Below are 57,671 nucleotides of genomic sequence, written 5' to 3'. Positions count from 1 at the left end.
GGTCGATTGTTGCCTGTCGCGACAGGTAGCAATCCATATCTGTCAGGCAGCGTGATCACTCGGGCAACCCGGCCAGTCGCAGCCCATCGGCGAACAGGGCGAAATCCTCGGGCCGCTGGATCGGCAGCCAGTTTTTCAGGTTGGAGAGGCGAAAAGAAGGGTCCAGTGCCTGCAGATGCTGCATCGCGCACCTGGCTTTATCCATGCGCCCGCTTAGCGCATGACTGGCCGCCACCAGAGCCGCCGCGGGCAGCAGGCTGGGCAGGTTGCCCAGCGCTTTTTCCGCCCAGCCTGCCGCAGTATCGAAGTGCCCAGCGAAGAAATGCGCGAGCGCCATCCCGACCTGCATCCTAAATATTTCCGGATCCAGCGGACTCAAGCGAACGGCATGGTTCAGATTCTCGATGGCGGCGTCTGTCTCACCGCGCAGAGCGCGCAGAATACCGCCCAGAAACCAGGCGGGGGCGAGGTTGGGGTTGAGCAGCCGTGCCCGGTCGAGCAACGCAATGCCGCCGTCAAGATCTCCGGTCAAATGACTGAGCGCATGCCCACCGCGTGTCAACGCGACGGCATCATCCCGGCCCAGTGTTACTGCCAGACGCGCCAGCCGTGTGCCCTCGGCAGTCTCGGCAGTCCGGTCGGTGATCCAGCCGTTGAGCTTGCGCCACAAATGGCACCAGGCGGCCATGCCATAAGCCGATGAAAATTCCGGATCGAGATCGATGGCCTTGTAGAACATCGGCAACGCTTCATCAATGGCTTCACATGTGCCGGTGTGCAGTTTTGCGATGGCGCGCAGGTAATAGTCGTAAGCGTCCAGGCTTTCCGTGGGTTTGCGTTTGGCCCGTTCGATTTCTGCCCTTTCGAGTTGCGGCGCGATGGCGCCGACGACGCTTTCAGTGATTTGATCCTGCAGCTCGAAAATGTCATCGAGCAGGCCTTCGAATCGCTCGGCCCAGAGATGCGTCCCGGTTGTCGCGTCGATGAGCTGACCAGTGATGCGGACCTTGTTTCCGCACTTGCGCACACTGCCTTCGAGCACGTAGCGAACACCCAACTCCAGACCGACACCCTTAGCGTCCATCCCCCGGCCCTTGAACGTAAAGCTCGAATTGCGCGCGATGACGAACAGCCAGCGGATCCGCGACAGGGCGGCGATGATGTCCTCCACGACGCCGTCGGCGAAATAGTCCTGTTCCGGATCGCCACTCAGGTTGTGGAAGGGCAATACGCTAATCGAGGGTTTCTCCGGGAGTGTCAGCGTAGAGGCAGGCATTTGCCTAGCGGCCACGGGTTCGTCGATGTCAGGGTGTGGCGTTTGCCCGCGAGTGTCGACCATGACTTGCCCGACGAAGCGGTAACCTTTGCGGGGGATAGTGCGCACCAGGCGTTGTTCCTCGCCGCTATCGCCGATGGCCTTACGCACCGCATTGATGTGACTGGTAATCGTAGATTCCGAGACGATGCGGCCGCTCCACACCGCCTGGAGCAGGTCGTCCTTGCTGACGACGCGATCGGGATTGCTTACGAACAGCAGCAACAGATCGAAGACCTGCGGGCTGACAGCCACGACGTACCCGCGCAAAGTCAGCTCCCGACGATCCTGATCGAGCACAAAATCTTCAAACGCGAATTGCAAAGCAATAATCTCCTGGCGAAGCGCCCTCAACTCCGTGTTCCAGGCGGCTGGCGATTAGAACCTGACGCTGATCATACGGCAGCTCGAAACCCGCTGCACCGTCCACCCAAGGGCGGCTGGAACAACGGTCTCTCTGGACGTAAAACCAAGCGTTCGCCAAGGCAAATCCAAGCCCGGCGCAAGGACTTGCCTCATGCGCGCAGGCACTCTCTACCTACACCGACGCAATCGTTGCCGTCGACAAGTGGAGGAACGCCATGAAAATCGTCGTCATTGGAGGTTCCGGCCTCATCGGATCGAAACTTGTGAACACCCTTCGCGCGCACGGCCATGACGTGCTCGCCGCCAGCCCAAGCACGGGCGTGAACAGCATCACCCGCGAAGGCCTGGCCGAGGCGATGGATAACACAGATGTCGTTGTCGACGTGGCGAACGCGCCGTCGTGGGAAGACCAGGCCGTGCTCGATTTTTTCGAAACCTCCAGCCGCAACTTGCTGGCCGCCGAAGCGGCTGCTGGCGTTAACTATCACGTTGCGCTGTCGATTGTCGGCAGCGAACGGCTGCCCGACAGCGGATATTTTCGGGCCAAGATCGCGCAGGAAAACCTGATCAAGGCCTCCGGCATTCCCTACACGCTCCTGCGTGCCACGCAGTTCTTCGAGTTTGTCGACGGCATCGTCCAGTCATTCGCCATCGGCGAAGAGTTTCGTGTTTCGCCGGCGCTGATCCAGCCGATAGCGTCCGACGATGTGGTGGCGGCGCTGGCCGATGTCGTGCTGGCAGCACCGGTCAATGGCACGGTTGAAGTCTGCGGCCCGGAAGCCCTCCCGCTCGACGAACTGGCCAGGCGCTTTCTGCGGATCACCCAGGACAACCGCAAGGTCGTGCCGGACGTGAACGCACGCTACTTCGGCGCCGTGCTTGACGATCAGTCGCTGACCGCCGGCAAGAACTCGCGTGTGGGCGCGATCCACTTCGAAGACTGGCTCGCTGAGTCGATGTCCCGGTAAAGGTTCACACCCTCAACTTCCTAAACATCAAGGAGCAATCCCATGGTCACTCGAATCCTGCTGGCCGCGGTTTTTGCAGCGCTCTCGATCAGCGTCGCATCGGCCGCCGAACCACCCTCCGGCAAGGTGACGGTCGTATTCGACCGTCCCATTCCCAACATCCCCGGCAAGAGCATGCGGGGCGTGCTCGTCGAGTATGGGCCGGGCGCTGCATCGCCATCCCACACCCATCCGAAAACCGCCTTTATCTATGCAACGGTTCTGGAAGGCTCGTTTCGCATCAAAGTCAAAGGCGAGCCGGAAAAGATCTACAACGTCGGCGAAAACTTCGTAGAGGAGCCGGGTTCCGTGCACTTGGTCAGCGCCAACGCCAGCGACACCCAACCGGCTCGCTTGTTGGCGGTGTTCGTCCTCGATACCGACGAAACGATGCTCGTCACACCTCTCAAAAAGTAAGCCGATCAACGCGCTCATGAAGGAGCGACAGCCGGGCGGCAGACTTCTGCCGCCCAGTGACGGCTATTGTTATTGGCACTGAACAGGACATGAAATATGAAGTCGCTCCAGGACAAGGCCGCCATGGCCACACGCGCAGGTACCGGGACGCCCGGCGTCGTGCAGGGGCGAAGCAAGCGCAAGGCTCTCGGACTGTTGCTGTGCGTCGGTGCCGCAGTGGTCGTTGCGGCTTGGGCAGCCATTGCGCTTTCGAGCGGCGTGACCTCGACCGACAACGCCTATGTCCGCGGTGACGTGACCTCGCTCGCCGCCAAGGTCGCCGGCTATGTCACGGCGCTGGAGATCGAGGACAACCAGACCGTGCACGCGGGGGACGTGCTGTTCCGTATCGATGATCGCGACTATCGCGCCAAACTGGCGCAAGCCATGGCCAATGTAAGTGCTGCTCAGGCGCGCCTGATCCATGTCGATGCGCAGATCCAGCTGCAGCGTGCGCTGATTCGGCAGGCCGAAGCGCAAAGACGCTCGGCCACAGCCAATATGAATCTGGCGGCCAAGACCCATGACCGCAGCCGCAAACTGATAGTCAGCAACGCAGTCAGCCAAGCCTTGGTCGATGAGACCGGCACCGCGCAATCCAGAGCGGTGGCGTCGGTATCGGCCGCTTCGGCAACGGTCGAGGCGCAACAGCAAAAGATCGCCGTATTTATGGCTGAAAGAGAGGCGGCCGTTGCCGCAGTGTCCCAGGCAGAAGCCGCGCGGGATCTGGCCCAGATCGACCTCGACCACACCGTGGTGCGCGCACCTGTAGATGGCGTCATCGGTAACCGCCAGGTTCGTCTCGGCCGCTTCGTGACGCCGGGTGTTGCCCTGCTCGATATCGTGCCGGTCAACCCTGTGTGGGTCGTAGCGAACTTCAAGGAAACCCAACTCGAACACCTCCGCCCCGGTCAGCGCGTGCGCATCACGGTCGATGGCTACCCCAACGCGGCACTGGATGGCGTGGTCGACAGCTTTGCACCGGGCAGTGGTTCGGCGTTCAGCTTGTTGCCGCCCGACAACGCCACCGGAAATTTTGTACGCGTCGTGCAGCGCGTCCCGGTGAAAATCCTGATGGCTGACAATCCGCTGCCGGGGCGCATCGTGCCAGGCCTATCCGCGCGAGTGGAGGTGGCGCACGGGGACGGCACATGAGCACGATAACCCGCGCCATACCAAGCACCGCCCGGTCCACCAACGACATTCTTCTCATGCTGGGCATCGTGCTGGCCACGCTGACGGAAGCGTTCGCCAGTACCGTTCTGGCACTCGGACGCAGCGACATCATCGGTGACACCTATGCCACGCCTGACGAGTTCGCCTGGCTGGATGTCGGCTATATCGCGCTCAAACTGATCGGGTTCATGACGGCTCCTTGGCTTATGCAACGCTTTTCAGCCCGCGATGTGATCATCGGCGCAACCTTGGTTATGGGCCTGGCGTGCTTTATGTCCGCCATCACCGCCCGGCTGGAGTTGCTGATCGTGCTTCGCATCCTTCAAGGCTTCGCGGGCGGCGCGCTGCTGGTCTCGGGCCAGGCGATGATTTTTCGCGCCTATCCGCGCGCGCTTCAGCCGGTCCTGCAAGCCCTGTTTGCCATGGGCTCGGTGGTCGCGCCGGGGACCCTTGCCCCAGCCCTGCAAGGGTGGTTGATCGACAGCCAATCCTGGACATGGATTTTCTTCAGCGTGGTGCCACTGGCCCTGGCTGCGACCGGTCTCTTGCTCATCGTCGACCACCCCATGGCCGCCAGCGTGCGACAGCGTTCCTTTGATTGGCTGGGTTTCTCACTGATCGCTTCGACCCTGTTCTGTTTCACCTACGTGCTCAGCCAAGGCAGCCGCTGGGATTGGTTCGAGGAGCCTGACATCCTGTTACTGACGATAATCGGCGCCATCGCGCTGCCGGCATTTATCGGTCAGCAAGTGTGGGTCAAGGGTCAGGGCCTGTTCGATTTCACGGTGTTCAAATCGAGCGATTTCACTTTTGCCTTTTGCGTCAGTTTCGTCGCCGGTGCCGCTTTGTTTGGCAGCGCGTATTTGATACCGGCGTTCGCCTTGTCGGTACTCGCGTTCACGCCGACCGATGCCGGGCTGCTCCTGTTACCCAGTGGCGGCTTATTTATCGGCTCGCTGCTCATTGCCGCTTTTCTGTTTACAGTCCGTCACGTTCCGCCGGTGGCCACGGTGCCATTTGGCATCCTGCTGATCATGGGGGCGATGTGGTTATTGTCAGGTTCCACTAGCGAAAGCGGCGCTGACGACATGATGGCAGGCATCCTGCTGCGTGGCCTGGGTCTTGGTTTTCTATTTCTGTCGATCACGCTGATCGCTTTTACCCACCTCAACTGTCGCAATCTTGCCTGCGGCATCGGCCTGTTCAATACGGGACGCCAGTTAGGTGGCTTGATGGGCGTCGCAGGGCTCCAGACACTGATCGACCATCACATTGTCATCAATGATGCAGTCCTCGGCGCCAACGTCACCCCGGGCGGCAACGCGCTGATCGAACGGCTGACCACCACCACGGCAATGCTGGCGGGGAAGGGCATGGACGCAGTGTCCGCTGGCCAGGCAGCGACGAGCCTGTTGAGCAAGGCGGTGTCAGGGCAGGCCATCGTAATTGCGTTTGATACCGCGTTTTTTGCTGTTGTCCTGTTGTTTGTATTCGCCGCCCCCATACTGGTCGGGATCAAGATTGGCTTGGCGCGATACGCGAATGCACGTGCTGCGCAAACTGTCGCGTGAGACAGCCGACACCAACCATTGGCATTGGACGTTCTTCCTGAGTCAAAAAACACGCGTTCACAAGTCGGTGTCGAACTCAATAAGTTAATCGCCCAAGATGAGTTAATTAATAATTCAAATCGAAAATTTTGTTGACGGTGAATGGCCACTTTTGGCCGATTCTGTAGAAAAAGTCGGCTTCTCGTTCGCACTGATGCCGAATTGACCCCATATGCCGGGGCCCAGCTGACCTACCATCAGAACCGCATAACCCTCAGGCACGTAATGCTTCAGGAAGTCTCAAACTGGGTCTGGATCCCTCGGCAACTAAATAAATTCAACATCAGCGCAAACACTCAGATGATTTACGAAGAGATCTAGTACTCGCGAAATTCTCCAAGGGCAACTCTTTACTCAATAATGGGTACAGGGGCAGAGTCAGAACGAAAGAAACTTGTCCATTGAGTCGGCGTGTGACCAAGAGGCAACACGTCTGGGGATGAGTTGTGGGAGCTAACGCTTACACTTATTTAAAAGTTCCCTAAACTCAAAAGTCTGACGCTAGAGTTTCATTGAGTGTTGCAGAATTGGTAGAAATGGACTGAAAGGAGTATTGCGAATTGAATGGAATTATCGAGTAACCGCTCACCGAGCCTTGGTTCCCTAGGCCAAAAAGGGCCCATGTATGTGGGCCCTTTGCAATCCTTACTGCGTACGCCATGATTCAACAACGGCTGTACCGAACTCTATTTTCCATTCTTTCAGTTTCCGGTGGTTACCGCCCTTGGATTCAATCAATTCACCAGTATTCGGGTTCTTGTAAACCTTCACGTTGCGGGCTTTACGGACTGATTTCGGTGCGGTAGTGGCTGGGGACCGACGGTTTCTCTCAGGATCAAGCAGGTTGATGACGTTCCGAAGACTAAAGCCATACTCACCCAGCAATGCACGGAGCTTACTCTCAAACTCCATTTCTTTCTTCAAGCCTGAATCATTTTTCATTGACTCGAGCTCTGCGAGCTGCTTGGCGAGTTGTTGTTCAAGCTTACGAAATTCAGCCAAACGAGACATGGGATAGCGTCCTTATGATGTGGGTTTGCACGGAATATACGTTCAGATGCTAAGTGATGTTTCAATAGTAGTCACGCATTCTAACTTGGAACTGACTAGGCTCGCCAGGCCAACACTTTGTAAACAGCCCAATCGTCAGAAAGTTTAATGTTTCCAAAACTGGAGAAACGAGTACCAACAAAGAAAGAATTTCGATCCGGCACAGTAGAGTGGTCAGTAAAGGCGGAATCCTAATAGGCAAGTAGTTGAAGTTCCGTGCCATGCAGGACCTCCTAGCGTTCAAAAACGGTCGCTAGCGCCCGAGCCGGAGGTCGACCGCGCCTGAGGTTTGGATCCTATTAGCCGCCGTATTTGATTCATCTGGCCGTTTGAGCTGAAACGAACGTCTTGACTCTTCGTAAATTAATAAGGCTAGCGCGTCCACATTCCATAAAACGTGGACAAATGGCATACCGGAAACAATCCAAAGTCAAGGTCTTTTCTGGTGATATGATCTCGTCGTCGAATCTTGCTTGTCAGCAAATTATGAATTTCCCCATAATTGCGCATAAAGGAAAATTTGTAGATTTTTCTGCTTTTGTATAGGAATTAATAGCAATATATCTACAAGACTCACACGTTATCGCAACCGTCAGCTTTGAATCGGAAAGGGTTAAACTGCCGACAGCCGCACTCGCAGGCTGGTGGTGAAATGATGGGCGGTGGTCTAGTTATGCATCGCTCTTGGCCCAAGCTCGGCGCACTGCTATTCGTAGCAATGGCTACCGAAGCACTTATTTCCCCGCACGATCGAACTTCTGGTGGGGGCCTTGCTAGCTTTTATCACGCCATGCTCATGGGTGCCTCAGACCGCAAGAGGCTATCCCGCAAAAAGGCGAAGCGCGAACAGACCGACGTTGTTCCCTCTGGTTTGCCCTAATGGCCGATTCTGCTGAAAAAGTCGGATAGGATTTCACAACAGAAAAGTACGCGCATGAGATTGAAATCCTGATAGCCGCACCGCCATTCGGATTCGGGCTTAAGAGCACCTCGGCTCAATCCTCATCGAGCTTTTTCGGTTTGCTTGGGCTGCTTGAGTTGGCGAGGTACTCAAAGAAAGCCTTAGCCTGGTCTACCTCGCTCTGCTTTTCCGCTAGGGGCTTGCGTCTTTGCTTTGCCTTAGCTGAGCTGTGAGCAGTCGGCTCCTCAATGCGATTCTTCGCTGCTCGCTCACGTGATGTAAGAGCCGAGTCAAAGACTGTTGCGACCACGTGGCTCTGACGCTCGGCTCTGACAAATTTCAGAATTTTGGATTTATGAGCGACTGGCAGATCGAATGGGCAACAGAGATCCAATCGCTTCGATTGCCGACTATTCAATGCTTGTAGATGGAGCTCTTCCACCTCACTCGCATTGCTGGTGAATGCAGCAGAGCGGTAGGCACGGCCAAGGTCTGAAAGCTCCACCCATGGACGACCATCATTGCGACACTCCACATACGCCTGCTTCAGCAACAACACCGCCAAACGTTTGATACCAAAAGTGCAGCGATAAACCTCTGCTGCAAACTCAGTTGAACTTGGTCGTATATGCCCGCCGCTAACCCTAACGCATTCGTCGATATAATCTTTCCAGTCTTTGCTGTCAGGCTCATCTGGCAACATTATTCTGGGGTCAGACAACAAACGCTGCTTATCTTCACTGTTTCGACGTAACAGCTTATGCACCAAGCTGTAATTGCTCAAATACACCATTGGAGGGCCGATCGCTGCCATAGTCAACAGTATATCCGTTACCTTAACTGAACCACTACCAGTGTTGATATGTTGAGTTTCGTCCAATAAGACTAGTGAAACAGCATCCCTGTTTGCGCGGCGGCGTGCCTCCAGCAGTAGCTTTCCCATAGATACCAGTGGAGTTTTCTCAATAGACAAAAAGTCACAGAGCAGACCTTTTCCACTTAGTTTACCTCTTGCGCTCGCATACCAGTGAGACACGAGAGTCACGGGACCAGTACAGTGCTCTGAAAAATATTCCATAGGTTCTGGCATAACCTTCCGCAATGCCGTCACTGTATTACTCTTTCCTACACCGGCTAACCCGGTGAGACACACTGGCGACACCTCAACTTCAGGTGGATTATAAATCCTTGATGTGTATTCAACATCACTAGAAAAAACATTAAGTTGATGCATGTATGCTTTAATAAGCATTTCATTAATAAACAACAGAGAGAACTGGTTAGGTATATAAATCTTTTTCAGGGAATTAGCTAGGACCTCCGCACCAACTAGCGGATGCGTATCCTTTAAAGAGTCTATCGAAGCTGGTCTAACCGTGATTTTATTTCGAACACGTTCGGAGTCCAAGCATGAACTAAAACGGGTGTGAATGAAATTAGTCACTTTGCCTTACCTCGGAACCTGTTGTAGTCAGCCTTATCACGTTGTGCGGCCCCGCTTCTGGAGACGCGACCTAGCTTTCTCTCACCTGAGTCCCAATGCTCGTCCGCCTCCTGTTTGAATTTGTCTCGAACGAACTGGTGCGCAGCAGGCTGCTCCTCCCGAAGCTTGCCCAGGCTTTCGCGCCTGAGTCGGTCAATTTCTTGTAGGTCCCTGAGCGAAATATCTATGTCACCTTGAACGGTTCGTTGTGAACGTACCATATCCAATTCAAAGAGAATCCCTTCGACCTCAACCCATATGTGGCGCACGCACATGGAAAGCGCATAAACTTGGACGGGAATTACTCCCGCTCTTGCAACTCGATCGAGAACTCCAGTAGCTACCAACTCGTCAGACCGGTATTTACGTCCATAGAAATACAGAGCGTCTTGACGGATGACCGCAGGATGCTTGGAAAGGAAAGTTCTTATTGCAGTTTCAAAGAGCATACCAATAGAAGAGTCCCGCCCACGCATACTCCAGTAATTCCAGACTCCTAGCGGGGTAGGTTTTACGCCCGCTGTATACATGCACTCCTCCATTCGATCTCCAGCATTGGAGCTCATGTTATCAGCCAGTACCTGATATATTTCACGCCGGGCCATCGTTACAAAATTGAGCTTGCTGTGGAAGTACGTTGGCTGGTCAAGAGTTTTTTTATCCCTAGGATGCGACGACTCGATGGAAGCTTTCGACTGCCCAGAGAAAACTGGCGTATTCTCGAGAGCACCAAGCCAATTAATGTGCGAGTCTGTTTCGTAGTTAGCACCTGGACCGCGATCAAATACAATACCACCCGACAAACCTGCACAAGGCCATTGGTCTGGTGTTATATCGACGCCAAACAACTCACAATATTTGACTTTGTCCATTGCCATGGAAAACAAACAGTTCTTGTATGCCTGCATGTTTTCGGCACCTTCGGAAAAACCAATTCCCACTATCATTCCTGATAAGGCGCATACCGCCCGGACAACACAAAAACTGTCTATAGCGCTACCTTCCAGCAAACCGGTTATTTTTTCAGATATGTTGTAGCCATCGAATTCCACGCTTTGATTTACATTGAATAGACGCTCTGAAAAGCTTCCTTGATCAGCAAACAGAGCACGCGTTTTATGCTGCCCTCTTACAGCGATCGAGCGCGACCTGGAACTAAACAGTTTGTCAATCCAGTATCTCATCTGGGGAAATGAGGGGAAAGGAAGTCCCTCAGGATGATGGAATGTAAAATTGTTATGTCTTTCAGTGGAAATACACCCAAACTCTTTAGTTAGCATCTCTCGATAGATTGTGTTCCAGGTCTTGTAGGGCGATTTATATTTGAGAAAAGCGGAACGAATTTTCTCCTTCATCGCTGCGTCACAGTTATGTCCCGCACGTTTCCCCCGCGGAGATGGCCGACCGAGCTTGCTCGTTCGCGTGGGGCTTTCCCGGTTCCAGCCACCTATACGATGAAGCGGCGGTATGAGTGCCCATTTGTTTTGCCCGAAGGTGATGTAGGTATAAAACCATAGTCGCAAACGGGTTGCGTTTTGCTGTGGCCTTTGGGCTTTAGCGTGAGCGTTTATGATCGCGTCGGGATTTTCGCTGGTCAGGATCTCCCGAATACGAGGCACCAGTTCAGCGATTGCTAGGAAACGCCGGTTCACCTTCTGATCGTAGGACTCTTTTGACGAAAACCGACGATTCTCAAGATGTGGGATCGCTACACCTTGGATAGGCTCCAACCAAGGGGGAAACTTGGCAGCTGCGTTTTCCTCCCTGATAAAACCGGCTTCAAGCGCCTCTTCAAATTCAATTGCCGTGAGCTTCACCAACGATGGTTTGAGCTCTTTGCCATGATCAGTGAACTCAATCAGCCTTACGCGGTTCTGGACCGAATCATTGATTAGAAAGTAATAAGTGATGCCTTTTGAGAGATGCAAGAATCCCTCAGGCGCTATCAGTCGAGCGCCGGTAATCACGATGCACGCTCTTCGAACAGGCAGCCGTAAACCTCCAGTAAATCTCCCCCACCCGTTTCTAAGGGGTGATCAATGAGGATAGGCTTGAAGAAATTCACGAGCAGGCGCCGTTCCCAGATGTCCTGGTAAATTCGTGCGACAAACTGATCTCGAGCTCCCCATCGAGCCCCATACTCAAGCGCTAAATACGCTACGGGATTACCGCGACGAACTGCACTCTGGACATCGTCGCTAAACTGCTCAAGTAGCGACAGAGGTTGCGACAAAGGCAATCCATGCATCGCAAAAAGAAGGTCAAGATTCGCATGTACCGTGGATTCGATTCTCTCGAGGGATAGCTGCAGCGTCCGGATGCCAGCGCTCGCGTAATAGGCTCGCTCAAGTTCAGCACGCTGTTCAGCATGCTCCCGATCTTTCCTCTGCTGCTGTGGAGTCTTAGCACTGGAGAGCCGCCGCTCGCTGAAGGCTGCTTCACGATCTTTGATACTCCAATTCACCGCGTAAGGCCGGCCGGCGGCGTCGAGCAGATAGAGCAGGAGATCCCCCTGATACGGGAAGGGAATTCGTCGACGAACTCCATCTGGCATGGTCACGGTAATTTCGTGATGCTTGAAGCCAATATCCTTGGCAATCTCTGTTGTGCCGCGTAGCGGTGGAGGGAATGTTCCCTTGGTCAGCGGGTGCCCCCGAAGCGGGTGAGCTGCTCCGTACGGCCATAGCATTTTCTGTTCGTGGAGATCGAAAAGGTCTGGGTAGTAAAGCGCGAGTTGAGTGAACACACGCTCAGGTGTAGATAAAGCATGAAGAGTTCGACCGAGCTTACGACTGTTGAGTCGTGAAATGCGCGAGCCTTTAGGAGCTTCTCGTGGTAGCGCCAGGGTGGAAGGGATGTAGGGATTACCCCATTCGAACCGTGCCTGACGGCTCGTAATGAGATCAAATTTCTGCTGTTGGTTCATTCATGCGTTCCAATTATCTTAACTTACATCGGCCGAGACCCCGGCTGGGGATAACTATCCGGGGGCACAGCAAAGCCTTTCCTGACGGGCAGGCGCTCATACCTAGCGTTGTGGATAACGCCGGATTTCTTGTGGATGAGCGAAGTCGTGCAGGACTTGACGTCCCACATGCATGAATAGACAATGGATTGGTCAGCCTCGAAATCTGACTTATCCACAGGGGCCCAAGCTGACACTTGGGCCTTTGTCTATCTGACTTCTAGCGCTCTCTATTAGCTAGCTGTCATCGAATCCCTCTTGATATGTTTCATCTATGGTCTGCAAGTTCAACTCGAGCAAAATATGATCGAGGCTTGCCGAGGCGGTTTTTTACCCCATAATCAGGTGCACCGCTTTGAGTAAAGCGGAATATGTTATCGCTCCAAATTGACATATGACAATGGAAAAGTTTTGAGCACGGCTTAGCGACCGCATGGCCGCCGCTCAAGGGGTGAAACCGCATGGTCAATCTCAGTAACGTAAGAGGCAAAGCTCTCGTTACAGATCTTTCAGTTAGTTACAAACCTAAAGTCATAAACAGCACGTCACGTTATCTCGACAAAGAATTTATATCTCGGTCTGGCAACTCGTACCATAGAGCTTTGAACTCCATGGGATTTGGTGATGACGCAAACAATCGACAACCTAAGAAATCCCGTCTTGCGCTGGTTTGATGACGAGACTTTTTACAGCATCTGCAGCCGGCAGCACCGCTATCTATCGCATCTAAATACCAATAGTACCTTGCGTTGGCTTTATGGCGGCGGCTACAAAACTATTACTCACGACTTTCCCAACAACTTTAACTCACTGAACCCATTAGTTTCCGCTACTTGGGGTGACGCTTTATCGATAATTCATCATCACACAATTCTTAATTTCTTCTGTCCATTTCAAACAGAACAACGGATTGAAGAGGCAGTGCAGGTGCTCAAAGGGCCTCAACTAGGATCCTTGAAATATCGCCTCGGCCTCCTGACAGGTCAGTTTGGTGCAGAACATCCCTTGAAGGCGTGCGTCACATGTATGGATGAGGACAATGCCTCGCGAGGTGTCGCTTACTGGCATCTTACACATCAATACCCAGGGATGATCTTGTGTCCAACTCATGGCACCATATTGAACGTTAGCAAAGTCAATCGACAATGGTCGGGCATATTTGAATGGGCTTTACCGACTAAAAATCTACTTCACCCATGCACACAAAAGCCCACCACGAGTGCCTCCACCAAAGCGCGTTCCAACCTAGGGATTTCAATTGTCGATCTGGTGAAGCATTACTCGCTGCATTTTGACCCAGATATCACTCGTGAGATCTACAAAGCAGCCTTGAATGCACTCGGTTGGCCAGGTGTCGGTCAAGCTGCTGCTCTCAACTCATTCGCTACATTTGTATCATTGCTACAACCCTTCCCACCATTTACCGCCCTGTCCACAGAGCCCAGAGGGGCAGCAGCATTCTTCTACTCCATGACACGTAAACCACGCAGTCATTGCCACCCACTAAAACACTTGGTAATGATTAATTGGCTTTTTGGCGAGTTTAGTAAATTTATTGAAGCCTACGATATTATAACCGGCCTTCGCAGCCAGGCATTTCAGGCACATACTATCGATCACACGAGCCAGTTATCGCAAGAAACTGAGGAAAACAATAATGCTTTCCTGGTAAAAAAACGTCCTAAGAAAATTAAGCCGCTATTGCAAACATTTATTTTGGAAGAACTGCGCAGTGGCATAAGTAAAAGCAAGGTCTGCTCAAAATTTTCAATAAGCATAAGCACGGTTAACCGAATTCTGAAATCTGAGCCAGCTGTCGAAAAAATCAGAAAAGACCTTAGCTTTACGATTAGTAGAACTAAACATCGTGAAACGTGGAATAAAATTATTATGGATAATCCAACGCTCAGCCCCACGCTCCTTCGAAAAAAAGCACCAGCGTCATATCAGTGGCTGTACCGATATGAACGTGACTGGTTATTTGAAATAAATGGAAAGATTCCAAGCGGTCGTCTAGGCAATAACTGTCATGTAGACTGGAACGAACGAGATCATAACCTAGCGCGTCTTGTCTTCGAGATAATCAATAATATTTCCGATGGTGACGCCAAGAGTCTTTCAAGATGTGAGCTATGCGACCTTATAACAGGATTTTCTCGAGCTCTTGAAAGCCCACGTCGCTTTCCCACCACTCAGGCGATCATCATGTCGAAGTTAAACTTATGAGATACCTTCGATCATATTGAATTCGCGCTGGACTCAAGGTTACCGACAGTGGCTTAAGAACGCCCGTAGCCATCCATGGGCACTCAAACCGGAGCTGCCGTCGCGATTGAGCAACACCCCTACAAACTTTCTTCTTTTACATACTGGGTGGGGTTACTACCTCCAACACTGTATGTAGACCACAGTGTGTCCACGCGACGCAGCCCATACCCCTGTGCCACCACTTCATCCACGAATTGGCCAAAAGAGTCGTAAAGCTCAAGCAATGCCTCTATGAGCATCTCCATCACGTGGAAGAGGAGTGCACCGTTACTCTGGTCGAAAACTAGCCTCTCCCATGCGCGGTTGACATCATTCTCAACCCATTCCTGCGCGTCATGACTCAATGACCCTGCACGCTGAACAAGCACGATCTTCGACTTTAAAACGTCGAGTGCTGCGTCCACTGGAATTGTCAGGTCCAACCTCGCCAAGTCGGCATAGAACCTTGCCTTTTTCAGTTTCCGAGGATCGTCGTTCTTCTGCGATGAACATTCACTTAGATGAACGCCCTCACACGTTCCCCACATCACATCTAGATTGTGCCCCTCGCTGGAAAACGGCTGCCGGCAGTTTGGACAAGCATCTACAAGAACAACGTTGTGTGCTGCACATACCTCAAGTTCGTGTCGCAGCTGTCTACGCCAGTATGAAAATCCAAGCCTTTTAAGGTCTTCTTTCAGACACTCTGGGCAATATCTTGCTCCACTCCAGTCGGTGCCGTAGCAGCTACTGCCATCAACGTACTCACAGTCAGAGTAAGACAGCTCTTGGCTGTTCTTGAAGGCCGCGATCGTTGGATAGTGAGTATGGAGGTGCAAAAGACGATTGAACCCATTACATCCTGGCCATCCGATCTGCGCAGCAATTTTACGTAGGTCCGTTGAGCGTAAGCTGGACCTAGAAAGGCTTCTGAACACCTTGGCGTTCGGATTTTGCCAATTCAGATAGAGATTCCGCTCGATGTACGAACGTAAGGACTCGTCAGGTTGGATTCGCAAGAGCATAGAATATGCAGCCGCGCTACAAGGGGCCTAGCGTTCAAGATCGGCAGAGGAGGAATCCTCCTCTGCGACAGTCTTTATTGTTCAGCGACAGTTTTTATTGTCTAAAACCATAGGCTCGACCTGCTGTGGATAACTTATTCCACAGTCACCGATTTCGCCAGGTTACGCGGCTGGTCAACGTCGGTGCCCTTAAGCACGGCGACGTAATACGACAGCAACTGCAGCGGGATGGTGTAGAGGATCGGCGACAGGATGTCGTGGATGTGCGGCATGTGCACGACGTGGGTGCCTTCACCATTGGTCATGCCTGCCTGTTCGTCAGCGAACACGATCAGTTGACCACCCCGGGCGCGGACTTCCTGGAGGTTGGACTTCAGCTTCTCCAGCAACTCGTTGTTCGGCGCAACGGTGACCACTGGCATGTCGTTATCCACAAGCGCCAGCGGGCCGTGTTTCAACTCGCCTGCCGGGTAGGCTTCGGCGTGGATGTAGGAGATTTCCTTGAGCTTGAGCGCCCCCTCCATCGCCACCGGGAATTGCGCGCCACGACCCAGGAACAGGGTGTGGTTCTTCTCGGCGAACAACTCGGCGATTTTCTCCACGGTGCTGTCCATCGCCAGCGCTTCACCCAGACGGGCTGGCAGGCGACGCAGTTCTTCGACCAGCGTGGCTTCTACGCCAGCCGCCAGGGTGCCGCGGACCTGGCCCAGGGACAGGGTCAGCAACAACAGGCCGACCAATTGCGTGGTGAACGCTTTGGTCGATGCAACGCCGATTTCACGGCCGGCCTGGGTCAGCAGCGTGAGATCGGACTCGCGCACCAGGGAACTGATGCCGACGTTGCAGATCGCCAGGCTGGCAAGGAAACCCAGCTCCTTGGCATTGCGCAGCGCAGCCAGGGTGTCGGCGGTTTCGCCGGACTGGGAAATGGTGACGAACAGGGTGTCAGGCTGCACCACCACCTTGCGGTAGCGGAATTCGCTGGCCACTTCGACCTGGCACGGGATGCCGGCCAATTCTTCCAGCCAGTAACGGGCGACCATGCCGGCGTGGTAGCTGGTGCCGCAGGCCACGATCTGCACGTTGCGCACTTTGGCGAACAGCTCGGCAGCCTGTGGACCGAAGGCTTGGACCAGCACCTGGTTCGGGCTCAGACGACCTTCGAGGGTGCGCTGCACCACGGACGGTTGCTCGTGGATTTCCTTGAGCATGTAGTGGCGGAACTCGCCTTTGTCGGCAGCTTCAGCGCCGTCGCTGTATTGAACGGTCTGGCGCTCGACCGCTTGGCCGGTCACATCCCAGATCTGCACGCTGTCGCGACGGATCTCGGCGATGTCGCCCTCTTCCAGGTACATGAAGCGGTCAGTGACCTGACGCAAGGCCAATTGGTCGGACGCCAGGAAGTTCTCACCCAGGCCCAGGCCGATTACCAGCGGGCTGCCACTGCGGGCTGCTACCAGGCGGTCAGGCTGACGGGCACTGATCACCGCCAGCCCATAGGCACCGTGCAATTCTTTGACAGTCGCCTTGAGCGCCGCGGTCAGGTCCGGCACTTCCTTGAGTTTGTGATTGAGCAGGTGCGCGATGACTTCGGTGTCGGTGTCCGAGGTAAAGACGTAACCCAATGCCTTGAGTTGCTCGCGCAGGGCTTCGTGGTTTTCGATGATGCCGTTGTGCACCACGGCCAGGTCACCGGAGAAATGCGGGTGCGCGTTGCGCTCGCAGGGTGCGCCGTGAGTAGCCCAGCGGGTGTGAGCGATGCCCAGGCGACCGGTCAGTGCCGACTCAGCCAGCGCCTGTTCCAATTCGCTGACTTTACCCGGACGACGCACGCGCTCGAGTTTTTCGTCGTTGGTATAGACGGCCACACCGGCGCTGTCGTACCCGCGGTATTCGAGACGCTTGAGACCCTCGACCAGGATGGCGGTGATATTACGTTCTGCAACTGCACCCACAATTCCACACATGTTATTTCTCCTGACTGACAGCCGCGCAAATCAATGTGATACCGCGAGCTTGAATCTGATCGCGGGCCTCGAGTGACAGGCGATCATCCGTAATAAGGGTATGGACGCTGCTCCAGGGCAGTTCCAGGTTGGGAATCTTGCGGCCAATCTTGTCAGCTTCAACCATGACCACCACTTCCCGGGCGACTTCAGCCATGACTCGGCTCAGCCCAAGCAATTCATTGAAGGTGGTGGTACCGCGAACCAGGTCGATGCCATCGGCACCGATGAACAATTGATCGAAGTCGTAGGAGCGTAGTACCTGCTCCGCAACTTGCCCCTGAAAAGACTCTGAATGCGGATCCCAGGTGCCGCCCGTCATCAGCAGTACGGGCTCGTGTTCCAGCTCGCTCAAAGCGTTGGCGACATGCAGCGAATTGGTCATCACCACCAGGCCGGGTTGTTGACCAAGCTCCGGAATCATCGCCGCCGTGGTGCTGCCACTGTCGATGATGATCCGTGCATGTTCGCGAATCCGCGTGACCGCAGCGCGGGCGATGGCCTGCTTGTATTTGGAGACGGTCTGACCGAGGTCGGCCACCAGTTCCTGAGGCATGGTGATCGCTCCGCCATATCGACGCAACAGCAGACCATTGCTCTCAAGTGCCGCAAGATCCTTGCGAATCGTAACTTCAGAGGTTTCGAAGCGTTTGGCCAACTCGTCCACACTGACTTCACCCTGCTCGTTGAGCAAGGCAAGAATGTTGTGACGGCGCTGTGGAGTATTACGCTTGGACATGAAGGAGATAAGTTTCGTTTCGAAAGATAACGGAAGCAATCAAAACCTATCGGTGAAACTTCGTCAAGCGGGGAGTGATAAAAATGTCTGTGGATAAAAGATTCGCCGGCAAGCTTTGCGCCTACAGGATGTGCATCGTTCTGAACGAAACAAATCTGCAGTCGCGAGGCGTGCCGGCTAACCTTGATCGATCATGCCTGTGAATAACTTCAGGCGATCATGACCTGTGGACAACTCAAGACTTTTTGACCTTCTCCGGGCGTTTCCAGCCATCGATGTTTTTCTGGCGGGCACGACCCACGGCCAATTGATCTTTATCCACATTTTGAGTGATGGTCGAACCGGCAGCCGTGGTTGCACCCGCCGAGATATCCACAGGAGCAACCAACGAGTTGTTCGAGCCGATGAAGACGTCTTCGCCCAGTACGGTTTTCCACTTGTTCACGCCATCGTAGTTGCAGGTGATGGTGCCTGCGCCGATGTTGGTGCGTGCGCCTATTTCGGCATCGCCCAGATAGCTCAAGTGACCGGCCTTGGCGCCTTCGCCCAGATGAGCATTTTTCAGCTCGACGAAGTTACCCACATGAGCCCGTGCTTCGAGAACAGTACCTGGGCGTAGACGTGCAAACGGACCGGCATCGCTGCCTTCACCGAGAATCGCGCCTTCTATGTGACTGTTCGCCTTGACCACCACGCCTTTGCGCAATGTGCTGTCCTTGATGACGCAGTTCGGGCCGATCACCACGTCGTCTTCGATGACTACCTTGCCTTCGAGGATCACGTTGATATCGATCAGTACGTCACGGCCGACGGTGACTTCACCACGAACGTCGAAACGTGCAGGGTCACGAAGTGTTACGCCCTGGGCCATCAAGCGACGACCGGCACGCAGTTGATAGTGGCGCTCGAGCTCGGAAAGCTGTTTTCGATCGTTGGCGCCCTGCACTTCCATCGCATCGTGAGGTTGCTCGGTGGCCACGGTCAGGCCGTCGTGGACGGCCATCTCGATAACGTCGGTCAGGTAGTATTCACCCTGAACGTTGTTGTTCGACAGGCGCCCAGTCCAGTCAGCCAGGCGATCGGCAGGCAGGGCGAGGATACCGGTGTTGCCTTCCTTGATGGCGCGTTGCACTTCGTTGGCATCTTTGTGCTCTACGATGGCAGCGACTTTGCCGTCGGTTCCGCGAACGATTCGGCCATAGCCGGTCGCGTCGTCCAGTTCCACCGTCAGCAACCCCATCTGGCCCGGTACAACCAGCTTGAGCAGGCGCTGCAGGGTTTCGACTTCGATCAACGGCACATCGCCGTAAAGAACCAGCACGGTATCGGCTTCGATGAAAGGAACAGCTTGAGCGACGGCATGCCCGGTGCCCAGTTGCTTGTCCTGCAGGACGAAGTTCAGATCGTCGGCGGCCAGACGCTCACGGACAGCGTCGGCGCCATGGCCGATCACCACATGAATGCGCTGTGGATCAAGTTGGCGGGCGCTGTGGATAACATGGCCGAGCATCGAATTACCGGCAATCGGATGCAGAACCTTCGGCAAGGCCGAACGCATACGCGTGCCTTGGCCAGCAGCGAGGATAACGATTTCAAGAGACATGACTGGCTACCAATCCTGGGTGGTCAGCGGCTGCGACCAACGTGATGAACATCGGAAAATAAAAAAGGGTAGCCGAGGCTACCCTTTTTAATCAATCACACAACAAGCGCGCCTTAATGGCCGAACTTCTTGCGGATCTGCTGGACGGTGCGCAGCTGAGCTGCGGCCTCGGCCAGGCGTGCGGCGGCAGAACCGTAATCGAATTCCGCGCCCCGCTCATGCAAGGCCTTCTCGGCAGCCTTAACGGCTTCCTGAGCGGAGGCTTCGTCCAGGTCGGCAGCTCGTTGCACGGTGTCGGCAAGAACCTTGACCATGTTCGGCTGAACCTCGAGGAAACCACCGGAGATGTAATACACCTCCTCTTCCCCGCCCTGCTTGACCAGGCGGATCGGACCTGGCTTGAGATTAGTGATCAGCGGCGCGTGACCCAGAGCGATACCAAGATCACCGAGTGCACCGTGCGCAATCACCATCTCGACCAGGCCGGAAAAGATTTCCCCTTCCGCGCTGACGATATCGCAATGGACTGTCATAGCCATCTGATTGCCTCAAACTAAATTAGCGCCCGTTACCGGGCGCCGGGATTACAGTTTCTTGGCTTTCTCGATCGCTTCTTCGATGCCGCCAACCATGTAGAACGCTTGTTCTGGCAGGTGGTCGTAGTCACCGTTGAGGATGCCTTTGAAGCCAGCAATGGTGTCTTTCAGGGAAACGTATTTGCCCGAAGCACCGGTGAAGACTTCAGCCACGAAGAACGGCTGCGACAAGAAGCGCTGGATCTTACGAGCACGGTTTACCAACTGCTTGTCGGCTTCCGACAGCTCGTCCATACCCAGGATCGCAATGATGTCCTTCAGTTCTTTGTAACGCTGCAGCACGTACTGAACGCCGCGAGCGGTTTCGTAGTGCTCGTTGCCGATCACGTTCGGATCCAGCTGACGCGAAGTCGAGTCCAGTGGGTCTACCGCTGGGTAGATACCCAGGGAAGCGATGTCACGGGACAGAACGACGGTGGCGTCCAAGTGGGCGAAGGTGGTCGCTGGCGACGGGTCAGTCAAGTCGTCCGCTGGTACGTATACCGCCTGGATCGAAGTAATCGAACCTTGCTTGGTCGAAGTGATGCGCTCCTGCAGTACGCCCATCTCTTCAGCCAGGGTCGGCTGATAACCTACTGCGGAAGGCATACGGCCCAGCAGTGCGGATACTTCGGTACCGGCCAGGGTGTAACGATAGATGTTGTCGACGAACAGCAGAACGTCGTTACCTTCGTCACGGAACTTCTCGGCCATGGTCAGGCCGGTCAGGGCTACGCGCAGACGGTTTCCCGGCGGCTCGTTCATCTGACCGTAAACCAGTGCCACTTTGTCCAGAACGTTGGAGTCCTTCATCTCGTGGTAGAAGTCGTTACCCTCACGAGTACGCTCACCCACACCGGCGAACACGGAATAACCGCTGTGCTCGATGGCGATGTTACGGATCAGTTCCATCATGTTTACGGTCTTGCCTACACCGGCACCACCGAACAGACCGACCTTACCGCCCTTGGCGAACGGGCAAACCAGGTCGATAACCTTGATGCCTGTTTCCAGCAGCTCGTTGCCACCGGCTTGTTCTGCGAAGGTAGGAGCGGCGCGGTGGATACCCCAGCGCTCTTCTTCGCCGATCGGGCCAGCTTCGTCGATCGGGTTGCCCAGTACGTCCATGATCCGGCCCAGAGTCGCTTTACCGACCGGTACGGAGATGGCTGCGCCAGTGTTGTTGACGTCCAGACCGCGCTTCAAGCCTTCGGTGGAGCCCATCGCAATGGTACGAACCACGCCGTCGCCCAGCTGCTGCTGAACTTCCAGAGTGGTTTCGGCGCCTTGAACTTTCAAGGCGTCGTAGATGCTCGGTACGCTGTCGCGTGGAAATTCCACGTCGATAACGGCGCCGATGATTTGAACGATACGTCCGCTACTCATAGCTGGATCCTCTGAATATTTGAACCGTTAAACCGCGGCAGCGCCGCCGACGATTTCCGAGATCTCTTGGGTGATCGCAGCCTGACGCGCCTTGTTGTAGACCAGCTGCAAATCGCTGATCAAATCACCGGCGTTGTCGGTAGCGTTCTTCATCGCGATCATCCGCGCAGCCTGTTCAGCCGCGTTGTTCTCGACCACCGCCTGGTACACCTGCGACTCCACGTAGCGCACCATCAGGCCGTCAAGCAGCTCTTTGGCGTCCGGTTCGTAGAGATAGTCCCAGTGGTGCTTGAGGTCTTGATCCGGGGTTGCCACCAGCGGAACCAATTGCTCCACGGTAGGCTGTTGCGTCATGGTATTGATGAACTTGTTGGATACCACGGACAAACGGTCAATACGGCCGTCCAGGTAGGCATCCAGCATCACCTTGACGCTGCCGATCAGATCATTGATCGACGGCTCTTCACCCAGGTGGCTGATAGCTGCAACGACGTTACCGCCGAAGTTGCGGAAGAAAGCCGCACCCTTGCTACCAATCACGCACAGATCGATCTCGACGCCGTTTTCGCGGTTTACCGCCATGTCCTTGACCAGGGCCTTGAACAGGTTGGTGTTCAAGCCGCCGCACAGACCACGGTCACTGCTCACTACGACATAACCAACACGCTTCAATGGGCGTTCGATCATGAATGGGTGGCGGTATTCCGGGTTGGCGTTGGCCAGATGCCCAATTACCTGGCGGATACGCTCCGCATAAGGACGGCTAGCAGCCATGCGCATTTGTGCCTTGCGCATTTTGCTGACCGCCACTTTTTCCATGGCGCTGGTAATTTTTTGCGTGCTTTTGATGCTCGCAATCTTACTGCGAATCTCTTTTGCGCCTGCCATGTAACACCTATCAGGTTAGCAAGCGGGAGCCTTGCGGCTCCCGCTGCGGCTTACCAGGTTTGGGTGGCCTTGAACTTCTCGATACCGGCTTTCAGGCCGCCATCGATCTCGTCATTGAAGTCACCCTTCACGTTGATCTTCGCCATCAAGTCGGCGTGATCGCGGTTGAAGTAAGCAATCAGCGCTTGCTCGAAGCTGCCGATCTTGGCGATTTCAACGTCAGTCAGGAACCCACGCTCAGCGGCATACAGCGACAGCGACATGTCGGCGATCGACATTGGCGCGTATTGCTTCTGCTTCATCAGCTCGGTAACGCGCTGACCATGCTCAAGTTGCTTACGGGTCGCTTCGTCCAGGTCAGAAGCGAACTGGGCGAATGCCGCCAGTTCACGGTACTGAGCCAGAGCGGTACGGATACCGCCGGAGAGCTTCTTGATGATCTTGGTCTGAGCGGCACCACCCACACGGGATACCGAAACACCGGCGTTCACTGCAGGGCGGATGCCCGAGTTGAACATGGCCGATTCCAGGAAGATCTGACCGTCGGTGATGGAAATCACGTTGGTCGGAACGAACGCGGAAACGTCGCCAGCCTGGGTTTCGATGATCGGCAGCGCGGTCAGGGAACCGGTTTTGCCGGTCACTGCGCCGTTGGTGAACTTCTCTACGTACTCTTCCGAAACGCGGGATGCGCGCTCCAGCAGACGGGAGTGGAGATAGAACACGTCGCCTGGGTAAGCCTCACGTCCTGGTGGACGGCGCAGCAGCAGGGAGATCTGGCGGTAAGCCACTGCTTGCTTGGACAGATCGTCATAAACGATCAGCGCGTCTTCACCGCGGTCGCGGAAGTATTCGCCCATGGTGCAACCGGAGTACGGTGCCAGGAACTGCAGTGCAGCCGATTCGGAGGCACTGGCTGCAACGATGATGGTGTTAGCCAGTGCACCGTTTTCTTCCAGCTTGCGAACTACGTTGGCGATGGTCGATTGCTTCTGACCGATGGCTACGTAGACGCAGAAAATGCCGCTGTCTTTCTGGTTGATGATCGCGTCGATCGCCAGAGCGGTTTTACCGATCTGACGGTCACCGATGATCAGCTCACGCTGGCCACGGCCGACAGGGATCATGGCATCGACAGCCTTGTAGCCAGTCTGTACAGGCTGGTCTACCGACTTACGCCAGATCACGCCTGGAGCAACTTTCTCGACCGCGTCGGTCTCGGTGTTGTTCAGCGGACCTTTGCCGTCAACTGGGTTACCCAGTGCGTCGACCACGCGACCCAGCAGTTCCTTACCAACCGGAACTTCGAGGATGCGGCCGGTGCACTTGGCGCTCATGCCTTCAGCCAGACTGGTGTATGCGCCCAATACAACGGCACCTACGGAGTCTTGCTCCAGGTTGAGGGCCATACCGAAGACGCCGCCCGGAAACTCGATCATCTCGCCGTACATGACGTCGGCCAGACCGTGAATCCGCACGATACCGTCAGATACGCTGACGACAGTGCCTTCGTTACGGGCTTGGGAGGTCACATCGAGCTTGTCGATGCGGCCCTTGATAATTTCACTTATTTCGGAAGGATTGAGTTGCTGCATTGCTCTGCTGCCCCTTCAAACTCAAGATTTCAATGCTTCGGCAAGTTTCGCGATTTTGCCGCGAATCGAGCCATCGATAACCAGGTCGCCGGCGCGGATGACAACACCCCCAATCAGGGATGAATCTTCCTCGACTTGCAGGCGCACTTCCCGGTTGAGTCGTGCACTGAGAACCTTGGCGAGTTTGTCTTGCTGTTCTTGGTTCAATGCGAATGCACTGGTGACTTCAACATCTACCGACTTCTCTTGTTCGGCCTTGTACAGGTCAAACAGAGCAGCGATCTCCGGCAACAGCAGGAGACGGTCGTTTTCGGCAACGACGTTAATGAAGTTCTGTGCCTTGGCATCAAACTTGTCGCCGCACACGTCAATGAACGTGGCGGCCTTTTCTGCGCTCGTCAGTCGCGGGGCCTTGAGCACGCGCTGCATGGTGTCGTCTTGCGACACCGCTGCTGCCAGGCCGAGCATGGCTGACCAATTGGCCAGTTGCTGGTGGGCCTGAGCGTGCTCGAAGGCCGCCTTAGCGTAAGGTCGGGCCAACGTGGTCAGTTCTGCCATGATCGCCCTCGCTTAGATTTCAGCAGCCAGTTGGTTAACCAGCTCTGCGTGCGCGTTTTGATCGATTGTGGCACCCAGGATCTTCGCAGCACCGCCAACGGCCAGGCTACCCACTTGGGCGCGCAGCGCGTCTTTGACGCTATTCAGTTCCTGTTCGATCTCGGCCTGAGCCTGAGCCTTCACACGGTCAGCTTCGACGCGAGCCTGTTCACGGGCTTCGTCGACAATCTGGGTACCGCGTTTCTTGGCTTGCTCGATGATTTCAGCTGCCTGAGCTTTCGCTTCGCGCAGTTGCTGACCCGCTTTCTCTTGGGCCAACTCCAGGTCGCGAGCTGCTCGGCTGGCAGCGTCCAGACCATCAGCGATCTTCTTTTGACGTTCGTGCAGAGCTGCGATGACCGGAGGCCATACAAACTTCATGCAGAACAGTACAAAAATCAGGAACGCAACGGACTGGCCAATCAGGGTCGCATTAATGTTCACGCCAACACCTCGCAGTTACGTTGTCCATCACACCAAATTACCCGGAAGATCCGAGTAATCAGCCAGCGATCTGACCAACGAACGGGTTCGCAAAGGTGAAGAACAGAGCGATACCAACACCGATCATGGTTACGGCGTCGAGCAGACCGGCAACGATGAACATTTTAACTTGCAGCATTGGAACCATTTCTGGCTGACGCGCTGCGCCTTCCAGGAACTTGCCGCCCAGCAGGCCGAAACCAATTGCGGTACCCAGTGCGCCCAGGCCGATCAACAGTGCAACAGCGATAGCGGTTAGACCAACTACAGTTTCCATCTTTCCTCCCGACTTTTACGTCGTATGGTTTAGGTTTTTTAGATTAAAGCGGTAAAACAAATCGTTTCAGAGGCCCGTAAGGACCCCCTCTCGTTTGACCGAGAGGGACATCAGACTAGTCGAGACTGGCCTTAATGGTTTTCTTCGTGCGCCATCGACAGGTAGACGATGGTCAGCATCATGAAGATGAACGCCTGCAGGGTGATGATCAGGATGTGGAATACCGCCCACGCCCACTGCAGAACGACGCCCAGGCCGCTGAGCCAGAGCAGACCGCTGCCGAACATCACAGCGATCAGAATGAACACCAGCTCACCGGCATACATGTTGCCGAAAAGACGCAGAGCCAGGGAGATCGGCTTGGCGATCAGGGTCACGAATTCCAGCAGGAAGTTCACCGGGATCAGCAGGGCTTGAACGAAGATGTTCTTGCTGCCGAACGGGTGCAGGGTCAGCTCGCCGATGAAGCCGCCGAGGCCCTTGACCTTGATGCTGTAGAAAATGATCAGTGCGAAAACCGAGAACGCCATGCCCAGGGTCGCGTTCGGGTCGGTGGTCGACACGGCGCGGAACGGGATGTGGTGGTCGCCGGAGATCAGGATGGCCAGCTGAGGAATCCAGTCGACCGGTACCAGGTCGACGGCGTTCATCAGGAACACCCAGACGAAGATGGTCAGTGCCAGCGGTGCAATCACCGGGCTACGGCCATGGAAGCTGTCTTTCACGCTGCCATCGACGAATTCGACCAGTACTTCAACGAAGTTCTGCAAGGCACCTGGCTGACCGGAAGTCGCTTTCTTTGCCGCCATGCGGAAAAGAAGTACGAAGATCAGACCCAATGCGACCGACCAGCCGAGGGTATCGACGTGGAAAGCCCAGAAGCCCATCTCTTTGGCTTCTGCTGCGGTGTGGGCAAAGCCCCAGCCGCCGGTAGGGTGCTGACCGAAAGTCAGGTTCTGCAAGTGGTGCTGGATATAGCCCGAAGCGGTTGTTTCTGCCATGGTTGCCTCAAACGCCCTAAGGTCTCGAAAGTCTTGTTCTCATCAGCAGGGGAGCGAACCAGCTGACCGACTGAGTCAGCACGAAGGCACCGAAGACTGCAATCGGCGCCAATGGCTTCACACCTGCAAACACCAGTGCAAACAGCACTGCCGTCAAAATCAGTTTCCCTGCCTCGCCGGCATAAAACGACCGGACAATGGACTGGGCTGCTCGGGCGCCGGAAAACCGAAATGCCCTGTGAGCGAAATAAACATTGGGCAGCAAGGCTATCAGGCCTCCGCAAAGTCCCGAGTACCCGGCAACGACTCCGTACCATTGCCAAAGCGCCAAAGCGGCAATGAGCAAAACGATAAATTGAGCCATTAACACCGGAAAAACTGCCAGGCGATGGAACGGCAAGCGGTTTGGCGTGCGGGTTTCCATCACTATTGCTCTCCAATGGTCGGCTGCCGAAATTCAATAACTTGGCATAATTTGTGCCGACAAAATGCGCGCAGAGTATAGGGGCGGTTCTGCCCCTATTCAACTGTCAGGTAGTGATTTCCGACTGCGCGCTACATGAGGAAATGTTTCAGCGGATATGAGCAAGGACACCTTGAAGCTCATCCAGGGAATTGTAACCAATAACCAGCTGACCTTTGCCCTTCTTTCCGTGGCGAATCTGCACCGCAGAGCCTAGGCGCTCGGCCAGGCGCTGTTCCAATCGGGCGATATCCGGGTCGGGTTTTGCTGGCTCGACAGGCTCGGGTTTACCACTCAACCACTGACGAACCAGTGCCTCAGTTTGGCGCACGGTCAGGCCACGTGCGACAACATGTCGCGCCCCTTCAACCTGTTGATTGTCCGGCAAACCGAGCAATGCACGGGCATGGCCCATTTCCAGGTCGCCATGGGACAACATGGTCTTGATGACTTCCGGCAGCGAAATCAGGCGCAACAGGTTGGCGACTGTGACCCGGGACTTACCCACAGCTTCCGCCACTTGCTGCTGAGTCAGCTGAAACTCCTGCTGCAAGCGCTGAAGCGCGACCGCTTCTTCGATGGGGTTGAGGTCTTCACGCTGGATGTTCTCGATCAGCGCGATGGCAATTGCGGTTTCGTCCGGCACATCGCGCACCATCGCCGGGATGGTTTCCTGCCCGGCTTGCTGGCTCGCGCGCCACCGCCGTTCACCGGCGATGATTTCGAAGCGCCCGCCGCCAATGGGTCGAACCACAATCGGCTGCATGACGCCCTGCGCCTTGATCGACTGCGCCAACTCATCCAGTGCTTGAGTATCCATATCCCGACGCGGCTGGTACTTGCCGCGTTGGAGCAGATCCAGTGGCAAATGCTGCAGCTCACGCGAATCGGCTTGCACCGCCTGCTCTTCCAGCGCACTGACGGTCGGACCACTCAGCAGTGCATCCAGTCCACGTCCGAGACCTCGTTTCTTGACGGCCATGGGGATTCCTTAAGTTGCCTGGGCGGCGGCGATGCGTGAATTTTTGCGCTGACGACGAACCATTTCACCGGCCAGGGCCAGATAGGCCACGGCGCCGCGGGATGCCTTGTCGTACGCCAGAGCCGGCATGCCGTAGCTGGGAGCTTCAGCCAGACGGATGTTGCGCGGGATGACGGTGTCGTAGAGCTGCTCGCCGAAGTGTTCTTTGAGCTGCGCGGACACGTCGTTCATCAGGCTCAGGCGCGGGTCATACATCGTACGCAACAGCCCTTCGACCTTGAGTTCAGGATTGAGCAACTCAGCGATGCGCTTGATGTTATCCACAAGGTCGCTCAGACCTTCGAGCGCGAAGTACTCGCACTGCATGGGGATAATGACCCCGTCGGCGGCAACCAGTGCGTTCAACGTCAGCATCGAAAGCGACGGCGGGCAGTCGATCAAAATGTAATCGTAGTTTTCACGGATAGGCGCCAACGCACTGCGCAGGCGGCTTTCCTTCATCTGCATTTCCAGCAGAACCACTTCGGCGGCCGTCAGGTCACGGTTGGCCGGTAACAACTGGTAACCGCCGTGCTCGGAAAAATGCATGGCCTGAGCCAGGTCGCACTCCCCGATCAGCAGGTCGTAGACCGAGTTTTCCAGACCGTGTTTATCCACACCGCTACCCATGGTGGCGTTGCCCTGTGGATCAAGATCGATCAACAGCACCCGGCGCTTGGTGGCGACGAGCGACGCTGCGAGGTTGATGCAGGTGGTGGTCTTGCCCACACCACCCTTTTGGTTCGCTATCGCGAATACCTTAGCCATTCTTGCTTGTGTTCCCAATCATGCCGTGCGGCGCAGTATCAGCAGATGGCGTTGGCCTTGGCAACCGGGTACGGCCAGGGCGTGTTCGCTATCGAGGTGGAAGTCCGTCGGCAATGCTACCAGTTCATCGGCGGGATGAACGCCCTTCATTGCCAGCCAGCGTGTATCAGTGTCCCCGAGGTGGCGAGTCCAGTTGGTGAAGTTTTCCATGCTGCTGAACGCACGGGAAATGATCCCGTTGAACGCTTGCGCAGGCTCAAAGGCCTCGACGCGACTGTGGATAACTTGCAGGTTATCCAGTTTGAGCTCGAGTTTTACCTGGGTCAGGAAACGGGTTTTCTTGCCGTTGCTGTCCAGACAAGTGACTTGAGACCCAGGAAACAGGATCGCCAGTGGAATACCCGGCATACCGCCACCGCTGCCGACATCCAGCCAGCGACCGTTTTCGATAAACGACATCACACTCAGGCTGTCGAGCAAATGACGGGACACCATTTCGTCCGGATCACGCACCGCGGTCAGGTTGTAGGCCTTGTTCCATTTGATCAACAGCGCCAGATAACCCAGCAACTGTGCATGCTGGGCCTCTGTCAGTGCGACGCCAAGCTGGCGTGCACCTGTGGATAACTCTTCTGCGTGTTGCGAAGTAACCAACGAACTCAAGCGCTTTGCTCCAACTGACGGCCGGCGCCGCGTTTTTTCAAATGAATCATCAACAGTGAAATCGCCGCCGGAGTAACGCCCGGGATTCGGGACGCCTGGCCCAGGGTTTCCGGACGTGTCGCACCGAGCTTGCTCTGGATCTCCTTGGAGAGACCGGAAATGTTCGTGTAATCGATATCCACAGGCAGTTTCGTGTCTTCGCTGGCGCGCAGACGAGCGATTTCATCCTGTTGACGATCGATGTAGCCGGCGTATTTGGTCTTGATTTCGACTTGCTCGGCGACCTGTGGATCTGGCGCGCCTTCCCCCGTTACCGAGACCAGACCAGCGTAGTCGATTTCCGGACGGCTCAAGAGGTTGAGCAAGTTGTATTCGTGGGTCAGCGGCGTGCCGAATTTTTCGGCAATCGCGTCGCCCTGTGCAGTTCCGGGGCGAACCCAGGTACTTTTCAGGCGCTGTTCTTCCAGTGCGATGCCTTCTCGTTTTTTACTGAAAGCTTCCCAACGCGCGTCATCCACCAAACCCAGTTCACGGCCTTTTTCGGTCAAGCGCAGGTCCGCATTGTCTTCGCGAAGAATCAGTCGATATTCGGCGCGAGAGGTGAACATGCGGTATGGCTCTTGGGTACCGAGGGTAATCAGGTCATCGACCAACACGCCGATGTAGGCCTCATCGCGGCGCGGACACCAGGCATCTTTGCCTTGCGCTCGCAGTGCGGCGTTCATGCCGGCCAACAAACCCTGGGCACCGGCTTCTTCGTAACCGGTGGTGCCGTTGATCTGGCCGGCGAAGAACAGACCGCCGATCACCTTGGTTTCCAGGCTGTACTTCAGGTCCCGCGGATCGAAGTAGTCATATTCGATGGCATAACCTGGGCGGACGATGTGGGCATTTTCCATGCCGCGGATCGACTGAACGATCTGCAATTGCACGTCGAATGGCAGGGACGTGGATATCCCGTTCGGGTACAGCTCGTTCGTGGTCAAGCCTTCGGGTTCGATGAAGACCTGGTGGCTTTCCTTGTCGGCAAAGCGATGGATCTTGTCTTCGATCGACGGACAGTAGCGCGGACCGACGCCTTCGATCTCTCCGGCAGCGGAATACATCGGCGAACGATCGAGGTTCGCGGCAATGATTTCGTGGGTGCGGGCGTTGGTGTGGGTAATCCAGCAACTGATCTGCCGTGGATGCTGTTCCTTGTTGCCCATGAATGACATCACCGGTATCGGCGTGTCACCGGCTTGCTCGGTCATCACCGAGAAATCCACAGAGCGGGCATCAATACGCGGCGGCGTACCGGTTTTAAGGCGACCAACACGCAACGGCAATTCACGCAGACGGCGAGCCAGGGCAATGGACGGTGGATCACCGGCGCGGCCACCGGAAAAATTCTGCAAACCGATGTGGATAAGTCCACCGAGGAACGTGCCAGTGGTCAACACCACAGAATCAGAGAGGAATCGCAGACCCATCTGGGTCACTACACCACGCACCTGATCCTGTTCGACGATCAGGTCGTCGGCGGCTTGTTGAAATATCCACAGGTTCGGCTGGTTTTCCAGGATTTCGCGCACAGCAGCCTTGTACAAAACCCGATCGGCTTGCGCCCGGGTGGCACGCACGGCCGGGCCTTTGCGGCTGTTCAGTACACGAAACTGAATACCACCCTTATCGGTGGCCATGGCCATCGCACCGCCTAGGGCATCGATTTCCTTGACCAGATGGCTTTTGCCGATTCCGCCAATGGCCGGGTTGCAACTCATGGCACCGAGGGTTTCCACGTTATGCGTCAGCAACAGGGTTTTGACCCCCATACGAGCTGAGGCCAGTGCTGCCTCGGTACCGGCATGACCGCCGCCGATGACGATCACTTCAAAACGGGAAGGGAAATCCACCACGCACCTCGTGCCTGCTTAAGTAGGTAATTCAGGAATAGTTTGGGCTCAGGTTTTGGACCTGGTCGACAAGTATAGGGACTTCGCCCTTCCTAAAGAACCCTTTGCACAAAATTTAACCAGCTGTGGAGAAGTCGGGGTTATAAAAATTAAAAAGAGAGAAATTTATTAAATCTTTGTTTTTATGTTTATTTCTACTGACCCACCTTTCTGTGGATAAATCGATACAGCCCTTTAATATCAATGTGTACAGAGGTGCAAAAGTCTGTGGTCATGTGCCAATGAGGGCATTGGATAACCGGTGTAAGCCTGTGGATTAAAGTGTTGGTTATCCACAGAGGCAATTATGTTCAGTTTTCAGGCCCTGTTATCAACTGCCCTTAGCTGCGGTTATTCACAGGGCTTAATCCACAGAAAACCGTTAAAACATAGAAATTCGGGTGTGGAAAATCGTCACCAATACAGAGCCTGCTGCATGGGGGCGGTGGAAAGATCGATGACTGCGTCTTGAGGGAGAGTGAGACAGGGCTATTGTGACGACGAGTAACAAAAGCTAATAATAGCCATTATCATTAACTTGCCCTTTTCCCGTTATGTCCATGCCAGCCAACACCGCAGCAATTGAGCGCATTTATGTGCAACACCATTCGTGGCTGTATGGGTGGTTGAAAGGAAAACTGCATGACGCCTGCGATGCGGCGGACGTTGCACACGATACGTTCGTTCGCATCCTTGGCTCCCGCGACGCCAGTCAGATTCGTGAACCTCGAGACTATCTAGCCACCGTAGCCAGAGGACTTGTGATCGACCGTTACCGCCGACGCGCCATCGAAGTGGCTTATCTGGAAACTCTGGCCGCACGACCTCAAGCCACGCAAATCAGCGAAGAGGACAAGGCGCTGATCATCGAAACCCTGCTCGCTGTGGATAAAGCACTGTCCAATCTCGGTGCCCGAGCGCAGCGAATCTTCATGTTGTCGCAGATCGAAGGCCTGACTTATCAACAGATCGCCGTGCAGATGAAGATGTCTCTGACCACTGTGAAGAAACACATGATCCGCGCCCTGACTGAATGCTCCATGATCATGGCCACGCTCTGATGGCCGCCGCTCCCGATCGCGAAGTTTTCGAAGCCGCCGCCAGCTGGTATGTGCAGTTTCAATCCGAGCCGCCAACGGCCGCGCAACGCAAGGCGTGGCAGCATTGGGTCGACAGCAGTCCTGCGCATCTGGCGGCCTGGAACCAAATGGAAAAAATGCAGCGCCATCTGAATGGGCTGCCTCGGGACCTCGCTCGTCGGGCGCTGTCATCGACTCAACAGCGTCGCCAGGTACTCAAGCTGCTTCTGGTCCTTGCCGGCACGGGTTACCTCGGCTGGAACGTTCAGCAACACACTTCCTTGGGCAATGTCTGGGCTGACTACAGGACCAGGGTAGGCCAGCGTCGAAAAATCGAGCTCGCCGACGGCAGCCAGATTCATCTCAATACCGGTACCGCCATCAATGTGTTGTTCGACGGCGAGCAACGATTGATCCGCTTGCGTGAGGGGGAAATTCTGGTTCGCACTGGCAAGCTCGCCGACCCGCGACCGTTTTTCGTTGAAACCCGCGAAGGGCGAGTTCAAGCCCTGGGTACACGTTTTTCAGTGCGGCAGTTATCGGGATCGTCGCGAATCGGCGTGCTCGAAGACCGGGTCAGCATTCAGCCAAGTGGCAGGCCGGAACATGCAGGATTGCTGGTGGCCGGTGAAAGTGCGGACTTTGACAATCAGGGTGTCGGCGCCATCCACCCCTTTCGTTCAACCGAAACCGCGTGGATCAACGGTCAACTGATCGTGCTCGATGCCCCATTGGCCGAAGTGATACGTGAACTGAGCCGTTACCGCAGTGGCGTTTTGCACTGTGATGAGCGCGCGGCGGACATTCGTGTTTCCGGAACTTTCCGACTGGATTCAACGGATGCGGTACTGGCCAATCTTCAAGCTTCTCTTCCCGTCAGCGTCGACTATTTCACGCGTTACTGGGTGTCGGTCAAAAAGGCTGGCTGACCGCGAATAAAAATAATCAGTCCCGGGGTTATCTTTTTTTTATCTGTAACGGCCCTACAGGTAATCGCGATCCAACGCGGCATTTGCCACCTTCAGGGCTTTCCTACTCATGCGACTTTCCTTCTTGTCTAAGCGTTTTACCCCTCATTGCATTGCCTGCAGTCTGTTGATGACCAGTGCCGTGAGCTGCGTTCTGGTCGCTCCCCACGCCATTGCCGCCAATGCGACTCAGCGTTATGCGATCGCCGCCGGCCCATTGGATGACGCCCTGAGCCAGTTCGCTTCCGCGTCCAACGTGATTCTCTCGTTCTCGCCCCAGAAAACCGCGGCATTGCGCACTCAAGGATTGTCGGGGAGCTATTCGATTGATCAGGGCTTTTCGATCCTGTTGCAAGGTTCCGGGTTGCAGGCTGTGTCCGAGGCACCTGGCAGTTACATTCTGCAGCCGCTGCCCGATGCCGGCACGCTGTTGCTTGGCGCCACCAACATCAACGGTCAGCAGACCAACGATATGAATCTGGATTACGCCGCAGACACCGGCTACAAGGCGAACAATAGCCGGATCGGCACCAAGACCAGCACGCCGTTGTCCGAAACCCCGCGCTCGATATCAGTTGTCACCGCACAGCGCATCAAGGATCAAAAATCCCAAACCCTGACCGATGTCCTGGGTTACGTGCCCGGTATCTTTGCGCCGCCGTTCGCAGCAGGCGACAGTCTGGCCGGGGACCTGTTCTACATTCGTGGTTTCAACGCAACGGATTATGGCTACGGACTTTTGCGCGATGGCCTGCGGGTTCAAGGCAATCGCTATGACACCACCACCGAACCTTATGGCCTCGAGCGGGTTGAGGTCTTCCGCGGTCCTTCGTCACTGCTTTACGGCGAAAATGCGCCGGGCGGACTGGTCAACCTGGTGAGCAAGCGCCCGACCTCGGCGTCGCAAGGAGAAGTACAGCTCAGCTATGGTTCGAACAATCGCCGGCAATTGGGTGTGGATGTGTCCGGTCCGCTGACCGACAACGGCAACGTCCTTGGCCGTGTAGTGATGCTGGGGCGCAATGCCGACACCCAGACCGATCATGTGCCGGACGATCGACTCTACATCGCCCCCTCCCTCACTCTGAATTTCGATGATTTCAACACCCTGACCCTGCTGGCCAACTACCAGAAGGATCACACCAACATGGAGCTCGGCCTTCCCGCTGCGGGCACGCTGCTGAAGAACCCCAACGGCAAATTGTCCAAGGACACGATGCTGGGCGATCCGGACTGGAACACATTCGAACGGGAAACCTGGAGCGCCGGGTACGAGTTCACCCATACCTTCAACGAAGATTGGCAGTTCCGGCAGAATTCTCGCTACATGCAGTCCCGTATCACCCGCCATGAAACCTGGCCAGGCAACCTCAACAATGCCGGCTTCGGCACGCGCCTGAACATGACGGCTTACGATCGCTTCAATAAATCGATGGTGTATTCGCTGGATAACCAGCTGGAAGGCAAATTCCAGTCAGGCGACCTGGAAAATACTGTGTTGTTTGGTGGCAGCTTTGACCGTACCTCATTCAATCAGGACTGGAATGCCGGACTGGTCGGCCCCATCGATATCTATAACCCGGTGTATCTGCGCGATCCGCTCACGCCGATTGCAGTACAAAACACCTTGCTGGAACAGCAAATGAAGGGTGTTTATGCACAGATCCAGAGCAAGTACGACCACTGGTTATTCCTGTTGGGCGGCCGCCAGGACTGGGTCGACAGTGATTTTCGCGACAAGGTGGCCAGCGCCAGCAACATCAGCTCGGGGGACAAGAAGTTCACCTACCAGGGCGGCGTGATGTACCAGTTCGACAACGGCCTCACGCCCTATGTCAGTTACTCCACAGCCTTTGTTCCGGTACAGCAGATCTCCAATTCCGGTCGGCCGCTGGACCCGATTACCAGCAGTCAATATGAGGTGGGTCTGAAGTACGAACCGGTTGGTTGGGATACGGCATTCACAGCGTCTGTCTATGACCTGCGCAAAAAGGACGACACCTATTTCGACGCCACCACTTCCACCTATCGCCAGGTGGGTGAAAGCCGCTCCAAGGGTGTGGAGCTCGAACTCAACAGCAACCTGACGCCGAACCTGAATGTGACCGCGGCTTATACCTACACAGACGCGCGGATCACCAAGGATTCGCAGACGTCGCTGGTCAAGGATCACCAAATGACCGGCGTGCCGCGCAACCAGGCTTCGGTCTGGGCCAAATACCGCTTTCTTGAAAATAGTCTCAAGGGACTTTATGTGGGGGGTGGTATCCGCTACTTCGACAGTGCGTTCGCTTACACCGCGCCTTCGCTGTATGGAAAGCTCGATGCCGGCGATGTCACTTTGGTGGATGCGGCGATCGGCTATCAGATCGATCACCACTGGACCGTGGACCTGAACGCAAAAAACCTGTTTGATAAGGAATACGTATCCGGTTGTAACGACGCGGGTCGCTGCTACTGGGGCGAAGACCGCACGTTGCTCGGTTCTGTGTCCTATAACTGGTAAGAGCAGTGGGAGCTGTGGATAAGTTTTCCACAGCTCTCGAAGCTATTTGCCAATGCAGAAGCTGGAAAAGATTCTTCCCAGCAAATCATCGGAACTGAACGCGCCGGTGATTTCGCCCAGAGAATGCTGTGCCTGGCGCAAATCCTCGGCCAGTAACTCTCCTGCGCCCGCCAAGGTCAGCTGAGCACGGCCGTGTTCAAGTGCGTCACTGGCATGACGCAACGCCTCGAGGTGACGCCGGCGCGCACTGAAGCTGCTTTCCGAAGTCTGTTCGTAGCCCATGCACGCCTTGAGATGGTCGCGAAGCAATTCCAGCCCAGCGCCAGCAGACTTGGCGCTGAGGCTGATAGTCACATGGCCATCGTCGCTGACATCCAGGGCAATTGCTTCCCCTGTCAGGTCCGCCTTGTTACGGATCAACGTCACTTTGGCCGGATCAGGTCGGGTTTCAAGGAATTCTGGCCAGAGCGCAAAGGGATCAAGCGCTTCGGGGGCAGTGGCATCGACCACCAGCAACACTCGATCAGCCTCCCCGATGGCTTTCAATGCCCTCTCGACGCCGATCTTTTCCACATGATCATCGGTGTCGCGTAGGCCCGCGGTGTCGACCACATGCAGAGGCATGCCGTCGATGTGGATATGTTCGCGCAAAACGTCCCGGGTAGTGCCCGCGATTTCAGTGACAATCGCGGCTTCGCGGCCGGCCAATGCATTCAGCAGACTTGATTTTCCAGCGTTCGGACGACCGGCGATCACCACGGTCATGCCGTCGCGAAGCAAAGCGCCCTGGCCCGCTTCGCGCAGTACTGTGGATAACTCGTCGCGAACCTTGTCGAGCATGCTCAACACATGACCATCGGCCAGGAAGTCGATTTCTTCTTCCGGAAAGTCGATTGCCGCCTCGACGTAGATCCGCAGGCCGATCAATTGTTCGGTAAGGTTATGCACACGGGCCGAGAACGCCCCCTGCAAAGAACGCAGAGCGTTGCGCGCGGCCTGTGCAGAACTCGCTTCGATCAGGTCGGCGATAGCCTCGGCCTGTGCGAGGTCGAGCTTGTCGTTCAAGAATGCCCGTTCGCTGAATTCCCCTGGCCGTGCCAGGCGGCAACCCATTTCAAGGCAACGCTTGAGCAGCATATCCAGAACGATCGGACCGCCGTGCCCCTGCAGTTCCAGTACGTCTTCGCCGGTAAACGAGTTTGGTCCGGGGAAATAAAGCGCGATCCCCTGATCCAGGACTTCATCGGCTTCACCCAGGAACGGACCATAGTGGGCAAATCGCGGTTTGAGTTCGCGACCGCAAAAGGCCTCGGCCGCAACACTGGCCAAGGGCCCGGAAATACGGACGATGCCCACACCGCCGCGCCCTTGGGCGGTGGCAACGGCGGCGATGGTTTCACGAGGAACGCTCATAAACCGGTATCCAGACAAAAGTGGCAGATAGCAAAACGCCCCACTAGGGGGCGTTTTGAGTGGTTATCCACAGTGTAAATCAGGCAGCTGCTTTGGTAGCCGCTTCGATCTTACGAGTGATGTACCACTGTTGGGCGATCGACAGGCAGTTGTTCACTACCCAGTACAGTACCAGACCGGCCGGGAACCACAGGAAGAAGAAGGTGAAGATGATTGGCATCAGCTTCATCACCTTGGCCTGCATCGGATCCGGTGGAGTCGGGTTCAACTGCTGCTGAATGAACATGGTTGCACCCATGATGATCGGCAGAATGAAGAACGGATCCTTGATCGACAGGTCAGTAATCCACAGCATGAATGGCGCCTGGCGCATTTCCACGCTTTCCAGCAGAACCCAGTACAACGAAAGGAAAACCGGCATCTGCACGAGGATTGGCAAGCAGCCGCCCAGTGGATTGATCTTCTCTTTCTTGTACAGCTCCATCATGGCTTGCGACATTTTCTGCCGATCATCGCCATGTTGCTCTTTCAGCGCAGCCAGTTTCGGTGCAACTGCGCGCATGCGAGCCATGGATTTGTAGCTGGCAGCCGACAATGGGAAGAAAAGCCCTTTGATCAGCATGGTCAGGAAAATGATCGACCAGCCCCAGTTACCCACAATCGCGTGGATATGTTGCAGCAACCAGAAGATTGGCTGGGCAATGAACCAGAGGATGCCGTAGTCGACAGTCAGTTCCAGACCTGGGGACAACTCTTTCAGCACAGCCTGGCTTTTCGGACCGGCGTACAGAATGGCGCTGGTTTCGGCTTTGGCACCCGGTGCAACGGTCAGCGAAGGACCGGTGAAGCCGATGATGTAGTTGCCTTTACTGTCTTTACGGGTCTGGACGACATTGTTTTCGCCCTTGGCCGGAATCCACGCGGTCACGAAGTAGTGCTGCAACCAGGCAACCCATCCACCGGTAACAGTTTCTTTCAGCGCGGCCTTGTCCATGTCCTTCATGGACACTTTCTTGTACGGCTCGGAACTTGTCCACAGGGCGGCGCCCAGGTAGGTCGCGGTACCGGTGGCAGTGCTGGAAGAAGGATCGGAACTGGCGTCACGCTTCAATTGCGCGAACATCGCACCAGACCAGGGCTGAGCACTTTCGTTGTCGATCAGATAAGAAACGGTTACGTCGTACAGGCCGCGTTTCAGGGTGAAACGCTTGATGTAGTTGACGCCGTCCTTGCTGTACTTCAGGTCCACGACCAGTTGGTCCTGACCGTCAGCCAGTTGATAAATCTTCTTCTCCGAGGAGTAAACCGGACGACCGGCAGGACTTGCGTCCGGACCGTTGGTGCCGATCAGGCCACTCTGAGCCAGATAAGTACGCTCGTTGCCATTGTCGAACAGCTGGAAAGGAATTTCCGGATGGTCCTGGCGACGTGGATAAAGCGGCAATTTCAGTTGGGCAACATCACCGCCTTGTGGATCGACGGCCAGGTCGAGCACATCCGTTTTGATCTGGATGAGGTCGGTGCTTGCAGCCACCGGAGTTTCGGCAGGAGCACTGGTATCGTTTGCGGCATGTGGAATGTCGTCACTGACGGACGCTTTATTGCCAGTTGCCGTATCCGGGAGGCCCGGCGCGGTCGTGCTGGAAGCAACATTCTGAGTCGGCAAGGCAGCTTGGCCGTAGTCCTGGTTCCATTTAAGAACCATAACGTAGGACACGATTGCCAGGGCGACGATCAGGATCGTGCGTTTGATATCCATGATTACTCGGCCATCGAAGAAGAACGGGAGGTAGGGATAGGTGGAACCGGGTCATAACCACCGGGATTCCACGGATGACAGCGACCTAAACGACGAAAGGTCAGCCAGCCACCGCGCAGAAGGCCATGATTTTCGATGGCTTCCAACGCGTAGCAGGAACAACTGGGGTAGAAACGACAGCGACTGGCCATCAGGGGACTGATGGCATAGCGGTAAAACTGGATCGGAACGAGTGCCAGTTTACGCATCTGGACTGTCTACCCCTACAGTTTCGGTTTTGACCGCTGGTACCGGCGAGCTACGTGCCAGACGCTTCCAGAGTTTGCCGAAATGCTGAATCAATTCGGGGTTTTCTACATCACCCAAACCTTTGCGCGCGACGATAACGATGTCCCAGCCCACCAGAAGATCCTGGTTCAAGCGGAACGATTCGCGCATAAGACGTTTGAGGCGATTGCGCTCGACGGAGAGCTTTACGCTCTTTTTCCCGATAACCAGCCCTAGACGGGGGTGATCAAGATCGTTGTTGCGCGCAAGGAGCAGGAGATTTTTCCCCGGAACCTTGCCGGTAGGGGAGTCAAAGACTGCCTTGAAATGCCGGGGGGTAAGCAGACGCTTTTCCCGACTGAAGTCCTGACTCACCTCCAGTGCCGGATTATCAAACTGCCAGACGCGCACGACCTTTGGCGCGACGACGCGACAGGACGGCACGACCGTTCTTGGTAGCCATGCGAGCACGGAAACCGTGGGTACGAGCGCGTTTGATAGTGCTTGGTTGGAAAGTACGTTTCATTGTCGTGTTACCTGGTTCGTCCACAACGGGCCGGAATGGCCCCCGTTTTAAGAGACCGGGGATTCTAGAGAAAGCAAGCCTCTAGGTCAATTTCCAACCAACGTTTCCTTATAAATAGATCTCCGGGGCTTTCGCTCGAGCGCAGATCATTCGGTAGATATAAAAATAAAGAAGGAAAGTATTTAAAGCTTTTCTGTAAAGCTTATAAAAGCTAGGCACCCCGTCATCTGTGGATAACTAGCTTTGGCCCTTATTCGACAAGCTGTACAGAGAATGACAACTACAGTGGAAAACCGTGTTCAGCCTGTGCTGCACTGTCGGAAAACCTGTGTGTGAAACGGCCTGTTATCCACAGGCAGGTTATCCACCGAGTTTCACCCCCAGTTGTGCAATGAGCTCAGACCCGGTTATCCACAGAGCTTATTCACAGACCACTGGTCGTGTTTTTTGCGTATAAAGCGTTGATTCTTCTTGGCCGATGACCCACCTACGTGTGGATAAGTAGGCGTCCGGTCGCTACAATGGCCGCTTGTTTTTGCCTCACCGGCTTTCAACTTAGGGGATATCCGTGTCAGTGGAACTTTGGCAGCAGTGCGTTGAGCTTTTGCGCGATGAGCTGCCTGCCCAACAATTCAACACTTGGATCCGTCCACTGCAGGTCGAAGCCGAAGGCGACGAGTTGCGCGTCTATGCGCCCAACCGTTTCGTTCTGGACTGGGTCAACGAGAAATACCTGGGCCGCGTCCTGGAATTGCTGGACGAGCACGGCAATGGAACCGCGCCAGCGCTTTCCTTATTAATAGGCAGCAAGCGCAGCTCGGCACCACGCGCTGCGCCGAATGCGCCACTGGCTGCCGCCGCTGCGGCGTCCCAGGCTCAGGTCACTTCGTCGCCAGCGCCCTCCGTGCCGGCAGCGACACCGACCAAGCGCGCAGCGCAAAAGGTCGCCGAGGTCATCGAAGAAGAACCTTCGCGGGACAGCTTCGACCCGATGGCTGGCGCCAGTTCACAGCAGGCACCGGTTCGCGCCGAACAGCGCAACGTGCAGGTCGAAGGTGCGCTCAAGCACACCAGTTACCTGAACCGTACCTTCACCTTCGAGAACTTCGTTGAAGGCAAGTCCAACCAACTGGCCCGGGCTGCAGCCTGGCAAGTGGCGGACAACCCCAAGCACGGCTACAACCCGCTCTTCCTTTATGGGGGGGTTGGTCTGGGTAAAACCCACTTGATGCACGCTGTGGGTAACCATCTATTAAAGAAGAACCCGAACGCCAAGGTCGTGTATCTGCATTCCGAGCGTTTCGTGGCAGACATGGTCAAGGCCCTGCAGCTGAACGCTATCAACGAGTTCAAGCGTTTCTACCGCTCGGTGGACGCCCTGTTGATCGACGATATTCAGTTCTTCGCCCGCAAGGAGCGTTCCCAGGAAGAGTTTTTCCACACCTTCAACGCCCTGCTTGAAGGTGGCCAGCAGGTCATTCTCACCAGTGACCGCTACCCGAAAGAAATCGAAGGCCTGGAAGAACGCCTCAAGTCTCGCTTCGGCTGGGGCCTGACAGTAGCCGTCGAACCGCCGGAACTGGAAACACGCGTAGCGATTCTGATGAAGAAGGCCGATCAGGCGAAAGTCGAACTGCCCCACGATGCAGCGTTCTTCATTGCCCAGCGCATTCGTTCCAACGTCCGCGAGTTGGAAGGCGCGCTAAAACGCGTGATTGCCCACTCGCACTTCATGGGCCGCGATATCACCATCGAGTTGATCCGCGAATCCCTGAAGGACCTGTTGGCGCTACAAGACAAACTGGTCTCTGTGGATAACATTCAGCGTACCGTCGCCGAGTACTACAAGATCAAGATCTCCGATTTGCTGTCCAAACGCCGGTCGCGTTCGGTCGCCCGTCCGCGGCAGGTCGCCATGGCGTTGTCCAAGGAACTGACCAACCACAGTCTGCCGGAAATCGGCGACGTGTTTGGCGGCCGCGACCACACCACCGTGTTGCACGCATGCCGCAAGATCAACGAACTTAAGGAATCCGACGCGGACATCCGCGAGGACTACAAGAACCTGCTGCGTACACTGACCACTTGATGACACCAGCGCAGCTTATTAAGGCAAGGGACTAGACCATGCATTTCACCATTCAACGCGAAGCCCTGTTGAAACCCCTGCAACTGGTCGCAGGCGTCGTCGAGCGCCGACAGACCTTGCCGGTGCTTTCCAACGTGCTGCTTGTTGTCGAAGGCCAGCAACTGTCGCTGACCGGTACCGACCTGGAAGTCGAGCTGGTCGGTCGCGTACAACTGGAAGAGCCTGCAGAACCAGGTTCCATCACCGTGCCGGCGCGCAAGCTGATGGACATTTGCAAAAGCTTGCCGAACGATGCGCTGATCGACATCAAGGTCGACGAGCAGAAACTGGTGGTGAAGGCCGGCCGTAGCCGCTTCACCCTGTCGACCCTGCCTGCCGATGATTTCCCAACCGTAGAGGAAGGCCCGGGTTCGCTGACGTGCAGCCTGGAGCAAAGCAAACTGCGCCGCCTGATCGAGCGCACCAGCTTCGCCATGGCTCAGCAGGATGTGCGCTACTACCTCAACGGTATGCTGCTGGAAGTCTCCGCCGGGGTCATTCGCGCCGTGGCCACCGACGGTCACCGTCTGGCCATGTGCTCGATGCAGGCCGATATCGGTCAGCCGGATCGCCACCAGGTCATCGTGCCGCGCAAGGGTATTCTGGAAATGGCGCGCTTGCTGACAGAGCCCGATGGCATCGTCAGTATCGTGCTTGGTCAGCACCACATTCGCGCCACCACCGGTGAATTCACGTTCACCTCGAAACTGGTCGACGGCAAATTCCCCGATTACGAGCGTGTACTGCCCAAGGGTGGTGACAAGCTGGTACTGGGCGACCGTCAGGCCTTGCGCGAAGCCTTCAGCCGTACCGCGATTCTGTCCAACGAGAAGTACCGCGGCATCCGTCTGCAACTGGCCAACGGCCAGCTGAAGATCCAGGCGAACAACCCGGAACAGGAAGAAGCGGAAGAAGAAGTGGGCGTTGAGTACAACGGTGGCTCCCTGGAAATCGGCTTCAACGTGAGCTACTTGCTCGACGTGCTGGGCGTGATGACCACCGAGCAGGTTCGCCTGATCCTGTCCGACTCCAACAGCAGTGCGCTGGTGCAAGAGTCCGACAACGACGACTCGGCTTACGTTGTCATGCCGATGCGTCTGTAATCATGCTCAGCAGAAGCTAGATGTCCTTAAGTCGCGTCTCGGTCACCGCGGTGCGCAATCTGCACCCGGTGACCTTCTCCCCCTCCCCCCGAATCAATATTCTGTACGGCGCCAACGGCAGCGGCAAAACCAGTGTTCTGGAAGCCATTCACCTGCTAGGGCTTGCCCGTTCGTTTCGCAGCACCCGACTGTTGCCGGTCATTCAGTATGAGCAACTGGCTTGCACGGTGTTCGGCCAGGTTGAATTGGCTGAAGGGGGGAACAGTGCGCTTGGGATTTCTCGGGATCGACAGGGGGAGTTCCAGATCCGCATCGACGGGCAAAACGCTCGTAGCGCTGCTCAACTGGCGGAAATACTGCCACTGCAGCTGATCAACCCCGACAGCTTTCGACTGCTGGAGGGGGCCCCGAAGATTCGCCGCCAGTTCCTCGACTGGGGTGTGTTCCACGTGGAACCCCGGTTCATGTCCACCTGGCAGCGTTTGCAGAAGGCCCTGCGCCAGAGAAACTCTTGGCTGCGGCATGGTACACTTGACGCCGTTTCGCAAGCGGTTTGGGACAGGGAACTGTGCCAGGCCAGCGCTGAAATCGATGAATACCGTCGCGCCTATATCAAAGCCTTGAAGCCAGTCTTTGAACAGACTTTGAGCGAACTGGTTGAGCTGGAAGGCTTAACGCTCAGCTATTACAGAGGCTGGGACAAAGACCGTGAACTGAGCGCCGTGCTCGCCGGTTCCCTGCAACGGGACCAGCAAATGGGTCATACCCAGGCCGGACCACAACGCGCTGATTTGCGTCTCAGATTGGGCGCTCACAATGCTGCGGACATCTTGTCTCGCGGTCAGCAGAAGTTGGTGGTGTGTGCGTTGCGGATCGCCCAAGGGCATCTGGTCAGCCAGGCACGACGCGGTCAATGTATTTATCTGGTGGATGACTTGCCGTCCGAACTGGACGAGCATCACCGTCGCGCGCTTTGCCGCTTGTTGGAAGACTTACGCTGCCAGGTGTTCATCACCTGTGTAGATCACGAATTATTGAGGGAAGGCTGGCAGACGGAAACGCCGGTCGCTCTGTTCCACGTGGAACAGGGCCGTATCACCCAGACCCACGACCATCGGGAGTGAAGGCATTGAGCGAAGAAAATACGTACGACTCAACGAGCATTAAAGTGCTGAAAGGCCTGGATGCCGTACGCAAACGTCCCGGTATGTACATTGGTGACACAGACGATGGCAGCGGTCTGCACCACATGGTGTTCGAGGTGGTCGATAACTCGATCGACGAAGCTCTGGCCGGCCACTGCGACGACATCAGCATCATCATCCACCCGGATGAATCCATCACCGTCCGTGACAACGGTCGTGGCATCCCGGTAGACGTGCACAAAGAAGAAGGCGTCTCGGCGGCCGAGGTCATCATGACCGTGTTGCACGCCGGCGGTAAGTTTGACGACAACTCCTATAAAGTATCCGGCGGCTTGCACGGTGTAGGGGTGTCGGTTGTAAACGCCTTGTCCGAAGAACTGGTCCTGACCGTTCGCCGCAGCGGCAAGATCTGGGAACAAACCTACGTCCACGGCGTGCCACAGGCGCCGATGGCCATCGTGGGCGACAGCGACTCCACGGGTACCCAGATCCACTTCAAGGCCTCCAGCGAAACCTTCAAGAACATCCATTTCAGCTGGGACATCCTGGCCAAGCGGATTCGTGAACTGTCCTTCCTCAACTCTGGTGTCGGCATCGTCCTCAAGGACGAGCGCAGCGGCAAGGAAGAGCTGTTCAAGTACGAAGGCGGCCTGCGTGCGTTCGTTGAATACCTGAACACCAACAAGACCCCGGTCAACCAGGTGTTCCACTTCAACATCCAGCGTGAAGACGGCATCGGCGTAGAAATCGCCCTGCAGTGGAACGACAGCTTCAACGAGAACCTGTTGTGCTTCACCAACAACATTCCCCAGCGCGATGGCGGTACTCACCTGGTGGGTTTCCGTTCCGCACTGACGCGTAACCTCAACACCTACATCGAAGCCGAAGGTCTGGCGAAGAAGCACAAGGTCGCGACCACCGGTGATGATGCCCGTGAAGGCCTGACGGCGATCATTTCGGTGAAGGTGCCGGATCCGAAGTTCAGCTCCCAGACCAAAGACAAGCTGGTCTCTTCCGAAGTGAAGACAGCGGTCGAACAGGAAATGGGCAAGTACTTCTCCGACTTCCTGCTGGAAAACCCGAACGAAGCCAAGCTGGTCGTCGGCAAGATGATCGACGCTGCCCGTGCTCGTGAAGCCGCGCGCAAGGCCCGTGAGATGACCCGCCGCAAAGGCGCACTGGACATCGCCGGCCTGCCGGGCAAACTGGCGGACTGCCAGGAAAAAGACCCTGCCCTTTCTGAACTGTACCTCGTGGAAGGTGACTCTGCTGGCGGCTCCGCCAAGCAGGGACGTAACCGCAAGACCCAAGCGATTCTGCCCCTCAAGGGTAAGATCCTGAACGTCGAGAAGGCGCGCTTCGACAAGATGATCTCTTCCCAGGAAGTGGGCACCTTGATCACTGCGCTGGGCTGCGGCATCGGCCGCGAAGAGTACAACATCGACAAACTGCGTTATCACAACATCATCATCATGACCGATGCTGACGTCGACGGTTCGCACATCCGTACCCTGCTGCTGACCTTCTTCTTCCGTCAGCTGCCAGAACTGATCGAGCGCGGCTACATCTACATCGCCCAGCCGCCGCTGTACAAGGTCAAGAAAGGCAAGCAAGAGCAATACATCAAAGACGATGACGCCATGGAAGAGTACATGACGCAGTCGGCCCTGGAAGACGCGAGCCTGCACCTGAACGAAGATGCTCCGGGAATCTCGGGCGAAGCGCTCGAGCGCCTGGTGAATGACTTCCGTCTGGTGATGAAGACCCTCAAGCGTCTGTCGCGCCTGTACCCGCAGGAGCTGACCGAACACTTCATCTACCTGCCGGCCGTCAGCCTGGAAATGCTCAGCAACCATGCAGCGATGCAGGATTGGCTGGCCCAGTACGAAGTGCGCCTGCGCACCGTCGAGAAGTCGGGCCTGGTCTACAAGGCAAGCCTGCGTGAAGACCGCGAGCGTAACGTCTGGCTGCCAGAGGTCGAGCTGATCTCCCACGGTCTGTCGAACTACGTCACATTCAACCGCGACTTCTTCGGCAGCAACGACTACAAAACCGTTGTATCCCTGGGCGCCCAATTGAGCACCCTGCTGGATGACGGCGCGTACATCCAGCGTGGCGAACGCAAGAAAGCCGTCACCGAGTTCAAGGAAGCACTGGACTGGCTGATGGCTGAAAGCACCAAGCGTCACACCATCCAGCGATACAAAGGTCTGGGCGAAATGAACCCGGATCAACTGTGGGAAACCACCATGGACCCAAGCGTGCGCCGGATGCTCAAAGTCACCATCGAAGACGCCATCGGCGCCGACCAGATCTTCAACACCCTGATGGGTGATGCGGTCGAACCTCGCCGTGACTTCATCGAAAGCAATGCGTTGGCGGTTTCCAACCTGGATTTCTGATCCGGCTCTACCGCCAACAAAAAGGCCAACGCAGATGCGTTGGCCTTTTTTATTGCTATCTATAAACCGTTACGAGCTAACCGCAGCCACACTCTCCAACCGATATCCATACCCATAGATCGTCAGCAACTGCCAACCCCGATCTGCCGTTAACCCCAGTTTGTTACGCAGTCGATAGATATGCGTATCGAGCGGTCGCGATGAGTCCATTTCTTCGTGGGTCCAAAACCGCTGATAAAGATATTCCCGCGACAACGGCCGGCCCAGATTGGTGAATAGGCAGCGAGCCAGTCGATACTCACGCTCGGTCATGACGATCGGCGTGCCCGCCCGCTTGACCGTCAGTTCGGCATCGTCGAACACCAGGTCATTGAAGCTCAGCACTTCCGATGCCGCCGTACGCTGCTGGCTATGTCGACGCAGTACCGCTGCGACCCGAGCTTTGAGTTCGTTGGGTCGGAAGGGTTTGCTGACGTAGTCATCGGCCCCGGCATTCAAGGCCTGGACGATGTCGCTTTCGGTGTCGCGACTGGTGAGCATGATGGCCGCAGGCGGTGCGTCCATGTGTTCGCGGGTCCATTGCAACAGCGCGATACCCGTCAGGTCCGGCAGCTGCCAGTCGAGGATGAGCAGGTCGTAGGTTTCCCGGCGCAGTTGGCGCAGTAGGTCCTCTCCTCTCTCGAAGCTGTGCAATGACCACGCATCCTCTGCGGGGTCGGCCATCTGATGGAGGGTCTGTTCCACGCGGCGCAATTCGGCCGGTTCGTCGTCGAGAATGGCGATACGCATTGTGCGCTGGTTCCTTGGCTCTGCGGCCATTGCGTTATGCATAGGACAATAGCGGCTGGGTTGGAGGAGTCAAAGTAAGAGACCCACCACTGGTCGACGTCCGCTATGATTTCACTCACCCTTCCAGACCCGTGCCCTATGAATGACAACATGAATGAGCGTCGTCGGGAAAGCCGCGAGCCGACTCAAGTCCAACGGCTGTTCAGGAAACTGGTCCGCGAATGGGTGTGGATAAGTCTTGTTCTGCTGCCATTGACTGCGTTGTTGTCCTATCGCGCGCAAATCAACCTGCGCGATGACACGCCTGCGTTAGGTGCGCTGCTTTCCTTTGCACTGGTGATCTGCGTACTGGGACTGCTGCTGTGGCTGCCGCGCCTGGCGCTCTGGCTGACCCTGGCGGGCATGGGCTGCGCGTTTCTGGCCAGTGCGGCGCTGGCGGAGCAACAACAATGGTGGTCACCGACGCCGAGTGTGCTGGGGATCCTGTTTGGATACCTGATCTGGAACTGGCGGCGCTTGAGTGTGGTGTTGACCTATTTTGGATGGGAACTGGCGCGGCTGGACAGCGAACCGAAAATCTTTCCGGAACGCCGTCGCTCGCATTTTCCCACCGGCGACCGCTTGCGGGGTCAGGTCATTGCCTTGGAGCAAGCCATCGGCCGTACCCGCGATGCCCGCCGTTTCATAGCGGACGGCCTCGAATACCTGCCGGTCGCCACGTTGATCAGCGATCCAAAGGGCCGGATTCTGTTAGGCAACCGAAAAGCCCGCGAGTTATTCAATAGCGATCTGGTCGGCGATGACGTACTCATGCAATTGAAACATCTGGGCTATCCGGCATTGACGCAAGGCACCCCCGCCCTGCTATCTGAGCTCCCGCTGCTGGAGTTTCGCGACATCAAGGAGCGAAGCCTGCGCCTGGAAAGCGCTCCCTTGCTGCCGGTAGATGGCGATACGCCGGTCGGTTGGCTGTTGAGCCTGACAGACTTGAGCGTTGAGCGCGAAGCGGAGGAGCAGCGCAGTGTAATGCTGCGGTTCCTGTCCCACGACCTGCGCGCGCCCCACTCGGCGATTCTTGCCCTTCTGGATGTACATCGGCATCAGGTCGGCGGTGACGCGCAGTTGTTCAACCAGATCGAATTGCAGGTGCGTCGGGCACTGGACCTGACTGACGGCTTCGTTCAACTGGCCAAGGCCGAATCCGAAGCCTATGAGTTTCAGCCGAGTCTGTTTGCCATGGTGGTGCTGGATGTGTTCGATCAGGCGCTGCCCATCGCTCAACAGAAGCACATCGAACTGGTCCAGGAGATTGATGAACAGGCACAGGAAAGTTTGATCATGGCGGACCAGCCATTGCTGACTCGGGCGATGTTCAATTTGCTGGAGAACGCGATCAAGTACAGTGCCGAGGGGACGCGTGTGAGTCTGCACGTCGACCGCGGCGAGGGCTGGCTTACCTGCGAACTCACTGATCAGGGCAAGGGAATCGCCACCCATGAACTACCGGATCTGTTCAGCCAGTACCGGCGCTTTTCCTCGGCTCAAGGCATCGATGGTGTGGGTCTTGGACTGTCGATGGTCAAGGCGGTGGTAGACCGTCATGGCGGACAGATCGAATGTCGCAGCATAGTGGGAGAAGGCACGCGATTCACTTTGCGCTTCCCGCTCTATGAGGAGTGAAACGGGTAATCGAAGCTATAAAAAAACCGGCTATATCTGCCGGTTTTTTTGCGCCCGAAAAAAACTTATGCACGTTTTTCGGTGTTTTATCTGTTTATGAAATATGTATATAAATCATTAAGTTGCGTTAATAATTCGACGCTTTCATGGGATATCGTACACAGGTTATCCACAGAATCTCAGACAGCCAGCTGATCGTTGGAAGCCGACGCTTGCGGTGCCGGTGGCAGCGAGCCCATTTCCCGCTGCATTTGCTCGTTCCAGGCTTGAACCCGATCGTTCAAATCGGCGATGGCGCGTGGGCCGCTGCCCTCGGCGTACATCGGTGCGCCGATGATCACGGTAATCACGCCCTGCTTTTTCGCCCAACCGGTCTTGGGCCAGAACTTGCCCGCGTTGTGGGCAATCGGCAGCACTGGCAATTCGGCATTGACCGCCAGCGCGGTCCCCCCCCGGGAGAATTTGCCGATGGTGCCGTAGGGAACACGGGTGCCTTCCGGGAAGATCAGTACCCAGACATTGTCCTTGAGCAACTCGTCGCCCTTCTTCGCCACATGCTTGAGCGCAGCCTTGGGATTGTCCCGGTCGATGGCGATCGGACGCAGCATGGCCATGGCCCAGCCAAAAAACGGCACATACAGCAGTTCACGCTTGAGCACCTGGCTCAGCGGCTCGAAGTAGGCCGACAGAAAAAACGTTTCCCAAGTGCTCTGGTGGTTCGACTGAATCACGCAGGGCCGATCAGGCACGTTCTCTGCGCCTTTCACTTCGTAGTGGATACCGAGAAACACCTTGCTCAGCCACAGGGCGCAGCGGCACCAGTAAACGTTGATGAAGCGATAGCGCGCCTTGAACGGCAGAAAGGGCGCGATAAAAAAACTCAGGCTGCACCACAGCAGGGAGCTGGTGCCCAGCAGCAGGTAAAAGAGAAAGGTTCTGATGGCCTGCAGTATCGACATGGCGACGTTTACCGTAACGGTTCAAGCGCACTCCCGAACGTTCCTTGGTCAGGATTTCGAAAGCGCTCTAATTGTGGATAAGTTCTGCGGCAATCGCCGCCAGATCGTCGAAAATCAAAGTGCCTACCGGGAGGGTCTTGCCCAACGTCTTTTCGCCTTTTCCGGTCTTAACTAAAACTGGCTGTGAATCGACGGCTTTGGCGGCTTCCAGGTCACCGAGAGTATCGCCGACGAACCATAGATTGGTCAGCGATACGTTGTAATGAGCGGCGATGTTTTTCAACATCCCGGGTTTTGGCTTGCGGCAATCGCAGCCATCGTCCGGCCCGTGCGGGCAATAGACGATCAGCCCGACTTCCCCACCCTGCTGCGCCACCAGCGAGCGCAAGCGCTCGTGCATGGCGTCGAGGGTGGCGATGTCGTAATAGCCGCGAGCGATGCCCGACTGGTTGGTAGCGACCGCTACCGTCCAGCCGGCCTTGCTCAACTGCGCAATGGCTTCGATCGAACCGGGGAGTGGTATCCACTCCTCCACCGACTTGATGTATGCGTCGGAGTCGTAATTGATCACTCCGTCCCGATCGAGAATCAGCAGTTTCAAACAGACTTACCCCAGCAACGAAATGTCGGCAACACCGAGGAACAGGCCACGCAGACGCGCCAGCAGTGCGTAGCGGTTGGCGCGCACATTGGCATCTTCGGCGTTGACCATGACCGCTTCGAAGAACGCGTCCACCGGCTCGCGCAATGCAGCAAGGCGTGCCAGAGACTCGCTGTACTGACGCGCCGCAGCCATCGGTTGAACGGCCTGGTCTGCCTGCTGGATCGCCGAGTACAGGGAGAACTCGTTGGCGTTGTCGAAATACTTGGCTTCGACGACGGTCGGCACAGAGCCTTCGACTTTGCTCAGCAGGTTCGACACGCGCTTGTTCACCGCAGCCAGGGCAGCGGCTTCCGGCAATTTGCGGAACGCTTGCACCGCTTGTACGCGCTGGTCGAAGTCCAGGGCCGAACCCGGCTTCAGGGCACGGACCGACAGGTAGGTCGCGACATCCACGCCTTCGTCTTCGTAACGCGCACGCAGACGATCGAAGATGAACTCCAGCACCGCGTCATTCAGGCCGGCCGCCTTGACCTTGGCGCCGAACGCATTCACGGCGAACGCCACGGCGTCGTTCAGGTCCAGGTCCAGTTGCTTCTCGATCAGGATGCGCAGCACGCCCAGTGCGGCACGGCGCAGGGCGTACGGGTCCTTGCTGCCGGTTGGCAGCATGCCGATACCAAAGATTCCCACCAGGGTGTCGAGCTTGTCGGCAATGGCCACGGCCGCACCGGTCAGGGTGGACGGCAGCTCGGCGCCAGCACCGCGCGGCATGTACTGCTCGTTCAGCGCCAGGGCGACATCTTCCGGCTCGCCATCGTTGAGGGCGTAGTAGTAGCCGGCAACACCTTGCATCTCCGGGAACTCACCGACCATCTCGGTCGCCAGGTCGCACTTGGACAGCAAGCCTGCGCGCGCGGCCCAGGAAGCGTTGCCACCAATGCGTGCGGCAATGTAGGCGGCCAGTTTGGACACTCGCTCGGCCTTGTCGTAGACGCTGCCGAGTTTTTCCTGGAAAACCACGTTTTGCAGGCGCTGGTTGAAGTCTTCGAGTTTCTGCTTCTTGTCTTGCTTGAAGAAGAACTCAGCGTCGGTCAGGCGTGGGCGAACCACTTTCTCGTTACCGGCGATGATCTGCTGCGGGTCTTTGCTCTCGATGTTGGCCACGGTAATGAAACGTGGCAGCAACTTGCCGTCGACGTCCAGCAGGCAGAAGTACTTCTGGTTGTCCTGCATGGTGGTGATCAGGGCTTCTTGCGGTACATCGAGGAAGCGCTCTTCGAACGAGCACACCAACGGCACGGGCCATTCGACCAGTGCGGTCACTTCGTCCAGCAGGTCCGGCGGCACGATGGCGGTGCCTTCCTGGCGGGTCGCCAGTTCTTCGGTGCGCTTGCTGATGATGTCGCGACGCTCGTTGGCATCGGCCAGTACGTAAGCGGCGCGCAGGTCTGCCAGGTAGCTGGACGGCGAACCGATGCGCACGTTTTGCGGATGATGGAAGCGGTGACCGCGGGAATCGCGACCGGCCTTTTGCGCGAGGATAGTGCAGTCGATGACCTGGTCACCGAGCAGCATCACCAGCCATTGGGTTGGACGCACGAACTCTTCCTTGCGCGCGCCCCAGCGCATGCGCTTTGGAATCGGCAGGTCATTCAGGGAATCTTCGACGATGGTCGGCAGCAGGCTGGCAGTCGGCTTGCCGGCGATGCTCTGGCTGTAGCGCAGTTTTGGGCCGCTCTGATCGATTTCGCTCAGGTCGACGCCGCACTTCTTGGCAAAACCCAGTGCCGCCTGGGTCGGGTTGCCGTCGGCATCGAAGGCGGCCTGACGTGGCGGGCCATCGAGGTTGATGCTGCGATCCGGCTGCTGGGTGGCCAGCGAGGTGATCAGCACGGCCAGGCGGCGCGGCGCGGCATACACGGTTTTGGTTTCGTAATTCAGGCCGGCAGCTTGCAGGCCCTTGTCGATACCGGCAAGGAACGCCTCGGCCAGGGTGTTCAGGGCCTTGGGTGGCAGTTCTTCAGTGCCCAGTTCAACCAGAAAATCCAGAGCACTCATTGTGCAGCCTCCAGCTTGGCCAGTACTTCGTCACGCAGGTCCGGGGTCGCCATCGGGAAGCCCAGCTTGGCGCGAGCCAGCAGGTAGGCTTGCGCAACGGAACGCGCCAGGGTGCGAACACGCAGGATGTATTGCTGACGCGCGGTCACGGAAATCGCCCGGCGTGCATCCAGCAGGTTGAAGGTATGGGAGGCCTTCAACACCATTTCGTAGCTCGGCAACGGCAGCGGCTGGTCGAGCTCGATCAGCCGCTTGGCTTCGCTTTCATAGAAATCGAACAGTTCGAACAGCTTCTCGACGTTGGCGTGTTCGAAGTTGTAGGTCGACTGCTCCACTTCGTTCTGGTGGAACACGTCGCCGTAGGTCACCTTGCCGAAAGGACCGTCGGCCCAGACCAGGTCGTAGACCGAATCCACGCCCTGCAGGTACATGGCCAGGCGCTCCAGGCCGTAGGTGATCTCGCCGGTTACCGGGTAGCACTCGATGCCGCCGGCTTGCTGGAAGTAAGTGAATTGCGTCACTTCCATGCCGTTGAGCCAGACTTCCCAGCCCAGACCCCAGGCGCCGAGGGTCGGCGATTCCCAGTTGTCTTCGACGAAGCGGATGTCGTGCACCAGCGGATCCAGGCCCACGTGCTTTAGCGAGCCCAGGTACAGCTCCTGGAAGTTGTCCGGGTTTGGCTTGAGGACCACCTGGAACTGGTAGTAGTGCTGCAGACGGTTCGGGTTTTCGCCGTAGCGGCCGTCAGTCGGACGACGACTTGGCTGAACGTAGGCGGCGTTCCAGGTTTCCGGGCCAATGGCGCGCAGGAACGTAGCGGTGTGGAAAGTGCCGGCGCCTACTTCCATATCGTAGGGCTGAAGTACCACGCAACCTTGCTCGGCCCAGTATTGCTGGAGGGCGAGGATCAAGTCTTGGAAGGTACGCACGGCTGGCGTAGGCTGGCTCACGAAATTCACCTGTTTCTTGGGCTGCGATTTAAAGAGCGGGAGTATACCCGATTCATTGCTGCGCACGCCCCCTGGAGCCTTATGCCACGCTGCTTTTGGTGTACCGAAGATCCACTGTACATGGCTTATCACGATCAGGAGTGGGGCGCGCCACTACGCGATGCGCAGGGTTTGTTCGAGTTGCTTTTGCTCGAAGGGTTCCAGGCCGGCCTTTCCTGGATCACCGTGTTGCGCAAACGCGAGCATTACCGTCAGGTGATGTTTGGCTTTGACGTGCAGCGCGTGGCCCAAATGAGTGACGCGGAAATCGATCAGTTGATGCTCGACCCCGGCATCATTCGCAATCGCCTCAAGCTCAATGCCGCCCGACGCAATGCCCAGGCCTGGCTGGCGCTGGAGGACCCGGTGGCGTTTCTCTGGTCCTTCGTCGATGGCACGCCTGTGATCAATCATTTCAAGGATCGCAGCGAAGTGCCGGCCATCACGCCCCAGGCCGTGGAGATGAGCAAGGCCCTGAAAAAGGCTGGCTTCACCTTCGTCGGGCCAACGATCTGCTACGCGCTGATGCAGGCCTCGGGCATGGTCATGGACCACACGCAGGACTGCGATCGCTACGCGATGCTGGCCAACGGCGGTTAGAATGGCCGCCTCGCGCACAGCACAAGATCAGGAGTGACCTGTGGAAAAGTTTAAAGGCGCCTTGCTGGTAGGCGCTCTGCGGCTGTTTGCCCTGCTCCCGTGGCGGGCAGTGCAGGCCGTCGGCTCAGCGATTGGCTGGCTGATGTGGAAAACCCCCAACCGTTCCCGCGACGTGGTGCGGATCAACCTCGCCAAGTGCTTCCCGGACATGGACCCTGCCGAACGCGAACGTCTGGTGGGTCAAAGCCTGAAAGACATCGGCAAGTCCCTGACCGAAAGCGCCTGCGCCTGGATCTGGCCGGCCCAGCGTTCCATAGACCTGGTGCGCGAAGTTGAAGGCCTTGATGTCCTGAAGGACGCCCTCGCCTCAGGCAAGGGCGTGGTTGGCATCACCAGCCACCTCGGCAACTGGGAAGTGCTCAATCACTTCTACTGCAGCCAGTGCAAACCGATCATTTTCTACCGCCCGCCGAAGCTCAAGGCTGTGGATGAATTGCTGCAAAAGCAGCGGGTTCAACTGGGCAACAAAGTGGCTGCTTCCACAAAGGAAGGCATCCTCAGCGTCATCAAGGAAGTGCGCAAAGGTGGTGCGGTGGGCATTCCCGCTGACCCGGAACCGGCCGAATCCGCCGGTATCTTCGTCCCCTTCTTCGCCACCCAGGCTCTGACCAGCAAATTCGTGCCGAACATGCTCGCCGGCGGCAAGGCGGTCGGCGTGTTCCTGCATGCGCTGCGGCTGCCGGACGGCTCGGGCTACAAGGTGATTCTGGAAGCCGCGCCCGAGGCCATGTACAGCACCGATACTGCCACGTCCTGCGCGGCGATGAGCCAGGTGGTCGAGCGCTATGTGCGGGCCTATCCGAGCCAGTACATGTGGAGCATGAAGCGCTTCAAGAAGCGTCCTCCGGGTGAGGAACGCTGGTACTGAGTCGGTTTGGCATGATCTGTGGATAACCTCGTTGGGGGAGTTATCCACAACGGTTCATTCAAGGGCGCAGAAGATGTCCGAACAACGCAAATCGTTTCGCATCAAGATCAGTCATGAAAGCTTTGGCGAATGCCTGGGGCAGACACGAAACCTGTCGGCCACGGGTGTCTACGTCAAGCATCCCGCCTTGTCCAACCTGCCCAGAGGCGCGGTGGTGTATGGGCAGGTTCAGGACTTACCCACAGGCGCGCCCAAGGTGCGAATGGAAGTGGTGCAAGTGGATGCCGAAGGCATTGGTTTGCGCTATCTCTGATCAGGGCGCCTGACGGTCCAGTTTTTTCAGGAACACCGTCATTTCCTTCTCGGCTTGCTTGTCGCCGTGGTTCTGCGCGGCTTCCAGGCCCTTCTCCCAGGCCAGGCGTGCGGCTGCAGGGTCCGCCAGTGCCAGATGGGCCTTGCCCAACAGTTTCCAGGCTGCCGAATACTTCGGATCGAGTTCGACGCACCGCTGAAAATGCTCAGCAGCCTTGGCGTTTTCCCCAAGATCCAGATAACCCTTGCCCAGGCCGAAGCGCAGCAGTGAGTTATCCACACCCTTGGCGAGCATTTTTTCCAGGGATTCGATCACAGGGGGATTCCTTGAGATAAGTAAGTCAGTTGAGTTGCTATCGCTAGCAGGCTAGCTCCCACAGGGGTAGCGGCCAGCGATGAAGCCAGCGCCGTTTGCGCAGCACCTCAGAAGAAGCTCAGCCCCACATGAAACAACTTCTCCACATCCCGAATATGCTTTTTATCCACAAGGAACAGGATCACATGGTCGCCGGTCTGGATCACGGTGTCGTCGTGGGCAATGATCACTTCTTCGTCACGAATGATCGCGCCGATGGTAGTGCCCGGCGGCAGGCCGATGTTTTCGATGGCCTTGCCGATCACCTTGCTCGATTTAGCGTCGCCGTGGGCAATGGCTTCGATGGCTTCCGCCGCGCCCCGGCGCAGTGAGTGCACGCTGACGATATCGCCACGCCGCACGTGGGCGAGCAAGGTTCCGATGGTCGCCAACTGCGGGCTGATGGCGATATCGATGTCGCCGCCCTGGATCAGGTCGACGTAGGCCGGGTTGTTGATGATGGTCATCACCTTCTTCGCGCCCAGGCGCTTGGCCAGCAGCGATGACATGATGTTGGCCTCGTCGTCGTTGGTCAGGGCCAGGAAGATGTCCGCGTCCGCGATGTTCTCTTCCAGCAGCAGATCCCGGTCCGAAGCACTGCCCTGCAGCACCACGGTGCTGTCCAGGTGATCGGAAAGATGACGGCAGCGTGCCGGGTTCATCTCGATGATTTTCACCTGGTAGCGGCTTTCGATGGCTTCGGCCAGGCGCTCACCGATCTGCCCGCCCCCGGCGATGACGATGCGCTTGTAGGTTTCGTCCAGACGGCGCATTTCGCTCATCACCGCGCGAATGTTCGCCCGGGCGGCGATGAAGAACACTTCATCGTCCGCTTCGATCACGGTATCGCCCTGGGGCAGGATCGGCCGGTCCCGACGGAAAATCGCCGCGACCCGGGTTTCCACGTTCGGCATGTGCTCGCGCAGCTGCCGCAGTTGCTGACCCACCAGCGGCCCGCCGTAATAAGCCTTCACCGCAACCAGCTGCGCCTTGCCTTCGGCGAAGTCGATCACCTGCAGGGCGCCCGGATGCTGGATCAGGCGCTTGATGTAGTTGGTGACCACCTGTTCCGGGCTGATCAGCACGTCCACCGGGATCGCGTCGTTATCGAACAGTTCGGCGCGGGTCAGGTACGCGGCTTCGCGGACCCGGGCGATTTTGGTCGGGGTGTGGAACAGGGTATGGGCGACCTGACAAGCGACCATGTTGGTTTCGTCACTGTTGGTCACGGCCACCAGCATGTCGGCGTCATCGGCGCCGGCCTGACGCAACACGCTCGGGATCGAGCCACGACCCTGCACCGTACGGATGTCCAGGCGGTCGCCGAGGTCGCGCAGGCGTTCGCCGTCGGTGTCCACCACCGTAATGTCATTGGCCTCGCTGGCCAGGTGTTCGGCCAGCGAACCACCGACCTGCCCCGCACCAAGGATGATGATTTTCATCCAGTCACTCCATTGAATCCGTTTAACCGCGCGCGGCGGCGATCTTGATCAGCTTGGCG

The 57,671-nt window shown here is 56.5% G+C and carries 51 protein-coding genes (1 of these 51 only partly in view); 16 read left to right on the top strand and 35 right to left on the bottom strand.

All coding sequences use genetic code 11. The annotated features are described in order from the left end of the window. Window positions 1–55: 55 nt before the first annotated feature. Window positions 56–1,639, bottom strand: a complete 1,584-nt coding sequence (locus B0W55_RS00520; RefSeq protein WP_077044116.1) for a winged helix-turn-helix domain-containing tetratricopeptide repeat protein — start codon at window positions 1,637–1,639, stop codon at window positions 56–58. A 257-nt stretch (window positions 1,640–1,896) separates the two neighbouring features. On the opposite strand from B0W55_RS00520, the gene B0W55_RS00515 reads away from it, so the two are divergent. From B0W55_RS00515 to B0W55_RS00500, 4 genes are all read left to right on the top strand, one after another. Next, on the top strand, window positions 1,897–2,649 hold the full coding sequence (locus B0W55_RS00515) for an SDR family oxidoreductase (RefSeq protein WP_077044115.1): 753 nt from the start codon (window positions 1,897–1,899) through the stop codon (window positions 2,647–2,649). A gap of 42 nt (window positions 2,650–2,691) precedes the next feature. Next, complete coding sequence (locus B0W55_RS00510) at window positions 2,692–3,105, top strand: cupin domain-containing protein (protein WP_077044114.1); 414 nt, start codon at window positions 2,692–2,694, stop codon at window positions 3,103–3,105. 96 nt (window positions 3,106–3,201) lie between these two features. Beyond that, complete coding sequence (locus B0W55_RS00505; protein ID WP_077044113.1) at window positions 3,202–4,299, top strand: HlyD family secretion protein; 1,098 nt, start codon at window positions 3,202–3,204, stop codon at window positions 4,297–4,299. After that, window positions 4,296–5,891 (top strand): DHA2 family efflux MFS transporter permease subunit, encoded by a 1,596-nt coding sequence (locus B0W55_RS00500; protein ID WP_077044112.1) that lies wholly within the window; start codon window positions 4,296–4,298, stop codon window positions 5,889–5,891. Before B0W55_RS00505 ends, B0W55_RS00500 begins: the two co-directional genes overlap by 4 nt. 684 nt (window positions 5,892–6,575) lie before the next feature. Here B0W55_RS00500 and B0W55_RS00490 read toward each other — a convergent pair. The 4 genes from B0W55_RS00490 to B0W55_RS00475 all read right to left on the bottom strand — a co-directional run bounded on the left by B0W55_RS00490 (window position 6,576) and on the right by B0W55_RS00475 (window position 12,290). Next, window positions 6,576–6,941, bottom strand: a complete 366-nt coding sequence (locus B0W55_RS00490) for a histone-like nucleoid-structuring protein, MvaT/MvaU family (protein WP_077044110.1) — start codon at window positions 6,939–6,941, stop codon at window positions 6,576–6,578. Window positions 6,942–7,975: 1,034 nt separating this feature from the next. Beyond that, window positions 7,976–9,325, bottom strand: a complete 1,350-nt coding sequence (locus tag B0W55_RS00485) for a transposase (protein ID WP_077044109.1) — start codon at window positions 9,323–9,325, stop codon at window positions 7,976–7,978. Then, on the bottom strand, window positions 9,322–11,331 hold the full coding sequence (locus tag B0W55_RS31020; RefSeq protein ID WP_077044108.1) for a transposase: 2,010 nt from the start codon (window positions 11,329–11,331) through the stop codon (window positions 9,322–9,324). The genes B0W55_RS00485 and B0W55_RS31020 overlap by 4 nt, the downstream gene beginning before the upstream one ends. Then, the gene (locus tag B0W55_RS00475; RefSeq protein ID WP_077044107.1) at window positions 11,328–12,290 is read right to left on the bottom strand and encodes a transposase; all 963 of its coding nucleotides are present in this window, start codon (window positions 12,288–12,290) and stop codon (window positions 11,328–11,330) included. The genes B0W55_RS31020 and B0W55_RS00475 overlap by 4 nt, the downstream gene beginning before the upstream one ends. 663 nt (window positions 12,291–12,953) lie before the next feature. Here B0W55_RS00475 and B0W55_RS00470 point away from each other — a divergent pair. Beyond that, window positions 12,954–14,555: a TnsD family Tn7-like transposition protein gene (locus B0W55_RS00470; protein ID WP_077044106.1), complete on the top strand. Its 1,602-nt coding sequence runs from the start codon at window positions 12,954–12,956 to the stop codon at window positions 14,553–14,555. A gap of 119 nt (window positions 14,556–14,674) precedes the next feature. Here B0W55_RS00470 and B0W55_RS29675 read toward each other — a convergent pair whose 3' ends face one another. From B0W55_RS29675 to mnmG, 17 genes are all read right to left on the bottom strand, one after another. Beyond that, window positions 14,675–15,601 carry a TniQ family protein gene (locus tag B0W55_RS29675; RefSeq protein ID WP_256576155.1) on the bottom strand — a complete coding sequence of 309 codons (927 nt, stop codon included), beginning with the start codon at window positions 15,599–15,601 and terminating at the stop codon, window positions 14,675–14,677. Between the two features lie 134 nt (window positions 15,602–15,735). Then, the gene (gene glmS, locus B0W55_RS00460) at window positions 15,736–17,568 is read right to left on the bottom strand and encodes a glutamine--fructose-6-phosphate transaminase (isomerizing) (RefSeq protein ID WP_077044104.1); all 1,833 of its coding nucleotides are present in this window, start codon (window positions 17,566–17,568) and stop codon (window positions 15,736–15,738) included. A gap of 1 nt (window position 17,569) precedes the next feature. Continuing rightward, window positions 17,570–18,346, bottom strand: coding sequence for a DeoR/GlpR family DNA-binding transcription regulator (locus tag B0W55_RS00455; RefSeq protein WP_077044103.1), 777 nt, complete (start codon window positions 18,344–18,346; stop codon window positions 17,570–17,572). A 235-nt stretch (window positions 18,347–18,581) separates the two neighbouring features. Further along, the gene (gene glmU, locus B0W55_RS00450; RefSeq protein ID WP_077044102.1) at window positions 18,582–19,949 is read right to left on the bottom strand and encodes a bifunctional UDP-N-acetylglucosamine diphosphorylase/glucosamine-1-phosphate N-acetyltransferase GlmU; all 1,368 of its coding nucleotides are present in this window, start codon (window positions 19,947–19,949) and stop codon (window positions 18,582–18,584) included. Between the two features lie 113 nt (window positions 19,950–20,062). Then, complete coding sequence (locus B0W55_RS00445) at window positions 20,063–20,488, bottom strand: F0F1 ATP synthase subunit epsilon (RefSeq protein WP_007969909.1); 426 nt, start codon at window positions 20,486–20,488, stop codon at window positions 20,063–20,065. 45 nt (window positions 20,489–20,533) lie between these two features. After that, window positions 20,534–21,910: a F0F1 ATP synthase subunit beta gene (atpD, locus tag B0W55_RS00440; RefSeq protein ID WP_077044101.1), complete on the bottom strand. Its 1,377-nt coding sequence runs from the start codon at window positions 21,908–21,910 to the stop codon at window positions 20,534–20,536. Between the two features lie 27 nt (window positions 21,911–21,937). Then, on the bottom strand, window positions 21,938–22,798 hold the full coding sequence (atpG, locus tag B0W55_RS00435; RefSeq protein ID WP_077044100.1) for a F0F1 ATP synthase subunit gamma: 861 nt from the start codon (window positions 22,796–22,798) through the stop codon (window positions 21,938–21,940). A 50-nt stretch (window positions 22,799–22,848) separates the two neighbouring features. Continuing rightward, the gene (atpA, locus tag B0W55_RS00430) at window positions 22,849–24,393 is read right to left on the bottom strand and encodes a F0F1 ATP synthase subunit alpha (RefSeq protein WP_077044099.1); all 1,545 of its coding nucleotides are present in this window, start codon (window positions 24,391–24,393) and stop codon (window positions 22,849–22,851) included. Window positions 24,394–24,414: 21 nt separating this feature from the next. Beyond that, complete coding sequence (locus B0W55_RS00425) at window positions 24,415–24,951, bottom strand: F0F1 ATP synthase subunit delta (RefSeq protein ID WP_077044098.1); 537 nt, start codon at window positions 24,949–24,951, stop codon at window positions 24,415–24,417. A gap of 12 nt (window positions 24,952–24,963) precedes the next feature. After that, the gene (locus B0W55_RS00420) at window positions 24,964–25,434 is read right to left on the bottom strand and encodes a F0F1 ATP synthase subunit B (RefSeq protein WP_056854267.1); all 471 of its coding nucleotides are present in this window, start codon (window positions 25,432–25,434) and stop codon (window positions 24,964–24,966) included. Between the two features lie 58 nt (window positions 25,435–25,492). Further along, window positions 25,493–25,750 carry a F0F1 ATP synthase subunit C gene (gene atpE / locus B0W55_RS00415; protein ID WP_003097235.1) on the bottom strand — a complete coding sequence of 86 codons (258 nt, stop codon included), beginning with the start codon at window positions 25,748–25,750 and terminating at the stop codon, window positions 25,493–25,495. Window positions 25,751–25,881: 131 nt separating this feature from the next. Beyond that, complete coding sequence (gene atpB / locus B0W55_RS00410) at window positions 25,882–26,751, bottom strand: F0F1 ATP synthase subunit A (RefSeq protein WP_007969902.1); 870 nt, start codon at window positions 26,749–26,751, stop codon at window positions 25,882–25,884. A gap of 16 nt (window positions 26,752–26,767) precedes the next feature. Further along, window positions 26,768–27,175, bottom strand: coding sequence for a F0F1 ATP synthase subunit I (locus B0W55_RS00405; RefSeq protein WP_077044097.1), 408 nt, complete (start codon window positions 27,173–27,175; stop codon window positions 26,768–26,770). A 148-nt stretch (window positions 27,176–27,323) separates the two neighbouring features. Continuing rightward, on the bottom strand, window positions 27,324–28,196 hold the full coding sequence (locus B0W55_RS00400) for a ParB/RepB/Spo0J family partition protein (protein WP_077044096.1): 873 nt from the start codon (window positions 28,194–28,196) through the stop codon (window positions 27,324–27,326). A 9-nt stretch (window positions 28,197–28,205) separates the two neighbouring features. After that, window positions 28,206–29,003 (bottom strand): ParA family protein, encoded by a 798-nt coding sequence (locus B0W55_RS00395; protein ID WP_077044095.1) that lies wholly within the window; start codon window positions 29,001–29,003, stop codon window positions 28,206–28,208. 18 nt (window positions 29,004–29,021) lie between these two features. After that, window positions 29,022–29,666, bottom strand: coding sequence for a 16S rRNA (guanine(527)-N(7))-methyltransferase RsmG (gene rsmG / locus B0W55_RS00390; protein ID WP_077044094.1), 645 nt, complete (start codon window positions 29,664–29,666; stop codon window positions 29,022–29,024). Continuing rightward, window positions 29,663–31,561: a tRNA uridine-5-carboxymethylaminomethyl(34) synthesis enzyme MnmG gene (gene mnmG, locus B0W55_RS00385; RefSeq protein ID WP_077044093.1), complete on the bottom strand. Its 1,899-nt coding sequence runs from the start codon at window positions 31,559–31,561 to the stop codon at window positions 29,663–29,665. The genes rsmG and mnmG overlap by 4 nt, the downstream gene beginning before the upstream one ends. 593 nt (window positions 31,562–32,154) lie before the next feature. On the opposite strand from mnmG, the gene B0W55_RS00380 reads away from it, so the two are divergent. The 3 genes from B0W55_RS00380 (at window position 32,155) to B0W55_RS00370 (ending at window position 36,153) form a co-directional block, all read left to right on the top strand. Next, window positions 32,155–32,661: a sigma-70 family RNA polymerase sigma factor gene (locus B0W55_RS00380; RefSeq protein ID WP_077044092.1), complete on the top strand. Its 507-nt coding sequence runs from the start codon at window positions 32,155–32,157 to the stop codon at window positions 32,659–32,661. Next, a complete protein-coding gene (locus B0W55_RS00375; RefSeq protein WP_077044091.1) occupies window positions 32,661–33,608 on the top strand; it encodes a FecR domain-containing protein in 948 nt (315 codons plus the stop codon). The genes B0W55_RS00380 and B0W55_RS00375 overlap by 1 nt, the downstream gene beginning before the upstream one ends. Window positions 33,609–33,777: 169 nt before the next feature. Next, on the top strand, window positions 33,778–36,153 hold the full coding sequence (locus B0W55_RS00370; RefSeq protein WP_256576154.1) for a TonB-dependent siderophore receptor: 2,376 nt from the start codon (window positions 33,778–33,780) through the stop codon (window positions 36,151–36,153). A gap of 42 nt (window positions 36,154–36,195) precedes the next feature. Here B0W55_RS00370 and mnmE read toward each other — a convergent pair whose 3' ends face one another. The 5 genes from mnmE to rpmH form a co-directional block, all read right to left on the bottom strand. Then, complete coding sequence (mnmE, locus tag B0W55_RS00365) at window positions 36,196–37,566, bottom strand: tRNA uridine-5-carboxymethylaminomethyl(34) synthesis GTPase MnmE (RefSeq protein ID WP_077044089.1); 1,371 nt, start codon at window positions 37,564–37,566, stop codon at window positions 36,196–36,198. A 79-nt stretch (window positions 37,567–37,645) separates the two neighbouring features. Continuing rightward, window positions 37,646–39,325: a membrane protein insertase YidC gene (gene yidC, locus B0W55_RS00360; RefSeq protein WP_077044088.1), complete on the bottom strand. Its 1,680-nt coding sequence runs from the start codon at window positions 39,323–39,325 to the stop codon at window positions 37,646–37,648. A 2-nt stretch (window positions 39,326–39,327) separates the two neighbouring features. Continuing rightward, a complete protein-coding gene (gene yidD / locus B0W55_RS00355) occupies window positions 39,328–39,573 on the bottom strand; it encodes a membrane protein insertion efficiency factor YidD (RefSeq protein WP_077044087.1) in 246 nt (81 codons plus the stop codon). Next, complete coding sequence (rnpA, locus tag B0W55_RS00350) at window positions 39,566–39,967, bottom strand: ribonuclease P protein component (protein WP_218189752.1); 402 nt, start codon at window positions 39,965–39,967, stop codon at window positions 39,566–39,568. Before rnpA ends, yidD begins: the two co-directional genes overlap by 8 nt. A 16-nt stretch (window positions 39,968–39,983) precedes the next feature. Next, window positions 39,984–40,118, bottom strand: a complete 135-nt coding sequence (gene rpmH, locus B0W55_RS00345; protein WP_003213577.1) for a 50S ribosomal protein L34 — start codon at window positions 40,116–40,118, stop codon at window positions 39,984–39,986. A gap of 568 nt (window positions 40,119–40,686) precedes the next feature. On the opposite strand from rpmH, the gene dnaA reads away from it, so the two are divergent. Genes dnaA through gyrB form a run of 4 tightly spaced genes read left to right on the top strand, consistent with a single transcriptional unit; the run spans window position 40,687 to window position 46,896 of the window. Beyond that, on the top strand, window positions 40,687–42,207 hold the full coding sequence (gene dnaA, locus B0W55_RS00340; protein ID WP_077044085.1) for a chromosomal replication initiator protein DnaA: 1,521 nt from the start codon (window positions 40,687–40,689) through the stop codon (window positions 42,205–42,207). A gap of 38 nt (window positions 42,208–42,245) precedes the next feature. Then, on the top strand, window positions 42,246–43,349 hold the full coding sequence (gene dnaN / locus B0W55_RS00335; protein ID WP_077044084.1) for a DNA polymerase III subunit beta: 1,104 nt from the start codon (window positions 42,246–42,248) through the stop codon (window positions 43,347–43,349). A 20-nt stretch (window positions 43,350–43,369) separates the two neighbouring features. Next, complete coding sequence (gene recF / locus B0W55_RS00330) at window positions 43,370–44,473, top strand: DNA replication/repair protein RecF (protein WP_077044083.1); 1,104 nt, start codon at window positions 43,370–43,372, stop codon at window positions 44,471–44,473. Window positions 44,474–44,478: 5 nt separating this feature from the next. Further along, window positions 44,479–46,896 carry a DNA topoisomerase (ATP-hydrolyzing) subunit B gene (gene gyrB, locus B0W55_RS00325; protein WP_077044151.1) on the top strand — a complete coding sequence of 806 codons (2,418 nt, stop codon included), beginning with the start codon at window positions 44,479–44,481 and terminating at the stop codon, window positions 46,894–46,896. A 69-nt stretch (window positions 46,897–46,965) separates the two neighbouring features. Here the strand turns inward: gyrB and B0W55_RS00320 are convergent, their stop codons facing one another. Continuing rightward, a complete protein-coding gene (locus tag B0W55_RS00320) occupies window positions 46,966–47,685 on the bottom strand; it encodes a response regulator transcription factor (RefSeq protein WP_077044082.1) in 720 nt (239 codons plus the stop codon). A 150-nt stretch (window positions 47,686–47,835) separates the two neighbouring features. Between B0W55_RS00320 and B0W55_RS00315 the strand changes: the two genes are divergently transcribed. Then, on the top strand, window positions 47,836–49,365 hold the full coding sequence (locus B0W55_RS00315) for a HAMP domain-containing sensor histidine kinase (protein WP_256576153.1): 1,530 nt from the start codon (window positions 47,836–47,838) through the stop codon (window positions 49,363–49,365). 179 nt (window positions 49,366–49,544) lie between these two features. Here B0W55_RS00315 and B0W55_RS00310 read toward each other — a convergent pair whose 3' ends face one another. The 4 genes from B0W55_RS00310 to glyQ form a co-directional block, all read right to left on the bottom strand. After that, window positions 49,545–50,324, bottom strand: coding sequence for a 1-acyl-sn-glycerol-3-phosphate acyltransferase (locus B0W55_RS00310; protein ID WP_077044080.1), 780 nt, complete (start codon window positions 50,322–50,324; stop codon window positions 49,545–49,547). 67 nt (window positions 50,325–50,391) lie between these two features. Continuing rightward, window positions 50,392–50,925 (bottom strand): D-glycero-beta-D-manno-heptose 1,7-bisphosphate 7-phosphatase, encoded by a 534-nt coding sequence (gene gmhB, locus B0W55_RS00305; RefSeq protein WP_077044079.1) that lies wholly within the window; start codon window positions 50,923–50,925, stop codon window positions 50,392–50,394. A gap of 6 nt (window positions 50,926–50,931) precedes the next feature. Beyond that, on the bottom strand, window positions 50,932–52,986 hold the full coding sequence (glyS, locus tag B0W55_RS00300; protein WP_077044078.1) for a glycine--tRNA ligase subunit beta: 2,055 nt from the start codon (window positions 52,984–52,986) through the stop codon (window positions 50,932–50,934). Then, window positions 52,983–53,936: a glycine--tRNA ligase subunit alpha gene (gene glyQ / locus B0W55_RS00295; protein WP_003213601.1), complete on the bottom strand. Its 954-nt coding sequence runs from the start codon at window positions 53,934–53,936 to the stop codon at window positions 52,983–52,985. The genes glyS and glyQ overlap by 4 nt, the downstream gene beginning before the upstream one ends. Before the next feature lie 81 nt (window positions 53,937–54,017). Here glyQ and B0W55_RS00290 point away from each other — a divergent pair, with 81 nt between their 5' ends. The 3 genes from B0W55_RS00290 to B0W55_RS00280 all read left to right on the top strand — a co-directional run bounded on the left by B0W55_RS00290 (window position 54,018) and on the right by B0W55_RS00280 (window position 55,816). Continuing rightward, the gene (locus B0W55_RS00290; protein WP_077044077.1) at window positions 54,018–54,575 is read left to right on the top strand and encodes a DNA-3-methyladenine glycosylase I; all 558 of its coding nucleotides are present in this window, start codon (window positions 54,018–54,020) and stop codon (window positions 54,573–54,575) included. A gap of 40 nt (window positions 54,576–54,615) precedes the next feature. Then, window positions 54,616–55,503 carry a lysophospholipid acyltransferase gene (locus B0W55_RS00285; RefSeq protein ID WP_077044076.1) on the top strand — a complete coding sequence of 296 codons (888 nt, stop codon included), beginning with the start codon at window positions 54,616–54,618 and terminating at the stop codon, window positions 55,501–55,503. A 73-nt stretch (window positions 55,504–55,576) separates the two neighbouring features. Next, the gene (locus tag B0W55_RS00280; protein ID WP_077044075.1) at window positions 55,577–55,816 is read left to right on the top strand and encodes a PilZ domain-containing protein; all 240 of its coding nucleotides are present in this window, start codon (window positions 55,577–55,579) and stop codon (window positions 55,814–55,816) included. Here the strand turns inward: B0W55_RS00280 and B0W55_RS00275 are convergent, their stop codons facing one another. From B0W55_RS00275 to rsmB, 3 genes are all read right to left on the bottom strand, one after another. Beyond that, window positions 55,817–56,110: a tetratricopeptide repeat protein gene (locus B0W55_RS00275; RefSeq protein WP_175645448.1), complete on the bottom strand. Its 294-nt coding sequence runs from the start codon at window positions 56,108–56,110 to the stop codon at window positions 55,817–55,819. A gap of 128 nt (window positions 56,111–56,238) precedes the next feature. Then, a complete protein-coding gene (gene trkA, locus B0W55_RS00270) occupies window positions 56,239–57,612 on the bottom strand; it encodes a Trk system potassium transporter TrkA (RefSeq protein WP_077044073.1) in 1,374 nt (457 codons plus the stop codon). Window positions 57,613–57,634: 22 nt separating this feature from the next. Then, window positions 57,635–57,671, bottom strand: the 3' portion of a protein-coding gene (rsmB, locus tag B0W55_RS00265; protein ID WP_077044072.1) for a 16S rRNA (cytosine(967)-C(5))-methyltransferase RsmB. It continues 1,274 nt past the right edge of the window; only the last 37 of its 1,311 coding nucleotides appear in the window; its start codon lies beyond the right edge, outside the window; the stop codon is at window positions 57,635–57,637.

Origin of the sequence: Pseudomonas sp. KK4 (assembly GCF_001984065.1) — a bacterium.
GTDB lineage: Bacteria > Pseudomonadota > Gammaproteobacteria > Pseudomonadales > Pseudomonadaceae > Aquipseudomonas.
This window is presented reverse-complemented; position numbering and strand designations above follow the sequence as displayed.

What these genes read in the sequence shown, in the direction of transcription:
- B0W55_RS00515 (WP_077044115.1), top strand. Translation starts at nt 1,897, where the DNA reads ATGAAAATCGTCGTCATTGGAGGTTCCGGCCTCATCGGATCGAAACTT.
- B0W55_RS00510 (WP_077044114.1), top strand. Translation starts at nt 2,692, where the DNA reads ATGGTCACTCGAATCCTGCTGGCCGCGGTTTTTGCAGCGCTCTCGATC.
- B0W55_RS00505 (WP_077044113.1), top strand. Translation starts at nt 3,202, where the DNA reads ATGAAGTCGCTCCAGGACAAGGCCGCCATGGCCACACGCGCAGGTACC.
- B0W55_RS00500 (WP_077044112.1), top strand. Translation starts at nt 4,296, where the DNA reads ATGAGCACGATAACCCGCGCCATACCAAGCACCGCCCGGTCCACCAAC.
- B0W55_RS00490 (WP_077044110.1), bottom strand. Translation starts at nt 6,941, where the DNA reads ATGTCTCGTTTGGCTGAATTTCGTAAGCTTGAACAACAACTCGCCAAG.
- B0W55_RS00475 (WP_077044107.1), bottom strand. Translation starts at nt 12,290, where the DNA reads ATGAACCAACAGCAGAAATTTGATCTCATTACGAGCCGTCAGGCACGG.
- B0W55_RS00470 (WP_077044106.1), top strand. Translation starts at nt 12,954, where the DNA reads ATGACGCAAACAATCGACAACCTAAGAAATCCCGTCTTGCGCTGGTTT.
- B0W55_RS29675 (WP_256576155.1), bottom strand. Translation starts at nt 15,601, where the DNA reads ATGCTCTTGCGAATCCAACCTGACGAGTCCTTACGTTCGTACATCGAG.
- glmS (WP_077044104.1), bottom strand. Translation starts at nt 17,568, where the DNA reads ATGTGTGGAATTGTGGGTGCAGTTGCAGAACGTAATATCACCGCCATC.
- B0W55_RS00455 (WP_077044103.1), bottom strand. Translation starts at nt 18,346, where the DNA reads ATGTCCAAGCGTAATACTCCACAGCGCCGTCACAACATTCTTGCCTTG.
- glmU (WP_077044102.1), bottom strand. Translation starts at nt 19,949, where the DNA reads ATGTCTCTTGAAATCGTTATCCTCGCTGCTGGCCAAGGCACGCGTATG.
- B0W55_RS00445 (WP_007969909.1), bottom strand. Translation starts at nt 20,488, where the DNA reads ATGGCTATGACAGTCCATTGCGATATCGTCAGCGCGGAAGGGGAAATC.
- atpD (WP_077044101.1), bottom strand. Translation starts at nt 21,910, where the DNA reads ATGAGTAGCGGACGTATCGTTCAAATCATCGGCGCCGTTATCGACGTG.
- atpG (WP_077044100.1), bottom strand. Translation starts at nt 22,798, where the DNA reads ATGGCAGGCGCAAAAGAGATTCGCAGTAAGATTGCGAGCATCAAAAGC.
- atpA (WP_077044099.1), bottom strand. Translation starts at nt 24,393, where the DNA reads ATGCAGCAACTCAATCCTTCCGAAATAAGTGAAATTATCAAGGGCCGC.
- B0W55_RS00425 (WP_077044098.1), bottom strand. Translation starts at nt 24,951, where the DNA reads ATGGCAGAACTGACCACGTTGGCCCGACCTTACGCTAAGGCGGCCTTC.
- atpE (WP_003097235.1), bottom strand. Translation starts at nt 25,750, where the DNA reads ATGGAAACTGTAGTTGGTCTAACCGCTATCGCTGTTGCACTGTTGATC.
- atpB (WP_007969902.1), bottom strand. Translation starts at nt 26,751, where the DNA reads ATGGCAGAAACAACCGCTTCGGGCTATATCCAGCACCACTTGCAGAAC.
- B0W55_RS00405 (WP_077044097.1), bottom strand. Translation starts at nt 27,175, where the DNA reads ATGGAAACCCGCACGCCAAACCGCTTGCCGTTCCATCGCCTGGCAGTT.
- B0W55_RS00400 (WP_077044096.1), bottom strand. Translation starts at nt 28,196, where the DNA reads ATGGCCGTCAAGAAACGAGGTCTCGGACGTGGACTGGATGCACTGCTG.
- B0W55_RS00395 (WP_077044095.1), bottom strand. Translation starts at nt 29,003, where the DNA reads ATGGCTAAGGTATTCGCGATAGCGAACCAAAAGGGTGGTGTGGGCAAG.
- B0W55_RS00380 (WP_077044092.1), top strand. Translation starts at nt 32,155, where the DNA reads ATGTCCATGCCAGCCAACACCGCAGCAATTGAGCGCATTTATGTGCAA.
- B0W55_RS00375 (WP_077044091.1), top strand. Translation starts at nt 32,661, where the DNA reads ATGGCCGCCGCTCCCGATCGCGAAGTTTTCGAAGCCGCCGCCAGCTGG.
- B0W55_RS00370 (WP_256576154.1), top strand. Translation starts at nt 33,778, where the DNA reads ATGACCAGTGCCGTGAGCTGCGTTCTGGTCGCTCCCCACGCCATTGCC.
- mnmE (WP_077044089.1), bottom strand. Translation starts at nt 37,566, where the DNA reads ATGAGCGTTCCTCGTGAAACCATCGCCGCCGTTGCCACCGCCCAAGGG.
- yidC (WP_077044088.1), bottom strand. Translation starts at nt 39,325, where the DNA reads ATGGATATCAAACGCACGATCCTGATCGTCGCCCTGGCAATCGTGTCC.
- yidD (WP_077044087.1), bottom strand. Translation starts at nt 39,573, where the DNA reads ATGCGTAAACTGGCACTCGTTCCGATCCAGTTTTACCGCTATGCCATC.
- rpmH (WP_003213577.1), bottom strand. Translation starts at nt 40,118, where the DNA reads ATGAAACGTACTTTCCAACCAAGCACTATCAAACGCGCTCGTACCCAC.
- dnaN (WP_077044084.1), top strand. Translation starts at nt 42,246, where the DNA reads ATGCATTTCACCATTCAACGCGAAGCCCTGTTGAAACCCCTGCAACTG.
- recF (WP_077044083.1), top strand. Translation starts at nt 43,370, where the DNA reads ATGTCCTTAAGTCGCGTCTCGGTCACCGCGGTGCGCAATCTGCACCCG.
- B0W55_RS00320 (WP_077044082.1), bottom strand. Translation starts at nt 47,685, where the DNA reads ATGCGTATCGCCATTCTCGACGACGAACCGGCCGAATTGCGCCGCGTG.
- B0W55_RS00315 (WP_256576153.1), top strand. Translation starts at nt 47,836, where the DNA reads ATGAATGAGCGTCGTCGGGAAAGCCGCGAGCCGACTCAAGTCCAACGG.
- B0W55_RS00310 (WP_077044080.1), bottom strand. Translation starts at nt 50,324, where the DNA reads ATGTCGATACTGCAGGCCATCAGAACCTTTCTCTTTTACCTGCTGCTG.
- glyS (WP_077044078.1), bottom strand. Translation starts at nt 52,986, where the DNA reads ATGAGTGCTCTGGATTTTCTGGTTGAACTGGGCACTGAAGAACTGCCA.
- B0W55_RS00290 (WP_077044077.1), top strand. Translation starts at nt 54,018, where the DNA reads ATGCCACGCTGCTTTTGGTGTACCGAAGATCCACTGTACATGGCTTAT.
- B0W55_RS00280 (WP_077044075.1), top strand. Translation starts at nt 55,577, where the DNA reads ATGTCCGAACAACGCAAATCGTTTCGCATCAAGATCAGTCATGAAAGC.
- B0W55_RS00275 (WP_175645448.1), bottom strand. Translation starts at nt 56,110, where the DNA reads ATGCTCGCCAAGGGTGTGGATAACTCACTGCTGCGCTTCGGCCTGGGC.
- trkA (WP_077044073.1), bottom strand. Translation starts at nt 57,612, where the DNA reads ATGAAAATCATCATCCTTGGTGCGGGGCAGGTCGGTGGTTCGCTGGCC.